This window comes from Pseudomonas helmanticensis (assembly GCF_900182985.1).
GTDB lineage: Bacteria > Pseudomonadota > Gammaproteobacteria > Pseudomonadales > Pseudomonadaceae > Aquipseudomonas > Aquipseudomonas helmanticensis.
Window position 1 is genome coordinate 3956155 of record NZ_FXUY01000001.1, and the last position, 56478, is coordinate 4012632.

The 56478-nt window shown below is 57.0% G+C and carries 57 protein-coding genes, 2 tRNA genes and 1 pseudogene (2 of these 60 cut by a window edge); 37 read left to right on the top strand and 23 right to left on the bottom strand.

The annotated features are described in order from the left end of the window. Positions 1 to 64 carry the 3' end of a S41 family peptidase gene (locus tag QOL84_RS17635; protein WP_129387789.1) on the top strand. The gene continues 1256 nt to the left of window position 1, outside the view, so only the last 64 of its 1320 coding nucleotides appear in the window; its start codon lies beyond the left edge, outside the window; its stop codon occupies positions 62 to 64. A gap of 2 nt (positions 65 to 66) precedes the next feature. Beyond that, positions 67 to 843: a divergent polysaccharide deacetylase family protein gene (locus tag QOL84_RS17640; protein ID WP_283438013.1), complete on the top strand. Its 777-nt coding sequence runs from the start codon at positions 67 to 69 to the stop codon at positions 841 to 843. Between the two features lie 522 nt (positions 844 to 1365). Here QOL84_RS17640 and QOL84_RS17645 read toward each other — a convergent pair. From QOL84_RS17645 to QOL84_RS17675, 7 genes are all read right to left on the bottom strand, one after another. After that, positions 1366 to 2121, bottom strand: coding sequence for a substrate-binding periplasmic protein (locus tag QOL84_RS17645; RefSeq protein WP_283438014.1), 756 nt, complete (start codon positions 2119 to 2121; stop codon positions 1366 to 1368). An 82-nt stretch (positions 2122 to 2203) separates the two neighbouring features. Then, positions 2204 to 2974, bottom strand: coding sequence for an imidazole glycerol phosphate synthase subunit HisF (gene hisF / locus QOL84_RS17650; RefSeq protein ID WP_053116590.1), 771 nt, complete (start codon positions 2972 to 2974; stop codon positions 2204 to 2206). A gap of 9 nt (positions 2975 to 2983) precedes the next feature. Then, a complete protein-coding gene (gene hisA / locus QOL84_RS17655; RefSeq protein ID WP_003220753.1) occupies positions 2984 to 3721 on the bottom strand; it encodes a 1-(5-phosphoribosyl)-5-[(5-phosphoribosylamino)methylideneamino]imidazole-4-carboxamide isomerase in 738 nt (245 codons plus the stop codon). A gap of 42 nt (positions 3722 to 3763) precedes the next feature. Next, positions 3764 to 4024 carry a DUF2164 domain-containing protein gene (locus tag QOL84_RS17660; RefSeq protein WP_283438015.1) on the bottom strand — a complete coding sequence of 87 codons (261 nt, stop codon included), beginning with the start codon at positions 4022 to 4024 and terminating at the stop codon, positions 3764 to 3766. Further along, complete coding sequence (hisH, locus tag QOL84_RS17665; protein WP_008080553.1) at positions 4025 to 4663, bottom strand: imidazole glycerol phosphate synthase subunit HisH; 639 nt, start codon at positions 4661 to 4663, stop codon at positions 4025 to 4027. Continuing rightward, positions 4663 to 5256 (bottom strand): imidazoleglycerol-phosphate dehydratase HisB, encoded by a 594-nt coding sequence (hisB, locus tag QOL84_RS17670; protein WP_129387768.1) that lies wholly within the window; start codon positions 5254 to 5256, stop codon positions 4663 to 4665. Before hisB ends, hisH begins: the two co-directional genes overlap by 1 nt. 263 nt (positions 5257 to 5519) lie before the next feature. After that, positions 5520 to 7184, bottom strand: a complete 1665-nt coding sequence (locus QOL84_RS17675; RefSeq protein WP_283438016.1) for an OFA family MFS transporter — start codon at positions 7182 to 7184, stop codon at positions 5520 to 5522. Between the two features lie 322 nt (positions 7185 to 7506). Here QOL84_RS17675 and QOL84_RS17680 point away from each other — a divergent pair, with 322 nt between their 5' ends. From QOL84_RS17680 to QOL84_RS17700, 5 genes are all read left to right on the top strand, one after another. After that, on the top strand, positions 7507 to 7911 hold the full coding sequence (locus QOL84_RS17680; protein WP_283438017.1) for an acetyl-CoA sensor PanZ family protein: 405 nt from the start codon (positions 7507 to 7509) through the stop codon (positions 7909 to 7911). Positions 7912 to 7989: 78 nt separating this feature from the next. After that, positions 7990 to 10215, top strand: a complete 2226-nt coding sequence (locus QOL84_RS17685) for an AsmA family protein (protein WP_283438018.1) — start codon at positions 7990 to 7992, stop codon at positions 10213 to 10215. Then, on the top strand, positions 10212 to 11279 hold the full coding sequence (mutY, locus tag QOL84_RS17690; RefSeq protein WP_283438019.1) for an A/G-specific adenine glycosylase: 1068 nt from the start codon (positions 10212 to 10214) through the stop codon (positions 11277 to 11279). Before QOL84_RS17685 ends, mutY begins: the two co-directional genes overlap by 4 nt. Further along, positions 11276 to 11548, top strand: a complete 273-nt coding sequence (locus QOL84_RS17695; RefSeq protein ID WP_283438020.1) for an oxidative damage protection protein — start codon at positions 11276 to 11278, stop codon at positions 11546 to 11548. Before mutY ends, QOL84_RS17695 begins: the two co-directional genes overlap by 4 nt. A 104-nt stretch (positions 11549 to 11652) precedes the next feature. Continuing rightward, positions 11653 to 11728: transfer RNA gene (locus QOL84_RS17700), tRNA-Phe, on the top strand. Positions 11729 to 11755: 27 nt separating this feature from the next. Here the strand turns inward: QOL84_RS17700 and QOL84_RS17705 are convergent. Then, entirely contained in the window at positions 11756 to 12268 is a 513-nt protein-coding gene (locus tag QOL84_RS17705) for a hypothetical protein (protein ID WP_283438680.1), read from the bottom strand. On the opposite strand from QOL84_RS17705, the gene sbnA reads away from it, so the two are divergent. From sbnA to QOL84_RS17735, 7 genes are read left to right on the top strand one after another with little or no spacing between them, the layout of a single operon-like run. After that, complete coding sequence (gene sbnA, locus QOL84_RS29575; RefSeq protein WP_430458736.1) at positions 12179 to 13120, top strand: 2,3-diaminopropionate biosynthesis protein SbnA; 942 nt, start codon at positions 12179 to 12181, stop codon at positions 13118 to 13120. The two genes, QOL84_RS17705 and sbnA, sit on opposite strands and share 90 nt — an antisense overlap. A gap of 6 nt (positions 13121 to 13126) precedes the next feature. Then, complete coding sequence (gene sbnB, locus QOL84_RS29580) at positions 13127 to 14158, top strand: 2,3-diaminopropionate biosynthesis protein SbnB (RefSeq protein WP_400775024.1); 1032 nt, start codon at positions 13127 to 13129, stop codon at positions 14156 to 14158. Next, positions 14158 to 15942, top strand: a complete 1785-nt coding sequence (locus tag QOL84_RS17715; RefSeq protein ID WP_283438021.1) for an FAD/NAD(P)-binding protein — start codon at positions 14158 to 14160, stop codon at positions 15940 to 15942. Before sbnB ends, QOL84_RS17715 begins: the two co-directional genes overlap by 1 nt. After that, positions 15939 to 16553, top strand: coding sequence for a glutathione S-transferase family protein (locus tag QOL84_RS17720; RefSeq protein ID WP_283438022.1), 615 nt, complete (start codon positions 15939 to 15941; stop codon positions 16551 to 16553). Before QOL84_RS17715 ends, QOL84_RS17720 begins: the two co-directional genes overlap by 4 nt. 17 nt (positions 16554 to 16570) lie before the next feature. Further along, a complete protein-coding gene (locus QOL84_RS17725) occupies positions 16571 to 17995 on the top strand; it encodes an L-lactate permease (RefSeq protein WP_283438023.1) in 1425 nt (474 codons plus the stop codon). A gap of 29 nt (positions 17996 to 18024) precedes the next feature. Next, complete coding sequence (locus tag QOL84_RS17730; protein ID WP_283438024.1) at positions 18025 to 19503, top strand: aminotransferase-like domain-containing protein; 1479 nt, start codon at positions 18025 to 18027, stop codon at positions 19501 to 19503. Between the two features lie 21 nt (positions 19504 to 19524). Next, entirely contained in the window at positions 19525 to 19872 is a 348-nt protein-coding gene (locus tag QOL84_RS17735) for a hypothetical protein (protein WP_283438025.1), read from the top strand. An 80-nt stretch (positions 19873 to 19952) separates the two neighbouring features. Here the strand turns inward: QOL84_RS17735 and QOL84_RS17740 are convergent, their stop codons facing one another. Continuing rightward, positions 19953 to 20402 (bottom strand): carboxypeptidase regulatory-like domain-containing protein, encoded by a 450-nt coding sequence (locus QOL84_RS17740; protein ID WP_283438026.1) that lies wholly within the window; start codon positions 20400 to 20402, stop codon positions 19953 to 19955. Between the two features lie 259 nt (positions 20403 to 20661). Between QOL84_RS17740 and QOL84_RS17745 the strand changes: the two genes are divergently transcribed. The 6 genes from QOL84_RS17745 (at position 20662) to vapC (ending at position 24467) form a co-directional block, all read left to right on the top strand. Further along, a complete protein-coding gene (locus QOL84_RS17745) occupies positions 20662 to 21720 on the top strand; it encodes a PDDEXK nuclease domain-containing protein (RefSeq protein WP_283438027.1) in 1059 nt (352 codons plus the stop codon). A 68-nt stretch (positions 21721 to 21788) separates the two neighbouring features. Next, positions 21789 to 22763, top strand: coding sequence for an alpha/beta hydrolase family protein (locus QOL84_RS17750; protein WP_430458723.1), 975 nt, complete (start codon positions 21789 to 21791; stop codon positions 22761 to 22763). Between the two features lie 29 nt (positions 22764 to 22792). Continuing rightward, entirely contained in the window at positions 22793 to 23206 is a 414-nt protein-coding gene (locus tag QOL84_RS17755) for a hypothetical protein (RefSeq protein ID WP_283438028.1), read from the top strand. 6 nt (positions 23207 to 23212) lie between these two features. Then, positions 23213 to 23665 carry a hypothetical protein gene (locus tag QOL84_RS17760; protein ID WP_129387726.1) on the top strand — a complete coding sequence of 151 codons (453 nt, stop codon included), beginning with the start codon at positions 23213 to 23215 and terminating at the stop codon, positions 23663 to 23665. 164 nt (positions 23666 to 23829) lie between these two features. Beyond that, positions 23830 to 24060: a type II toxin-antitoxin system VapB family antitoxin gene (gene vapB / locus QOL84_RS17765; RefSeq protein ID WP_129387723.1), complete on the top strand. Its 231-nt coding sequence runs from the start codon at positions 23830 to 23832 to the stop codon at positions 24058 to 24060. Next, positions 24060 to 24467, top strand: coding sequence for a type II toxin-antitoxin system tRNA(fMet)-specific endonuclease VapC (vapC, locus tag QOL84_RS17770; protein WP_283438029.1), 408 nt, complete (start codon positions 24060 to 24062; stop codon positions 24465 to 24467). Before vapB ends, vapC begins: the two co-directional genes overlap by 1 nt. Positions 24468 to 24537: 70 nt before the next feature. Here the strand turns inward: vapC and gabP are convergent, their stop codons facing one another. Further along, positions 24538 to 25929: a GABA permease gene (gabP, locus tag QOL84_RS17775; RefSeq protein WP_283438030.1), complete on the bottom strand. Its 1392-nt coding sequence runs from the start codon at positions 25927 to 25929 to the stop codon at positions 24538 to 24540. Positions 25930 to 26481: 552 nt separating this feature from the next. On the opposite strand from gabP, the gene QOL84_RS17780 reads away from it, so the two are divergent. The 14 genes and pseudogenes from QOL84_RS17780 to QOL84_RS17845 all read left to right on the top strand — a co-directional run bounded on the left by QOL84_RS17780 (position 26482) and on the right by QOL84_RS17845 (position 42419). Further along, positions 26482 to 27255: an ABC transporter ATP-binding protein gene (locus QOL84_RS17780; protein ID WP_007909167.1), complete on the top strand. Its 774-nt coding sequence runs from the start codon at positions 26482 to 26484 to the stop codon at positions 27253 to 27255. Positions 27256 to 27268: 13 nt separating this feature from the next. Beyond that, entirely contained in the window at positions 27269 to 28018 is a 750-nt protein-coding gene (locus tag QOL84_RS17785) for an ABC transporter substrate-binding protein (RefSeq protein WP_034153033.1), read from the top strand. A 78-nt stretch (positions 28019 to 28096) separates the two neighbouring features. Then, the gene (locus tag QOL84_RS17790; protein WP_129387713.1) at positions 28097 to 28789 is read left to right on the top strand and encodes an ABC transporter permease; all 693 of its coding nucleotides are present in this window, start codon (positions 28097 to 28099) and stop codon (positions 28787 to 28789) included. Continuing rightward, complete coding sequence (locus QOL84_RS17795) at positions 28789 to 29478, top strand: ABC transporter permease (RefSeq protein ID WP_283438031.1); 690 nt, start codon at positions 28789 to 28791, stop codon at positions 29476 to 29478. The genes QOL84_RS17790 and QOL84_RS17795 overlap by 1 nt, the downstream gene beginning before the upstream one ends. After that, entirely contained in the window at positions 29459 to 30694 is a 1236-nt protein-coding gene (locus QOL84_RS17800; protein ID WP_283438032.1) for a methyltransferase, read from the top strand. The genes QOL84_RS17795 and QOL84_RS17800 overlap by 20 nt, the downstream gene beginning before the upstream one ends. Before the next feature lie 343 nt (positions 30695 to 31037). Then, positions 31038 to 31874 (top strand): FkbM family methyltransferase, encoded by an 837-nt coding sequence (locus tag QOL84_RS17805; RefSeq protein WP_283438033.1) that lies wholly within the window; start codon positions 31038 to 31040, stop codon positions 31872 to 31874. A gap of 75 nt (positions 31875 to 31949) precedes the next feature. Next, a tRNA-Thr gene (locus QOL84_RS17810) sits at positions 31950 to 32025 on the top strand. Positions 32026 to 32266: 241 nt separating this feature from the next. Next, on the top strand, positions 32267 to 33424 hold the full coding sequence (locus QOL84_RS17815) for an AAA family ATPase (protein WP_283438034.1): 1158 nt from the start codon (positions 32267 to 32269) through the stop codon (positions 33422 to 33424). A gap of 819 nt (positions 33425 to 34243) precedes the next feature. Next, positions 34244 to 35224, top strand: coding sequence for an integrase domain-containing protein (locus QOL84_RS17820; RefSeq protein ID WP_283438035.1), 981 nt, complete (start codon positions 34244 to 34246; stop codon positions 35222 to 35224). Further along, positions 35221 to 35496: pseudogene (locus QOL84_RS17825) on the top strand (hypothetical protein). The gene QOL84_RS17820 and the pseudogene QOL84_RS17825 overlap by 4 nt, the downstream one beginning before the upstream one ends. Before the next feature lie 163 nt (positions 35497 to 35659). Then, positions 35660 to 38308 carry an AAA family ATPase gene (locus QOL84_RS17830; protein ID WP_283438036.1) on the top strand — a complete coding sequence of 883 codons (2649 nt, stop codon included), beginning with the start codon at positions 35660 to 35662 and terminating at the stop codon, positions 38306 to 38308. 272 nt (positions 38309 to 38580) lie between these two features. Further along, positions 38581 to 39537: an HNH endonuclease signature motif containing protein gene (locus QOL84_RS17835; RefSeq protein WP_283438037.1), complete on the top strand. Its 957-nt coding sequence runs from the start codon at positions 38581 to 38583 to the stop codon at positions 39535 to 39537. A gap of 760 nt (positions 39538 to 40297) precedes the next feature. Beyond that, the gene (locus QOL84_RS17840) at positions 40298 to 41311 is read left to right on the top strand and encodes a DUF4365 and DUF1817 domain-containing protein (protein ID WP_283438038.1); all 1014 of its coding nucleotides are present in this window, start codon (positions 40298 to 40300) and stop codon (positions 41309 to 41311) included. Between the two features lie 226 nt (positions 41312 to 41537). Beyond that, positions 41538 to 42419, top strand: coding sequence for a hypothetical protein (locus tag QOL84_RS17845; RefSeq protein WP_283438039.1), 882 nt, complete (start codon positions 41538 to 41540; stop codon positions 42417 to 42419). 456 nt (positions 42420 to 42875) lie between these two features. Here QOL84_RS17845 and QOL84_RS17850 read toward each other — a convergent pair whose 3' ends face one another. Together QOL84_RS17850 and QOL84_RS17855 are read right to left on the bottom strand one after the other, a co-directional pair. After that, entirely contained in the window at positions 42876 to 43301 is a 426-nt protein-coding gene (locus QOL84_RS17850) for a type II toxin-antitoxin system HicB family antitoxin (RefSeq protein ID WP_212620604.1), read from the bottom strand. A gap of 31 nt (positions 43302 to 43332) precedes the next feature. Then, positions 43333 to 43515 (bottom strand): type II toxin-antitoxin system HicA family toxin, encoded by a 183-nt coding sequence (locus QOL84_RS17855; protein WP_095190108.1) that lies wholly within the window; start codon positions 43513 to 43515, stop codon positions 43333 to 43335. A 454-nt stretch (positions 43516 to 43969) separates the two neighbouring features. Here QOL84_RS17855 and QOL84_RS17860 point away from each other — a divergent pair, with 454 nt between their 5' ends. After that, positions 43970 to 44251 carry a DUF3077 domain-containing protein gene (locus QOL84_RS17860; protein ID WP_283438040.1) on the top strand — a complete coding sequence of 94 codons (282 nt, stop codon included), beginning with the start codon at positions 43970 to 43972 and terminating at the stop codon, positions 44249 to 44251. A 43-nt stretch (positions 44252 to 44294) separates the two neighbouring features. On the opposite strand, the gene QOL84_RS17865 is transcribed toward QOL84_RS17860, so the two are convergent. Both QOL84_RS17865 and QOL84_RS17870 read right to left on the bottom strand, forming a co-directional pair. Further along, positions 44295 to 44960, bottom strand: a complete 666-nt coding sequence (locus QOL84_RS17865) for an RES family NAD+ phosphorylase (protein WP_283438666.1) — start codon at positions 44958 to 44960, stop codon at positions 44295 to 44297. Positions 44961 to 44971: 11 nt separating this feature from the next. After that, positions 44972 to 45379, bottom strand: coding sequence for an MbcA/ParS/Xre antitoxin family protein (locus QOL84_RS17870; RefSeq protein ID WP_283438041.1), 408 nt, complete (start codon positions 45377 to 45379; stop codon positions 44972 to 44974). 334 nt (positions 45380 to 45713) lie between these two features. On the opposite strand from QOL84_RS17870, the gene QOL84_RS17875 reads away from it, so the two are divergent. Further along, on the top strand, positions 45714 to 46640 hold the full coding sequence (locus tag QOL84_RS17875; RefSeq protein WP_283438042.1) for a LysR family transcriptional regulator: 927 nt from the start codon (positions 45714 to 45716) through the stop codon (positions 46638 to 46640). On the opposite strand, the gene QOL84_RS17880 is transcribed toward QOL84_RS17875, so the two are convergent. The 6 genes from QOL84_RS17880 to QOL84_RS17905 all read right to left on the bottom strand — a co-directional run bounded on the left by QOL84_RS17880 (position 46557) and on the right by QOL84_RS17905 (position 51252). After that, positions 46557 to 46874, bottom strand: a complete 318-nt coding sequence (locus tag QOL84_RS17880) for an AzlD domain-containing protein (protein WP_053116560.1) — start codon at positions 46872 to 46874, stop codon at positions 46557 to 46559. The two genes, QOL84_RS17875 and QOL84_RS17880, sit on opposite strands and share 84 nt — an antisense overlap. Beyond that, positions 46853 to 47569: an AzlC family ABC transporter permease gene (locus tag QOL84_RS17885; RefSeq protein ID WP_150708003.1), complete on the bottom strand. Its 717-nt coding sequence runs from the start codon at positions 47567 to 47569 to the stop codon at positions 46853 to 46855. The genes QOL84_RS17880 and QOL84_RS17885 overlap by 22 nt, the downstream gene beginning before the upstream one ends. Further along, positions 47566 to 47943: a GNAT family N-acetyltransferase gene (locus QOL84_RS17890; protein ID WP_053116558.1), complete on the bottom strand. Its 378-nt coding sequence runs from the start codon at positions 47941 to 47943 to the stop codon at positions 47566 to 47568. Before QOL84_RS17890 ends, QOL84_RS17885 begins: the two co-directional genes overlap by 4 nt. A gap of 79 nt (positions 47944 to 48022) precedes the next feature. After that, positions 48023 to 48769, bottom strand: coding sequence for a 2OG-Fe dioxygenase family protein (locus tag QOL84_RS17895; RefSeq protein WP_129387684.1), 747 nt, complete (start codon positions 48767 to 48769; stop codon positions 48023 to 48025). 232 nt (positions 48770 to 49001) lie between these two features. Beyond that, a complete protein-coding gene (locus QOL84_RS17900) occupies positions 49002 to 50288 on the bottom strand; it encodes an OprD family porin (protein ID WP_283438043.1) in 1287 nt (428 codons plus the stop codon). Between the two features lie 286 nt (positions 50289 to 50574). After that, complete coding sequence (locus QOL84_RS17905) at positions 50575 to 51252, bottom strand: DsbA family protein (RefSeq protein ID WP_283438044.1); 678 nt, start codon at positions 51250 to 51252, stop codon at positions 50575 to 50577. A 254-nt stretch (positions 51253 to 51506) separates the two neighbouring features. On the opposite strand from QOL84_RS17905, the gene QOL84_RS17910 reads away from it, so the two are divergent. Beyond that, on the top strand, positions 51507 to 53600 hold the full coding sequence (locus QOL84_RS17910) for a TonB-dependent receptor (RefSeq protein ID WP_283438045.1): 2094 nt from the start codon (positions 51507 to 51509) through the stop codon (positions 53598 to 53600). Positions 53601 to 53751: 151 nt separating this feature from the next. Here the strand turns inward: QOL84_RS17910 and QOL84_RS17915 are convergent, their stop codons facing one another. From QOL84_RS17915 to QOL84_RS17925, 3 genes are all read right to left on the bottom strand, one after another. Then, positions 53752 to 53964, bottom strand: a complete 213-nt coding sequence (locus QOL84_RS17915) for a hypothetical protein (protein WP_064388957.1) — start codon at positions 53962 to 53964, stop codon at positions 53752 to 53754. A gap of 246 nt (positions 53965 to 54210) precedes the next feature. Then, positions 54211 to 55317 (bottom strand): agmatine deiminase, encoded by a 1107-nt coding sequence (aguA, locus tag QOL84_RS17920; RefSeq protein ID WP_283438046.1) that lies wholly within the window; start codon positions 55315 to 55317, stop codon positions 54211 to 54213. A gap of 258 nt (positions 55318 to 55575) precedes the next feature. After that, positions 55576 to 56478 carry the 3' portion of an aminotransferase gene (locus QOL84_RS17925; protein WP_283438047.1) on the bottom strand. Its footprint extends 2010 nt past the window's final position, so 903 of the gene's 2913 nt are visible here — the last part of the coding sequence; its start codon lies beyond the right edge, outside the window; its stop codon occupies positions 55576 to 55578.

Here is a 56478-nt window from a genome sequence, read left to right on the forward strand (position 1 = left end):
CGACTACCAATTGGCCCAGGCCCTGAGCCTGCTCAAAGGGCTGAGCATCACGTCCGGCCGTTGAAGATGTCTTTGCGTTTCGTCTTCGTTCTGTTCTGCTGTCTGGCGGGTGCTGCTCACGCAGAGCCCGTCAGCCCAAAGCCACACAAAGCCTACCTGACACTGATCATCGACGACCTGGGGCAGAATCTGCCCCGGGATCGCCGCGTGCTGGCCCTGCCCGGCCCGGTGACCACGGCGATCATGCCCGACACACCCCACGCCACTGAATTTGCCCGCGAAGCCCATCGCGCCGGCAAGATCGTCATCCTGCACATGCCGATGGACCCGGCCACCGGGCCCTACGCCTGGCACCCGGAACTGCCGATCGAAGAGCTGGAAAAACGCCTGAACGCCGCGTTCAAAATGGTCCCCTACACCGCAGGCATCAATAACCACATGGGCAGTCGCATGACCGCGCAACCGGTGGCGATGGCGTGGTTGATGGCCGAATTGCAACGGCGGCACAAATTCTTCGTCGACAGCCGCACCAGCGCGCAGACCGTTGCTGCGCAGCAAGCGCAAAAGATCGATCTGGCGAGTGTTTCGCGAGATGTGTTTCTTGATGATGAGCGCACGGAAGCGGCGATTTATACGCAGTTGCAGACGGCGATCAATCTGGCGCACAAGCAGGGTTCGGCGGTGATGATCGGGCATCCGTATCCGCAGACGCTGGCGGTGCTGGAGCGCGAATTGCCGAAGCTGAAGGCTCAGGGGATTGAGTGGATTGATATCCGGCAGATGATCAGTGTGCGCAGTAACAAGGCGACTGCGGCACACGGCAAGGATGGCGTTTACCGCTGACTTTAGAAGCCCCTCACCCCAGCCCTCTCCCAGAGGGAGAGGGAGCTGACCGAGTTGATTGGGAGAGCTGCACCGACTTGCAATACCGAGTCGGACTCAGGTTTGAAAAGCACATAGATCAGCTCCCTTTCCCCCTCGCCCTAGAGGAAGAGGGAGCTGACCGAGTTGATTGGGAGAGCTGCACCGACTTGCAATACCGCGTCGGACTCAGGTTTTGAAAAGCACATAGATCAGCTCCCTTTCCCCCTCGCCCTAGAGGAAGAGGGAGCTGACCGAGTTGATTGGGAGAGCTGCACCGACTTGCAATACCGCGTCGGACTCAGGTTTTGAAAAGCACATAGATCAGCTCCCTTTCCCCCCGCCCCCAGAGGGAGAGGGAGCTGACCGAATTGATTGTGAGCTGCACCGACTTGCAATACCGCGTCGGACTCAGGTTTTGAAAAGCACATAGATCAGCTCCCTTTCCCCCTCGCCCCCCTTGGGGGAGAGGGTTGGGGTGAGGGGGTAGCGATCTGATAAGCGCTACAAATACCGCCCCATGATGTCATCCACCACACCATCCTTACGCATCTGATCCAGCGCAGCCTGTAGCTTCTTCACGGTTTCTTCCGGCACGTCTTTATTCAGCGCCAGATACAGCTCTGCGCTGTTAAAGCGCAGGACCGTCTTCAGCCCCGTCACCCCATCCTGCCTTGCCAGATAACGCCCAGCCGGATCACCCGTCGCCCACAAATCAATCTGCCCGTTGACCAGCTTCTTGGCGTTGTCTTGATCGCGCAATACCACCATAGGTTTCAAACCTTGCTTGGTCAGCGTCTCGGCAATCGCATCGCCCTTGTAGGCGCCGATCTTGTATTTGCGTGCATCGTTGAGGGTTTCGAGGGTGATCTTGCTGTCGGCCTTGGCCAACATGATCCAGTCGTCCGGACCGATCGGGCCGACCCATTTGAAGAGTTTTTCGCGGTCTGGCAGGCGCGCCATCACGAAGGCACCGTAGCCAGGATTTTCCAGGGCGAGTTTGTAGACGCGCTCCCAGGGGAATCGCAGGGTCAGGCTGTAGGTGACGCCGGCACGCTGGAACATTTCGCGCACGATGTCGGTGGCGATGCCATTGATGTTCTCGCCCTTGGCGAAGTTCTTGCCGTCCTTCGCCATGTTGTAAGGCGGGAAGTTTTCGGTAAGGAGCACCAGATCGGTGTCGGGACTGGTTTCGGCACGGGCCGTGTTGATGAGCAACATCGAGGCGCTGGCGAGAACAAGAAGCAGGCGTTTGATCATGTCGGGCTACCGAAATCCATGGCGTGCCCAAGAGTGCCTTGGGTACGCCATGGTGTCCACTGGCCTGTATCGATTTTGACGCTTAACGCATCGTGATGCCGCGTTTAGCCATGTAGGCCTTGGCTTCCTGCACGGTGTATTCGCCGAAGTGGAAAATACTCGCCGCCAACACAGCGCTGGCGTGGCCTTCGAGAATGCCGTCAGCCAGATGCTGCAGATTGCCGACGCCACCGGAAGCGATCACCGGAATGCCCAGCGCGTCGCTGATCGCGCGGGTCACGCCGAGGTCGAAACCGTTTTTCATGCCATCCTGATCCATGCTGGTCAGCAGGATTTCACCGGCACCGAGGCCTTCCATTTTCTTCGCCCACTCGACCGCGTCGAGGCCGGTTGGCTTGCGCCCGCCGTGGGTGAAGATCTCCCAGCGCGGGGTTTCACCCGGGCCAGAAACCTTCTTCGCGTCGATGGCGACGACGATGCATTGCGAGCCAAAATGCTGCGCTGCTTCGCCAACGAATTCCGGGTTGAACACGGCCGCAGTGTTGATCGACACCTTGTCCGCGCCGGCATTCAGCAGATTGCGAATGTCCTGCACGGTACGCACGCCACCGCCGACGGTCAGCGGGATGAACACCTGGCTGGCCATGCGCTCGACGGTATGCAGCGTGGTGTCGCGGCCATCGACGCTGGCGGTGATGTCGAGAAAAGTAATCTCGTCGGCACCCTGCTCGTCGTAGCGACGGGCGATTTCCACCGGGTCACCGGCGTCGCGGATGTTTTCGAACTTCACACCTTTGACGACCCGGCCGTTGTCCACGTCCAGGCAAGGGATGATGCGTTTGGCCAGCGCCATGGTCAGTCCTCAGCCTTGGTACGAATCGCAGAAAGCTTGCGCTTCGGCGACGTCGAGGGTGCCTTCGTAGATCGCCCGGCCAGTGATGGCGCCGATGATGCCCGGCGCCTTGGCGTCGAGCAGCGACTTGATGTCACCCAGATTGTGGATACCGCCGGACGCGATCACCGGGATCTTGGTGGCGGCGGCCAGCGCAGCGGTAAACGGTACGTTGCAGCCCTGCATCATGCCGTCTTTGGCGATGTCGGTATAAACGATCGAGGACACGCCGTCGGCTTCAAACTGCTTGGCCAGATCGATGACCTGCACGGTGCTGATTTCAGCCCAGCCATCGGTGGCGACGAAACCGTCTTTGGCATCCAGACCAACAATGATCTTGCCCGGGAACGCACGGCACGCTTCAGCGACGAACGCCGGATCTTTAACGGCTTTGGTGCCGATGATCACGTAGCTCACACCAGCCTTGACGTAGTGTTCGATGGTTTCCAGCGAACGGATGCCGCCACCGATCTGGATCGGCAATGTCGGGTAGCGCTTGGCGATTGCGGTGACGACTTCGCCGTTGACTGGCTGGCCTTCGAAAGCGCCGTTCAGATCGACCAGATGCAGACGGCGGCAACCGCCCTCCACCCACTTGGCAGCCATGCTCACCGGATCATCGGAGAACACCGTGGAATCTTCCATGCGGCCCTGGCGCAGACGTACGCAGGCACCGTCTTTAAGATCGATAGCGGGAATAATCAGCATCTGGCAAACCTTCAAATTTGAATGTTCAGCTTGGCTCGGAAATCAGTTTTTCTCGAGCGCCCACAGGTCGCTTTCGATGCTTTCAAACCGCTCTTTGAGGTGGGTCTGCACATCGAAAATCGCCCTGTTGTAATAGTGCGGAGCAATTTCGCGGGTAAACAGCTCAAGAATTTCCCCCGCTTCGAACGATCCCAGATCGAGTTCGAAACGGTCCTCCATGAACCGCTGAATCTTGCGATTGGCCTCGTTCTCCTGTTCGGGAGTGAGGGTCAGAATCGGCGGTTTGGTTTTCCTGGCAGCCATTTACCAGCGACCGTCCCACGCGGCAAAGTTCTGCAGCAATTGCAGGCCATGGGTATGGCTTTTCTCCGGGTGGAACTGCACGGCGAAGCGCGAGCCATCGGCCAGCGCCGCAGCGAAATCGACGCCGTAATGACCGCCGCCGACCACCTGCCGCGCGTTGGCGGCAGCGATGTAGTAGCTGTGCACGAAGTAGAAACGCGCCATGTCCGGAATGTCATGCCACAGCGGGTGGCTGACCTTCTGCTTTACCTCGTTCCAGCCCATGTGTGGGACTTTCAGGTGCTCGCCGTCTTCATGCAGGTCTTTGCCGAAGAACTTCACCGCGCCCGGGAACAGGCCGATGCAGTCGACACCGTCGTTCTCTTCGCTGGTGTCGAGCAAGGCTTGCATGCCGACACAGATGCCGAGAAAAGGACGATCCTGACTGACTTCGCGTACCAGCGAATCGAAACCGAGGCGACGGATCTCCGCCATGCAGTCGCGAATCGCACCAACACCGGGGAACACCACGCGATCCGCTTCACGAATCACGTTGGCATCGCTGGTGATCAGCACCTTGCCGGCACCGACGTGCTCGAGAGCCTTGGCCACCGAGTGCAGGTTGCCCATGCCGTAATCGATAACTGCAACCGTCTGCATTACAGAACGCCTTTGGTCGATGGCATTTGCCCGGCCATGCGCTCATCCAGCTCGACGGCCATGCGCAGCGCGCGGCCGAAAGCCTTGAACACGGTTTCGATCTGGTGGTGAGTGTTGGTGCCACGCAGGTTGTCGATATGCACGCTGACCAACGCGTGGTTGACGAAGCCCTGGAAGAACTCCTGGAACAGGTCAACGTCGAAGCCGCCCACAGTGGCGCGGGTGTACGGCACGTGCATCTGCAAGCCCGGGCGACCGGAGAAATCGATCACCACGCGCGACAGCGCTTCATCGAGCGGCACGTAGGCGTGACCGTAGCGACGGATGCCTTTTTTATCGCCGATGGCTTTGGCAAATGCCTTGCCGAGGGTGATACCGACGTCTTCCACCGTATGGTGGTCGTCGATATGCAGATCGCCCTTGCATTCAATATCCAGGTCGATCAACCCGTGACGGGCGATCTGATCCAGCATGTGCTCAAGAAAAGGAACACCGATATCGAATCGGGCCTTTCCGGTGCCATCAAGGTTGATCGAGGCTTTGATCTGGGTTTCCAGAGTGTCGCGCTCGACAGACGCCTTACGTTCGGCCATCACCAGCTCCGCAAAATCATTGGGCGAAAAAGGTAGCCATTATAGGCACGCAGGAAGCAAACAGAAACACGAGAGGTGATATGGCTGACGGATAGAATGCCCGGCTGTCGCGGGTAGACATGTCCATACAAGCCATTACAGGCACCCAAAAACCACTGTAGGAGTGAGCCTGCTCGCGATGAGGGCCTCACAGTCAACATTTCTGTGACTGTCAGGTCGCTATCGCGAGCAGGCTCACTCCTACAGGGGTACTGCGTTTTTACTTAGTGAAACAGTACCGCCGTCTTCTGCAGGGTCACCCACACACCCCACGCCAACGGAATACCCACAGCCAGCCAGGCAGCGATCGCCAGGGGCTTGCTGCCCGGCGCGGCTTTCCGCTCCAGGACAGTGCTGGCGTCAGCACCTTTGTCGTGGCCCAGCGCTTGTTCGGCCGCCAGTTCAGCATCGGTCATGAAGTACTTGTCAGCCACCGGACGTACCAGCAGGTTGCACAGGAAGCCCAGCACCAGCAGGCCAGCGAGGATGTACAAGGTGATGTCATAAGCAGCAGCGCGTTCAACGCCGATGCTCAACTGATACTCACGCAGGTAGTTCACCAACACCGGGCCCAGCACGCCAGCCGCCGCCCAGGCAGTCAGCAGACGACCGTGGATCGCGCCAACCATTTGCGTACCGAACAGGTCAGCCAGGTAAGCCGGAACAGTCGCAAAACCGCCGCCGTACATCGACAGGATGATGCAGAACGCCGCCACGAACAGCGCAACGTTGCCCAGATGGCCCATGTTCGGAATCAGCGCGTACAGGGCAAAACCCAGTGCGAAGAACACGAAATAGGTGTTTTTGCGGCCCAGGTAGTCGGAGAACGATGCCCAGAAGAAACGACCACCGATGTTGAACAGGCTCAGCAGACCGGTGAAACCGGCAGCAATCGCCGCGATCGAAGCCAGTTGCCCGGCATCGAGCTGGCCAAACGGCACATCAACACCCAGCAGCTTGCCGCCGAACACTTCCTGCAACAATGGCGAAGCCATGCCGAGGATGCCGATACCGGCAGAAACGTTCAGACACAGCACCAGCCAGACCAGACGGAATTGCGGGGTTTTCCACGCCACATTCACATGCACGTGGCGGTTGGTGATCATCGCGTTCGCCGCTTTCTTCGCCGGTGCAGTCCAGCCTTCAGGCTTCCAGCCGGTAGGCGGTACGCGGTAAGCCAGAGCGCCACCGATCATGAACACGAAGTAGATCGCGGCCATGGCCACGAAGCTTTGCCAGACGCCAACGCCTTCAGCCGAGCCGAAGTGGCTCATCAGTGCCGTCGCCAACGGTGCACCGACCATCGCGCCGCCACCGAAGCCCATGATCGCCATGCCGGTGGCCATACCGCGCTTGTCCGGGAACCACTTGATCAGGGTCGACACCGGCGAGATATAGCCCAGACCCAGACCGATACCGCCGATCACGCCCGAACCGAGCCACATCAGCCAGATCTGGTGGGTATAAATACCCAGCGCCGAGATCAGCAGACCGCCGCACCAGCACAGTGCCGATACCACACCGGCCTTGCGCGGCCCGGCGTGTTCCAGCCAGCCACCCCAGATCGCTGCCGAGCAGCCGAGGAAGATGAAGAACAGCGTGTAGATCCAGCCAAGCATCGAGATCGGCCAGTCGCATTGCGACGAAAACACTTGTGTGATGAAGCTCATGTCCGCTGCGCAAGCCACTGGAGCGGTAACGCCCAGCGCCTTGGACAGCGGCAACCAGAACACCGAGAAGCCGTAGGCCATGCCGATGCACAGGTGGATGGCCAGAGCGGCCGGTGGGACTAGCCAACGGTTGAAACCGGGCTTGGCGATGATGCGTTCCTTGGACAGGAACGCGGGCTGGTCGGCTTTGAGGCCGTCCGCCGTAATGCTCGTGCTCATTGTGTATCCCCCAATTATTAGTATGGTTCGCCAGCCACTGTTCACCCTCGGCCTTATGCACGCAGGCATGACCGTTTTTTAAGGTGAAGCTCCATGAAGGCGCGACGTTAAGTCGCAGAAGGACGGACGAACGGGCGAAGGTTACCATTTGCAGGTGACAGAAAAACCAAACTGATATCACCTTTTTCATGTCATCTGATCTCTACACCTGTGTAGGAGCTGCCAAAGGCTGCGATCTTTTGGCGTTGTTTTGCAAAAACAGGATCAAAAGATCGCAGCCTTCGGCAGCTCCTGCACGGAGTGCATTTTTGACGGGGTTACCATGCCGGTTATCGTTCAAACGCTTGAAGACGCCAGTTATCAGGATCAACAGGATCTGCAGAAAATCTATCGTGATGCGCCCGAATGGCTGTTTTCGCCGTTTTCCGGTGAAGTGGAGCTGATCGAAAGTGCGTTGGCGGACGGGACTTTTATTGCCGGACGTTTCAACGACCGTCTGCTCGGCGCTGCGCGCCTGCAAAGGCACCGCGACGTCTGGTACATGTCCCATTTGTGTGTACGAAAAGTTACTCGTCGCCGTGGGGTTGCCGAGCGGATGGTGAACCAAGCGCAGAAAATGGCGTCGCAAGCGGGGGCCGAACTGCGCCTGCGGGCACCCGCCGGGCACCTTGAAGCTCAGGCAATCGCCGCCCGGTTACAGGTGCCGCTGGAAGTCCTGACGACATGACGCCACACCGAACAGGGCCGTTGCAGCGCTATACTCCCCGGCTAAATTACGAATTCGACTAACTACAAGGACTCGCCCATGAAAGCGTTCGGCAAAATCCTGGGTCTGGTACTTCTCGGGCTGTTGCTGATCATTGTGGCGGCAGGCTTTGCCCTGACCCACCTCTTCGATCCCAACGATTACAAAGACGAGATCCGCCAGATAGCCCGCGACAAGGCCCACATCGAGCTGACGCTCAATGGCGATATCGGCTGGAGCCTGTTCCCGTGGCTCGGCCTGGAATTGCACGAAGCCAGCGTGGCCACCCTGGTCAAGCCTGCCGAACCGTTTGCCGATTTGCAGATGCTCGGACTGTCCGTGCGCGTGCTGCCGCTGCTGCGCCGTGAAGTGCAGATGAGCGATGTGCGCGTCGAAGGTCTGAACCTGCGCCTGAACCGCGACAAGGACGGCCACGGCAACTGGGAAGACATCGGCAAGGTACCCGCCCCGGCCGGAGCGACGCCGCCAGCTGCTACCGCAGGCCAACCGGCCAGCGAACCTACTGCTGCCGTGGAAAAACCACCGCAGCCGATACGCCTCGACATCGATAGCCTGACCGTCAACAACGCCCGTGTTGAGTACAACGACGAGAAGACCGGCAAGCAGTTCAGTGCCGAGAGCATCCAGCTGAGCACCGGCCCGGTGCATGATTCGACCAATATCCCGGTGAAAGCCACCGCGTTCCTCGGCACCAATCAACCGGTCCTGCGCGTGCGCACCGAGCTCACCGGTGAGCTGCGCATCGAGCGCGCACTGCAACGCTACAAGTTCGAAGACATGAAACTGTCCGGCGAGCTGGCTGGCGATCCGCTGCAAGGCAAAACCATGACCTTCGCAGCTCAAGGGCAGATATCGCTGGATAAAGCCGCGAACGTCGCCGAATGGACCGGCATCAAGATTTCCGCCAACCAGTTGCGCGCCTTGGGCGAACTGAAAGCCAACGACCTCGACAAGACCCCGCAGATCACTGGCGGCCTCTCCATTGCCCAGTTCGATCTGGCGAAGTTCGTCGACAGCATCGGTCAGAAACTCCCGGCCATGGCCGAAGGCAGCCTGAGCAAAGTCGAACTGGTCAGCCGGGTTGCTGCCACGCCAACCAGCGTCGCCTTCGACAACATCAACCTGAAACTCGACGACAGCAGCTTCAGCGGCCGCATCGCCGTCGAAGACTTCGCCAAGCAATCGCTGCGCGCGATCCTCAAGGCCGACACGTTCAACGTCGACCGCTATTTGCCGCCAAAATCGGCACAAGCCAACAGCGCCACGCAAGTGCGTCAGGCCGAAGTCGCCAGCACCGAAGCCGATGCCATGGCCGGCGCCGGTTCGACGCCGCTGCCGGACAAACCGAGCAAAACCGCCTGGAGCACTGAGCGCCTGTTGCCGGTCGAGCGTCTGGCCAAACTCGACGTCGATGCCGACCTGACCTTCGGCCAGTTGACCCTCGACAAGCTGCCGATCCAGAACGCCGCATTGAAAGCCACCGGCCAGGGCGGCCTGCTGACCCTGACCAATCTGAGCGGTGAACTGTACAACGGCGGCTTCGAAGCCAAAGGCACCCTCGATGTACGCCCAAGTGCGCCGGTACTGAACCTGCAGACCAAGCTCAACCGCGTGCCGGCAGAAAAAATCCTCGAAAGCCAGGGCAAGAACCCGCCGGTCAAAGGTCTGGTGACCCTCACCAGCAACGTCACCAGCAGCGGCAATAGCCAGCAAGCGCTGATCGACACCCTCAACGGCAACGCCAGTTTCGTGATCAACAACGGCGTGCTGCTTAACGCCAACCTTGAACAGCAACTGTGCAAAGGCATCGCCACGCTCAACCGCAAAACCCTCAGCGGCGAGCCACGCGGCAAAGACACGCCATTCCAGGAGCTGAAAGGCAACCTGACTTTCCGCAACGGCATCGCCAGCAATCCGGACCTGAAAGTGCGCATCCCCGGCATGATCGTCAACGGTGATGGCGACATCGACCTGCGCGTGCTCGGCATGGATTACCGCGTTGGCATCATCGTCGAAGGCGACACCAGCGCCATGCCGGATCCGGCCTGCCAGGTCGGCGACAAGTTCGTCGGCATCGAGTGGCCGCTGCGCTGCCGAGGCCCGCTGGAACTCGGCGCCAAGGCCTGCCGTGTCGACAATGATCGCCTCGGTCAGGTCGCGACCAAAATGGCCGGCAACAAACTCAGCGAGAAGATCGACGAAAAACTGGGTGACAAAGTCAGCCCGGAACTGAAAAACGCATTGAAGGGGCTGTTCAAGCGATGAGAGCGGAGCAGTTTTCCACGGCGGTGCTGGAATGGTTCGACCGCCATGGCCGCCATGATCTGCCTTGGCAGCTGGACATCAACCCGTATCGGGTGTGGGTGTCGGAGATCATGTTGCAGCAGACCCAGGTCAGCACCGTGCTGAATTACTTCGACCGTTTCATGGCCGCACTGCCGACGGTCGAAGCGCTGGCCGAAGCGCCGGAAGATGAAGTGCTGCACTTGTGGACTGGCCTTGGTTACTACACCCGCGCACGCAACCTGCAGAAGACCGCGAAGATCGTCGTCAGTCAGTACGGTGGCGAGTTTCCGCGTGACGTCGAAAAGCTTACCGATCTGCCGGGCATCGGCCTCTCCACTGCGGGCGCAATCGCCAGCATTAGCATGAGCCTGCGCGCACCGATCCTCGACGGCAACGTCAAACGCGTGCTGGCGCGCTTTACCGCGCAAGAGGGCTATCCCGGCGAGCCAAAGGTCGCCAAACAACTGTGGGCCAACGCTGAGCGCTTTACGCCGCATGATCGGGTCAACGCCTACACCCAGGCGATGATGGATCTCGGCGCCACGCTGTGCACGCGCAGCAAGCCGAGTTGCCTGTTGTGTCCGCTGGAGCGTGGTTGCGAGGCGCACATGCTCGGTCTCGAAACCCGCTACCCGATCCCCAAGCCGCGCAAAGCCATTCCGCAGAAGCGCACGCTGATGCCGATGCTCGCCAACGGCGACGGCGCGATTCTGCTTTACCGTCGCCCCTCGAGCGGTTTGTGGGGCGGCTTGTGGAGCCTGCCGGAACTCGATGGCCTCGACGACCTGCATCATCTCGCCGACCAGCACTCGCTGACCATGGGCGAGCAGCAGGCGCTGCCGAACCTTGTCCACACGTTCAGCCATTTCCAGCTGTCCATCGAACCCTGGCTGGTTCAGGTACAGGAGGCCGCCCATCACGTGGCCGAGGCCGACTGGCTCTGGTATAACCTCGCCACCCCGCCGCGCCTGGGCCTCGCCGCCCCGGTCAAAACCTTGCTCGAACGCGCGGCCGCCGTCTTGAATGCAGGAGAGTCGCCATGACCCGCACCGTAATGTGCCGCAAGTACAAAGAACAACTGCCAGCCCTGGAACGCCCTCCGTACCCGGGCGCCAAAGGTCAGGACATTTTTGACCACGTCTCCGCCAAGGCCTGGGCCGACTGGCAGAAACATCAGACGCTGTTGATCAACGAAAAGCGTCTGAACATGATGAACGCCGAAGATCGCAAATTTCTCCAGGGCGAAATGGACAAGTACTTCTCCGGTGAGGAATACGCTCAAGCCGAAGGCTACGTTCCGCCTGCAGAGTAAACCCCGCAAAATCGGGGGTCGGATCGTAAGCGACGGAATTAATTTAAGAAATTTTAAAAAAGTCGTTGACGTAAATCCGAAAAACCCTTTTAATGCGCCCCGTTGCCCAGATAGCTCAGTCGGTAGAGCAGGGGATTGAAAATCCCCGTGTCGGCGGTTCGATTCCGTCTCTGGGCACCAAATACCGAAAACCCTGAATCGCAAGATTCAGGGTTTTTTTATGCCTGCGATTTGATCATCCGCTGCAATCCCCCGCCACGCCCTCCTCTTCAGACCCCATCGCCATCGGGTGTACTGGAAAAAACCGAAAATCTGTATCTCTCCCTGCGCCGGGAAAATCGCCAGTATTTCCTCAGCCTTGGCGAACCACTTTCTGGCTCTACCTTGCGCGCCAACACCCTCTGGATGTCTTCCGGCACCAGAGCGCAAAACTGATTTTTTTAATAGATCGGCGTCCACCGCAAGGTCACCTCCCGTCCAGTTAAAAAATCCAAAAACCACCCAAACGGGCGAACGGCAACGACTGCTTTTCAAACACCCCAGGACTGATGCTGGCGACTGATTGCGCCCGGCATAAACGAGCGAAACGGACGACGTATGATCAAACAACTTATCAATGAAGATAGTTATGTGCAGATCGAGGATCTTTGCAGCGCAAGGATTCAATTGAAGATCGAAGGACTGAATCCTGCCGGATCCATCAAGCTCAAAACCGCTCACGCGATCATCTCCGACCTGGAAGGTCGCGGATTGATCAGCCGCAATACCCGCCTGATCGAATCGTCATCAGGCAACCTCGGCGTGGCGCTGGCCATGGTCTGCGCAGCCAAGGGCTACAAATTTGTCTGCGTGATCGATCCGAATATTTCTGCGCCGAACAGAAAGCTGATGCACGCCCTCGGTGCCGAAATGCTCATGGTTGATCAGCGCGACGAAAACGGCGGGTACCTGAACTCGCGGATTCGTCTGATCGAGCAACTGGTCGCCGACAACGCCGACTACATCTGGCTCAATCAATACAAGAACCCGGTCAACCCGCTGGCGCACTACCAGGCCACGGCCAAGTCCATTGCCCACAAGTTTCCACACGTCGACTACCTCTTCGTCGGCGCTGGCACTACCGGCACGCTGATGGGCTGCAAGAACTACTTCGCCGAACATCACCCACGCACCAAAGTCATCGCCGTCGATACCGTCGGTTCGGTCACTTTCGGCTTGCCTGGCGGTACACGCCATATTCCGGGGCTCGGCACCAGCCGCCGTCCGGAAATCTTCGAACCGGCCGGCATCCACGATTTCCTGTCCATCCCGGAGGAGCAGACGATCAAGATCTGCCGCTGGCTGGCGCAACGCTACGGCCTGCTTTTCGGTGGTTCCACCGGCACGGTCCTGGCCGGTGTTCAGCAATGGGCGCACCACATCCGTCCCGACGATGTGGTGGTGGCGATTTCACCGGACATGGGTGAGCGCTACCTCGAAACCATCTACTCCGACGACTGGGTCACCCAACGCATCGGCGCATCAGCATTGCAACCTCTCTTCCCAGAAATCGCTCTGGCACTTTCGGCGTAATCCCTCATGACCACACAATCATTGCTTCGACCATTCCACGTGATTCCTGGCGCCGCCATCAAGAACATCCTCGACGAACTTCGTCAGGAAGCCATCGAGATCGTTGCCCAGACCTACCTGACCCACGAACGTGGCGAAACCGTTAACCCCGACAGCTACTTCCTGCGTTTCCCGGAACAGCCGGCGAACCGGATCATTGCCCTACCGGCGGCGATCATCGACAGCGAAGGCGATCAGTCAGTCTCCGGGATCAAGTGGATTGCCAGTTATCCGGACAACATCAAGTCGGGAATCCCGCGCGCGTCTGCGGTGCTGATTCTTAACGATCCGGACACCGGATATCCGTACGCGCTGCTCGAAGGCGCGCTGATCAGTGCAGTCAGAACCGCCGCGTCCGCAGTGCTCGGCGCCTGGTGGCTGAACGGTCGGAACAAGCGCGCATCGCGGCTTTCGATCATTGGCGGCGGCGTGATTGCACGCAATATCCTCGAGACGTTCTTCAGCGATGACTGGTCGTTCGACCGAGTTGAAATCCACGACCTCAACGCTGACTCGGCTCAGGCGCTGGCGACATTCGGTGAACAACTCGGCTTGCCGGATGTACAACAGGTTTCACTGGAACAGGCGCTGAGCGCTGACGTCGTGGTTTTTGCCACCAGCGCCGGCGAACCCTACGTCAACGGCAAAGGCACATTCCGCCCGGGGCAGATCGTGCTGAACATCTCGCTACGGGATATCGGCGCGGAGATCATCGAGGAAAGTTACAACTACTTCGATGACATCACCCATTGCCTGAAAGCCAATACCTCGCCACATCTGGCGGAACAGAAATACGGTCATCGTGATTTCGTCACCGGCACCGTTGCGCAGTTGATTCGCGGCGACCTGCAGGTCACTCGCGACAAGCCGTTGATCTATTCGCCGTTCGGCATGGGCATTCTTGATCTGGCAATCGGCCGGATGATTCATGACATCGCGGTCAACGAAGGCTCGGCTGTCGCCATTCCATCCTTCTTCGGGGAGGAGCGCAGATGGTGATGGCTCCTCTGCATATCGGCCTGGTCGGCTGTGGGTCACGCGGGCTGTCGATTTTCGAACGCCTGCTGAGCCTCGCCGAAGAGCGCCCGGATCAGCCGGTGATCATCGACATTTTTGATCCCAATGTACTCGGCAGCGGCGCGCACTGGCCGGATCAACCCGATTACCTGCTGCTCAATACCGTTGCCGGACAACTGGGTGTGTTCCCTGATGTGCCGGCGCTGGGAAATCTGCAGGATGCGCGCGAGCGGCCGGGTCCGGACTTCCTCGCCTGGTGCCTGCAGCAGCGCATCAAGGTCGATCCCGAGAGCGGCCTGCTGGCCCAAGAGGGACGAGACGTCGAGCCGCAGGATTTCCTCCCGCGACACTTGCTCGGCGCTTATCTGGCGGACGCCTTTGCGCAAATCCTCGCGACGGCGCCGCACTGGGTCAGCGTGCACCTGCATCATCAGGCCGTTACGGCGGTGGAGGCCCTTGAAGGCCATCAATACGTGTTGCGCACGGCCTCTGGTAAGTCGGCGACCGTCGATCGACTGATCCTGACCGTCGGCCATACAGGCCGTGTGCGCCCCGCCGACCCAGAGCGCATCGAAGACGTCTATCCGTTGCCCGGCAGCCTCACCAGCATCGAGCCGGGTGAAACCGTGCTGATCGAAGGCCTCGGCCTTGGCGCGATGGATACCTTGGCGGCGCTGACCGCCGGCCGGGGCGGTCAGTACAAGCAGATGGCAGACGCCAGTCACGTGTACCACCCCTCTGGCCAGGAGCCGGTGATCTACATTCAGTCACGCGACGGGCTGCCATTTCGCACCCGGCCCAATGGTCTGATCGATTTTGCCCGGCATCAGGCGGTACTTCTGACGAGTGCGCGGATCGAAGACTTGCGCGTGCATGCAAAGAACCGTCAACTGGACTTCGAGCACGACATTCTGCCGATCATGCTGCTGGAGATGCGTGCCGCCGCAGTCGCCGTCCTGCACGCCAAATCAAAGCCCGAACAGCATCGCGAAGTACTCGACCGCCTCAGGGCTGTCAGCGTCCCGGGAAGCGCCGGCATAGCCGCTTGCGAAACGCTGCTGCGCGAATACGAAGAGCACGCCGGTTCGATCAATCCGCAGGCGCTGATCTGGCATGCACTGCCCGACAGCGTGACGCCGCACAACTATCACTCGTGGATCTATCACGCGCTCGAAGCCGACTTGCACGAGGCGCGGCTTGGGCGCGGTGAATCAGCGATCAAGGCAGCCATTGAAGTCTGGCGCGATCTGCGCGACCGACTGCGTCAAGCCGTCGATTTCGACGGGCTGACCGACGCCTCGCACCGGCAGTTCTATGGCCGTTGGCACAAGGCGATCAACCGCTTGGTCGCCGGCCCGCAGAAGGAGCGTCACGCCGACCTGCTCGCACTGTGTGACGCCGGTCTGTTGACGTTTCTCAAGCCGGGCACACAACCCGCGACCGCGCATTACCGCCGCGTCGCCGGCTATGTCCAGGGCAGCGGGGTGAGCAACAGCGATTGCGCGCCGGTACGCGATCTGGCCCGCCTCGGTTTCATCCGCCCGCGCACCGATGAACCGGGCATCGACGGCATCGATGTCGACGCTGCCTGCCATCCAAAATCAAGTCAGGGTGAACCGGTACGCAACATCTGGGTACTCGGCCCGCTTGCCGAAGGCTCCTGCTACTACAACCACTACGTCACTTCGGCCGGCGCGCCTTCGCGTCTGTTCATGGACGCACATCGAGCGGCCACCGCAATCCTTGAGGCAGGTACTCCAGCATGAAACTTTTCTACCAGACGCATTCGCCTTACGCCCGCAAGGTGCTGGTGCTCGCTCATGAACTCGGGATCGCTGCGGACCTTGAGGTGATACATCACGAGACCAGCCCGACCTCGCCAAACGCAGTGATCTACCAGGCCAACCCCTTGGGCAAGGTCCCGGTGCTGATCCTCCCCGACGAGACGGCACTGTTCGACTCCATCGTGATTTGTGAATACCTCGACGACCTGAGCCAAGGGTCGAAATTCATCCCGCCAAGCGGCCCCGAACGCTACAAGGCTCTGCGTCTGCAGGCGTTGGCGCAGGGCATGTGCGATGTCGGCATCAAGCTGCGCTGGGAAGTCGAGCGTCGCCCGGAGGCCTTGCGCTATCCGGCCTACGCCGAGGGCCAGGCCTACAAACTCAAAGAGGCCTACCGCTTCATCGAAGAGCACGTCGACCTCAATGGCCCGATCACCATCGGCCACATCGCCTTGGCGACCGCACTCGACTGGATTGCCTTTCGCGAGCTGTCGGATTTTTCCGCGCAGCAGCGCCTGACCGAGTGGTATCAGACTTTTTGTGAGCGTGCGTCCATGCGGGCGACCGAATACAGCGGGCAGACTCACGATTAAGTTAAGGAAAACTGTGTATGACTTCGCTCTTGTTGCAAATGTCGCCGATCGGTCTGGTGATCGCGCTGATACTCATCGTCCGCCGGCCACCGGTACAAGCCGCGCTGGCGGGCGTGGCGCTGGTGTTCCTGTTATGGGCACTGGGCGCTGCCGGACCGGTGTCGGCAGCGATCACCACGGCTATTTTTCAGGACACCACGATCCTGTTTCTCAGCACCGCCTGCGTGATCGTGCCGGGGCTGGCGTTCGTCATATTGGTTGAACGCGGTGGCGCACCTCAGGCCATCGGCGCCTGGGTCAAGGAGCTCGGCTGGACACCGCCGGCACAAGTCATCTTCATCGTCCTCGGCCTCGCGCCGCTGCTTGAAGCGATGACCGGTTTTGGCGTCTCGCTGATTGCCACAGTGCCGCTGTTGATGGGCCTGTTCACCCGTCAGTCGGGGATGAAAATCGCCCTCGCCGGCATGGTCATCATGCCGTGGGGCACGTTGGGCCTGGCGACGGTGATCGGTGCGTTGCTGGCGCATTTGCCGGCGGAAACACTTGGCAGCCACTCGGCGCTGATCAGCGCCCCGGTGTTCCTCTGCCTGGCCGCCATCGCTTTGTGGCAAGCCGGGATCCGCACCGTGGCTCCGTGGCTCGGGCTGATGGTGGTCACCGCGCTGTTCATCGCCGTGCTGTTTTCGATCAACCTGTGGATCGGGCCGGAAGTGTCCGGTGTGCTGGCCGGCCTTGCCGTGGCCTGCGTCGGCCTCGGCATTTCCTTTTCGCAGCGCAAAAAACTGGTGCGCTGGCCGAGCGCGGCGTGGCCGTATCTGGCCTTGCTGGGCGTCATCGTCGCCTCGCGCGGGCTGTTTGTGCTGTCGGGCTGGGATGCGCTGTGGGTCATCAAGGGCGAGCATGTTTCGTGGAAGCCTCTGGCGTCCCCGGGCTTGGCGTTGCTGATCGTCACCTTGCTGATGGCCGTCAGACAAGCCACGCCCACAGGTTTCCCATGGCGCGCACTGTTCAACCGGGCGAAGTTTCCGGTCACGACGATTTTCCTGTTTCTGCTGCTGTCGCAGGTGATGGTCAACGCCGGATTTCTGGTCGAGGCGCAACGCACTCTGCAATCGTTGTCGGGGATTTCCCTGGCGCCGACGATCGCCTTGCTGGCGGGTATTGCCGGTTATGTCACCGGGTCCAATGTCGGCGGCAACACCCTCGTCATGCCGTCGATTGCGGCACTGACCAGCGAGCACGGGCCATGGCTGGCCGCGATGGTCAACAGTGCGGCCGGGCATGGTGCGCTGGGGTCGTTATCGATTCTGTCGCTGATCACCGGGCTGGCGGGCGCCAACCGGCAGGAAGAAAACGGCCTGATTCGATTCGCTTTCGGCCTGGTTGCCCTGAACATCGTCATTGTTGCTGCAACGGGGATGGTTTTACTCTATTTTCTCTGAATTGTTTCCAGGAATGACCAAGAGAACTTATGGACAGGTTTGATCTACCGGACAAGCGCTGGCGAATCGTCAAGGACTGGATTATTCGTCAGATCGAAAGTGGTGAATGGGCAGCTGAGTCCAAGCTGCCATCGATTCGGTCCCTGGCCCGAATGTTTGAAACCAGCATCACCACCGTCCAGCGTGCACTGGCTGACCTGGAAGCCGATGCCTATGTTTCCACCATCCCGCGCGTCGGCTATTTCGTGTCCACAGCCGGTAAAGCCAAACCAGCCAACGGTTTCGACTTTTCCAGTGTCACCGTCAACGTCAATCACGCCGTGGTCGCGATGCTCTCCCAAGCAGCGTCGCGCACCACTGCATCATTGAGTTCAGCGGTGCTGCACAGCGATCTGACGCCGCACGTGTTATTGAACAAATGCCTTTCGGTAATGGCCGGCAAGGCCGACAACTCGCTGACCGGCCTGGTGGCACCGCCCGGTCTTCCAGCACTACGTCGGCGCATTGCCGGGCTGATGCTGACGCGCGGGGTCGTCTGCGGCCCGGACGATATCCTCGTGACCTCGGGCGACACTGTCGCGCTTGAACTGGCACTCGAAGCCGTCGCGACCAAGGGCTCGACGGTGGCCATCGAGACGCCGACCTACTACGGCATCCTGCAGACCATCGAACGGCTGGGCATGCGCGCCTTGCCGATTCGCACCCACGGCGAACTGGGCATCGACGTCGATCACCTCGAAGAAGCCCTGAAGCAGAAAAAAGTCTCGGTGATTTTTCTCAATCCCACCCTGCAGAATCCACGTGGCTTCATCATGCCGGATGAGACCCGGGCCAGGCTTTCACAGATTGCTCGCGAAGCGGATGTGCCGATTATCGAGGACGATATTTTCTTCGATCTGGTACCTGAGGGAGAACGTCCGCGCGCGATCAAAAGCTACGACAGCAGCGGACAGACGATTTACTGCTCATCATTTTCGAAAACGGTCGCGCCGGGTTACCGCGTCGGCTGGTGCGTCGCCGGCAGATACCGCGAGGCGATTCTTGCGCAAATGTTCTCGCGCAATCTGGCCGTTTCCAGCCTCGCGCAAAATGTCCTCAACGAGTTCATCGGGCGCGGCTACATGGAGGAGCATTGCGCACGACTGAGGTCGCAATTGTCGTCGCTGGCGAACTTTGTCGAAACGCTGGTACGCACTGAGTTTCCCTTCGGAACGGTCTACGTGCCACCGCGCGGAGGATTCATCCACTGGATCAAGTTACCCGCGCATACGGACATGCAAGCACTCGAACGGCTGGCCAGTGAACGCGGTTGCCACGTGGCCGGCAGTGGGATCTTTTTCGCCGATGGGCAGCCCTCCACCGGTCTGCGCATCTGCCTGGGTACCACGCTGTCACCGGGGGTGATGCAAATTTTGCAAGTGATTGCCGAATGCGCGCACCTCGCCGCAGGACCCTCGAATGTGCGGCTGAAACTGGCGGACTCTCGCGAGGAGCCAGTGCTTCCCTAGCGGAAGTGGGTTAAACCTGTGATGAACCAGAAACGAACCCGCGTGCCCCTACCCCATCCGCCGCCGTATCGGCCAAGCCGCATGACTTACTGGCTGACCGTGCTCGTTGCCGTGCTGATCGCCTTCGCCATTGGCGCATCGATCTGGATGCTGGTCGACAGCTGGATCACCGGCTCGATCACTACCAATAATCGCGGCCCGCGCAGCACCTACACCCTGGCCCTGCAACCTCGCCAGTTCAGGGCGGAGTTCATCAAGCAAAGCATCGGCACCGTGTTGATGCTGGTGATGGGGCTGTTCGGGCTTTGGATTTATCGCAATGTGCAGGAGCCAGTGAACAGCCCCAAAGGCAAGCGCACAAAGCGCTAGGCAAGGGCGGAATTCAGAGGGTGTTGACGTAATCGACTGGCAGCAAGACCGTGTCCAGATCTGCTGCGACTGCAATATCGCTATTGCTCGCCATCCCAATGAAACACCAGATTGCGTGCCGCGCCGCTGCCAACATCGGTCGTGTCGTGGCGGACTACGCCATTGCGTGTGGCTTGCACGGTGTATTTTCCCGGCGGCAGTTGCACGTAAACCAACGGCCCGGCCTGCGTCAGATTGAGAACGGGCTGACCCTGGACTTTTGCGATAACCACGTCTACATCGGGGATGTATTTGTTCTCCACACCGATGGAAAACGTCATGTGCAAGTTGTAGCCGGTGGTTTGCTGGATGGCTCTGGACTCATCTTCGCCGATCCCGCCGGACAGATAACTGACACCGTTCTGTTGTTGCTGCTGAACTTGCACGCCCGCATTGTCGATCGGCTCAAGACTGGCTGCCTGCAACATCCCCGCACACATCAAGGCAAATACAGCGGCGACGGGCAGCATGAAGGTTCGAACGCGTTTCATGATCACGACTCCCGGGCTCTGGCAGAGCCCAACCGTTACTCCTTTTAGATTTTGCATATCGTGTCGGGTTTTAGATTGATTGGAAGTTGGCAGGAGTACGAAATGGACTACAGACCAATACCGTCAATTGCGTCTTTCATCGGCAACGTCCTGCAACACCCATCGCTGCTTCCTGCGAACTTTGCCGTCTGTCCCGACATACGCAAACGGCGACTCTTGGCATGCTTTTACGTCTGTTCCCAATGACGCGGAAGTCCCGATGAACCAGCTGAAACCTGCTGATACGCAAGACCCGAAAATTGATTCATTGCTGGGGGAGCTCGGCGAATTGATTCGTCAGGCGCGGCAAAAAGTGCTGCGAGCGGTTGATACGATTCAAGTGCAAACCTGCTGGCAGATTGGCAGGCATATCGTCGAGTTTGAGCAGAAAGGTGCCCAGCGTGCGGGCTATGGGAAGCAGCTGATTGGCCTATTGGCGAAGGATCTGACCGGGCAGTTCGGAAAAGGGTTCGATGATCGTAATCTGCGATACATGCGCAGCTTTTATCAGTTGTTTCCAATTTGGAACGCAGTGCGTTCCGAATTGAGCTGGACTCACTACCGTCGGCTGTTGGGAGTGAACAATGAAAAGGCGCGCCACTGGTACATGGACGAATGCGCCACACTGAACTGGTCAAGCCGCGCCCTCGATCGCCAGATTCTCACGCTCTACTACGAGCGACTCCTCATGAGTCGAGACAAAGCCGATGTGATCGAAGAAGCCGCCACCAATATCGAAGCGCTGAAATGCAGCCCGCGCGAGTTCATTCGCGACCCGGTCATGCTCGAGTTTCTCGGCCTGCCCTCAGCCGGCAAGGTCAGGGAAAGCAGTCTCGAACAAGCCCTCATCGACCACCTGCAGGGATTTTTGCTCGAACTGGGCAAAGGCTTTTCCTTCGTCGCCCGCCAACAACGCATCAGTACCGACGGCGTCGATCTGTACATCGATCTGGTGTTCTACAACTACCTGCTCAAATGCTTCGTGATCATTGACCTTAAACGCGGCAAGCTCAGCGCCCGCGATGTCGGGCAGATGGACATGTATGTGCGCATGTACGACGAACTCATGCGCAGCGAGGGCGACCAGCCGACCGTCGGGATCATTCTGTGCGCGGAGAGCAGCGAGTCGGTGGCGCGCTACTCGATGCTCAAGGGCAACGAGCAACTGTTCGCCAGCAGCTACAAGACGATCTTGCCGAGTGAGGAAGAGTTGCGCGCAGAACTCAATCGCGAACAGGCCTTGATCGAGGAACGCCTGCTGACTGAATCCACTGAATAAAATCTGTGGTTTGTTGCGGCTCGGCACTGCGGCTATCGTTGGCAGCTTAACCGCCAAGGTCGAGTGCGATGAGCTATCAGGACACGCCCGCAATGCAGAATATGCCGTCAAAGTCAGCGATTCTGAAGGCCATGTCAGGTGAACCCTTCAAGGAAGCCGCCGCCGACGGTTTTATCCTGGGTGGTTTCATCTGGCGCCATGCGTTGCCCGATCCCCAGCGTGCGGTGGTCATCATCAACGCTGCGACGTCTGTGCGCTGCCGCCACTACGGGCGATTCGCGGCTTATCTGTTCGCCAATGGCTTCGACGTCATCACCTATGACTATCGCGGCATTGGCGAATCGCGATCCGCCTCGATCAAAGGGCTGGACGCGTCATGGACAGATTGGGGCGCCCTGGATTTCGAAGCGATGCTCAAGCGGGCGCAACGGCAGTTTCCCGGGCAGCCGATTGATGTGGTCGGTCACAGCTTTGGCGGTTGTGCGGCGGGACTGGGTGAGTCCGGGCGAGTTATCCGACGGTTGGTCACCGTCGGTGCGCAGTTCGCTTACTGGCGCGATTACGCCCCCGAACAGCGCTGGCGGATGTTCGGCAAATGGCATTTGCTGATGCCGTTGCTGACGCTGCTCTGCGGCTATTTTCCCGGAAAGCGTCTCGGCTGGCTGGAAGACACGCCAAGCGGCGTCGTGCGTGACTGGAGCAAGCCTGCCGCGCGTTATGAACAGCGCCCCAGCGGTCGCGCATTGCTGGAAAAAACCGGCGCCCTGCCCTTCGCCAACGTCGGCGCACAAACCCTCGCCATCAGCATCAGCGACGATCCCTACGGCACGATTGCGGCCATCGAACGCCTGCTCGGCTACTTCAGCAATGCGCAAAAAACCCACCTGCGCATCGCCCCACAGGACATTGGCGAACAACAAGTCGGACATTTCGCCTTTTTTCGCAGCGCATACCAAGCCACACTATGGCCCATCGCTCTGACCTGGCTGCAAACCGGCGCACTGGCCCCCGACACACCCGGGCGGCAAGTCCCGCGCAGCTAAGCCCCAATCAACGCACGACGGAACACATCATGGCCTCCGCCAACAAGCAGCAAAAACGCGCCACCCGGGCCAAAGCCAAGGCCAAGCAGAACCGCACCAAACGCGCCGAAGCGCCGGTCGAGCTGGACCCGAACGACGATCGTATCGACTTCGAGTCGGTGGACCTCACCGAACTGTTCAAGAAAATGATCGACGCCGAAAAGATCAGCCAGCAAGCCCTGTGCAGCGCCTTCCTCGAAGACCCGCTGCTGGAACTGGTCTATGAGCAGGAAGGCGAAGAAGGCGCAATGGATTTCATCCTCGCCGCCCTGATCGAGTATCGCCAGTGGTCGCAGGAAACCGACGAGGCCGGCGCGCTGGCGTGGATCGAATCACCGGCCTTCCAGGCCGACTATGTGGCGGCGTCCGACGCGATCGCCGCAAACACCCAACAGAAGAACTGAACTCCCATGGCATCCCTGAACAAGCAACAGAAACGCGCCAAGCGCGCCAAGGCCAAAGCCAAGCAAATCCGTATGGTCGGCCGCAAGCCGCTGGAGCAGGACGAAGACCTCGACCACCTCGCCGAGCCGATCCCGGAATACACCCTGGCGATGTTCAGCAAAATGCGCGACGCCGAAGCCATCAGCCGCAACGAAATGCTGCTGACGCTGCTGCGCGAACTGGCGTTCGTCATCGTTGATCATCCAGAACTGCTGGACATGGAAAACGCCGATGACGAAGGCATGGCCGCCACCCACCTGGCCGCCGACATGTTGATCGACTACCGCATGTGGGCTGAAGGCGTAACGATCGAAGAAGCCCAGGCCTGGCTGAGCGAGCCACAGTTCATCACCGATTTCGGGGTTGCGCTGGATGCTTATGGCAAGTCGGTGGAAGCGCAGGAAGACAAGAGCGAATAAACCCCGCTCACAAACAAAAACGGCCGCTCGTCATCACTGACAGCGGCCGTTTTTGTTTGGATGGCTTGGTCACCCTTTGTCCGATGACAATGTATATCCCATTGACATATCCCAAGCGCAGCCTATCCTGAGCTCATCGCAGGAGCAGACCTTGGAGGTCAAATATGGAACAGACCACAATTTTCATGAGCAATAGAAGTCAGGCAGTTCGACTGCCAAAGGCAGTTGCGATGCCCGGCGACGTTAAACGAGTGGAAGTCATCGCGATTGGCAGAACACGCGTCATTACGCCTGCTGGAGAAAGCTGGGATAGCTGGTTTGATGGCGACAGCGTCACACCTGATTTCATGGCTGACCGTGAGCAACCTGCTGATCAGGAGCGCGAGTCGTTCTGATGATCAAATACATGCTGGATACCAACATCTGCATCTTCACCATCAAAAACAAACCACAAATTGTCCGGGAGGCCTTCAATCAACATTCCGGGCAGTTGTGCATAAGCGTTATCACGCTTATGGAGCTTATTTACGGCGCTGAAAAGTCGGCGTCCCCTGAAAAGAATCTAGCGATTGTCGAAGGATTCGTTGCGCGATTGGAGGTCTTGCCTTTCGACAATGACGCCGCAGCACAGGCCGGGATGATCCGGTCTGAACTGGCGAAAGCTGGAACACCGATTGGGCCGTACGACCAAATGATAGCAGGCCACGCGCGGTCGCTTGGACTTATTGTAGTCACGAACAATGTGCGGGAATTTGAACGTGTTTCCGGATTGCGTATTGAGGATTGGGTTCATCCCGTTTGAGCAGCGCTCACAAACAAAAACGGCCGCTCGTCATCACTGACAGCGGCCGTTTTGCATTACGCGTTGCGGATCAGTTCAACACCACCGCGCCACGTTTTTCCAGCTTGCGACGGCGTGCCACCAGCAAACCGGCAGCCACCACCATCAGGCTCAGCAGGCCAGTCGCGAGAATCTCCACGCGATGCGCTTCCTGGAACAGCATGATGGTCAGGGCCGCGACGATGAAGATGATCACCGCGTAGGTCAGGCCCGGGAACAGCCACATGCTGAATTCGATTTTCTCGCCACGCGCCACGCGTTGTTTGCGCATGCGCAATTGCGAGAAGGCGATTACCAGGTAAACCAGCAGCGCAATGGCGCCGGAGCTGGCCAGCAGGAATTCGAACACCGCAGCTGGGGCCACGTAGTTGGCGAAAGTGCAGAGGAACGCTGCGCCGGTCGACAGCATCACCGCCCAGTAAGGCGTGCCGCTTTTATTGGTGCGGGTCGACATGGCCGGGGCATCGCCACGTTTGCCGAGGGAGAAGAGCATGCGCGACGAGGTGTATAGCGCCGAATTCAGGCAGCTGGTTACCGCGACCAGCACCACGATGTCGACGATCATTTTCGCGTTAGGAATGCCCATGCGCTCAAGCACGGTCTGGTAGGAACCGAGGTTGGCCAGCGTAGGATCGTTCCAAGGCACCAGGGCCACAACGATGAAGATCGACACGAGGTAGAACAAGCCGATCCGCCAGATCACCGAGTTGGTTGCTTTGGAGATTTGCTTGCCCGGGTTTTTCGATTCCGCGGCCGCGATGGTCACGATCTCGGTACCCATGAAGGAGAACATGGTGGTCAGGATTGCACCCAGTACCGCGCCCATGCCGTTTGGCAGGAAGCCGCCGCTGTCGAAAAGGTGCGACACACCGCTGACCTGGCTGTTCGGCAAGTAGCCGAAGATCGCTGCAAGACCGAGGGCGATGAAGCCGATGATCGCCAGCACTTTGATCAGGGCAAACCAGAATTCGAACTCGCCGTAATTCTTCACGCTGAACAGGTTGGTGACGGTCAGCAACAGGGTGATGATCAGCGCGAAAGCCCAGATGCCTACGCCCGGGAACCATGCATGGAGGATGGTCGCGGCGGCGTTGGCTTCCAGTGGAATCACCAATACCCAGAACCACCAGTACAACCAGCCGATGGTGAAACCGGCCCAATGGCCGATGGCACGGTCGGCGTAAGTCGAAAACGAACCGGTATCCGGCGAGGCAACAGCCATTTCGCCGAGCATGCGCATCACCAAGACCACCAGAGTACCGGCGGCGGCATAAGCCAGCAGCACGGCAGGACCGGCCGCAGCGATGGCGTGGCCGGAGCCAACGAACAGACCGGCGCCGATCACACCGGCGATCGACAACATGGTCACATGACGCGGTTTGAGCCCTTGTTCAAGGCCATTGGAGCTTGGGGTACTGCTCATCGAAACTACCTTTGCGAGGAAAGCGATTGCGTCCGGCCCGTCTGGCATTTCTTTCTCGTAAAAAGAATCCAACGGGGCGTTCCTTATTCTGCACGCAATAAATGCGCCAAAATGTTTCAAAGTCTTCTGCATCGCGGCTTTGCGCGCGACCGGACGGTCATCGCAAGTCTTTGAGATCAATGGCAATTCGCCAGAGCGTTACCCTGCGACTCACTTTCAAGACGAATCAGCGCACCAGAAACACACTGAAAAAGTGTGGGATGCACAATAAAAGGGCGAATCGTGTACGTTCGGCCGGATAGCGCTTCCAACACCCCGCCAAAGCTGGCAACATCGCGCCTTTTTTTACGCGACACCCCGGGTTTGCACGATCAAACACCCGTTCGGTTGTTGATGGGGCGACAGTCTGCTGTGCCGATGCGACAACCTGCCACACGCCACCCGTTTACCGCTCGCAGCGCTGTTGGCTGCCATTGAAACGCTATGCTAGCTTGGCCGCCTCGCCAGGAAGGCCATCCAACAGCTGGAGCGCAACATATATGAGGAACGCACATGGCTGAGGCCACGCCCGCGCTTGAAATTCGCAACCTGCACAAACGCTACGGACAGCTTGAGGTGCTCAAAGGCATCTCGCTGACCGCCCGCGACGGCGATGTGATCTCGATCCTCGGTTCCTCCGGTTCCGGCAAGTCCACGTTCCTGCGTTGCATCAACCTGCTGGAAAACCCGCACCAGGGCCAGATCCTCGTGGCCGGTGAAGAACTCAAGCTCAAGGCCGCGAAGAATGGCGAACTGGTTGCCGCCGACGGCAAACAGATCAACCGCCTGCGCTCCGAGATTGGTTTTGTGTTTCAAAACTTTAATCTGTGGCCGCACATGAGCATCCTCGACAACATCATCGAGGCGCCGCGTCGCGTGCTCGGCCAGAGCAAGGCCGAGGCCATCGAAGTCGCCGAAGCGCTGCTGGCCAAGGTCGGCATCGCCGACAAGCGCCACGCCTATCCGGCGCAATTGTCGGGTGGTCAGCAACAACGCGCGGCGATTGCCCGCACGCTGGCGATGCAGCCGAAGGTGATTCTGTTCGACGAGCCCACCTCCGCGCTTGACCCGGAAATGGTTCAGGAAGTACTTAGTGTCATCCGCGCATTGGCCGAAGAAGGCCGCACCATGCTGCTCGTGACCCACGAAATGGGTTTCGCCCGTCAGGTCTCCAGCGAAGTGGTGTTCCTTCACCAAGGCCTGATAGAAGAGCAAGGATCGCCTCAGCAGGTGTTCGAAAACCCGCTTTCGGCGCGCTGCAAACAATTCATGTCCAGCAACCGCTAACGGAGCAACATGCATGCAGAATTTCAAGAAGGTCTTCCTGGCCGCCGCCGTCACCCTCGCGTTCAGCGCCGGTGCCATGGCTGAAACCCTGAAGATGGGCATCGAAGCGGCTTACCCGCCGTTCAACAATAAAGACGCCAGCGGCAACGTGGTCGGCTTCGACAAAGACATCGGCGACGCCCTCTGCGCGAAGATGAAAGTCGAGTGCACCGTGGTCACTTCCGACTGGGACGGCATCATTCCGGCCCTGAACGCGAAGAAGTTCGACTTCCTGATCTCCTCGCTGTCGATCACCGAAGAGCGCAAAGGCGCGGTCGACTTCACCGACCCGTACTACTCGAACAAACTGCAGTTCATCGCACCGAAAAACGTCGACTTCAAAACCGACAAGGACTCGCTCAAGGGCAAGACCATCGGTACCCAGCGTGCGACCCTGGCCGGTACCTGGCTGGAAGACACCTACGCCGATGACATCAAAGTCAGCCTCTACGACACCCAGGAAAACGCCTACCTCGACCTGACTTCCGGTCGTGTCGACGCGATCCTCGCGGACAAGTACGCCAACTATGACTGGCTGAAAAGCGACGCCGGCAAGAACTACGAGTTCAAGGGTGATCCGGTCGTAGAAAGCGACAAGATCGGCATCGCTGTGCGTAAAGGCGACCCGCTGCGCGAGAAGCTGAACGCTGCTCTGAAGGAAATCGTCGCCGACGGTACCTACAAGAAGATCAACGACAAGTACTTCCCGTTCAGCATCTACTGATCCTGACCTGTGGGACTGGCGCCGTAATTGAACGGCGCCGGCTCCCGACTTTGCCTGCCGCAATTTGAACAGAACTCCATGATTATCGACCTCTACGGATTCGGCCCGGCCCTCGCTGCCGGCGCGCTGATGACCGTCCAACTGGCCCTCACGGCCCTGTGCCTGGGACTGGTGCTCGGTCTGCTCGGCGCCTTGGCCAAGACTTCCCCGTACAAGCCGTTGCAATGGCTTGGCGGCACGTATTCGACCCTGGTGCGTGGCGTTCCGGAATTGCTCTGGGTGCTGTTGATCTACTTCGGTACGGTCAACCTGATGCGCGCCCTCGGTGAATACTTCGGCAACCCCGACCTGCAACTCAATGCCTTCGCTGCCGGTGTGATCGCCTTGGGCCTGTGCTTCGGCGCCTACGCCACGGAAGTGTTTCGTGGTGCGATCCTCGCCATTCCCAAAGGCCACCGTGAGGCCGGCGAGGCCCTGGGCCTGTCGAAATGGCGGATCTTCACCCGGCTGATCATGCCGCAGATGTGGCGTATCGCCCTGCCCGGCCTGGGCAATCTGTTCATGATCCTGATGAAAGACACCGCACTGGTCTCGGTGATCGGTCTTGAAGAAATCATGCGTCACGCGCAAATCGGCGTGACCGTGTCGAAACAACCGTTCACCTTTTATATGGTCGCCGCGATCATGTACCTGGGCCTGACCGTGCTGGCGATGTCTGGCATGCACTTTCTGGAAAAACGCGCCGCCCGCGGCTTTGCGAGGAGCGCTTAATGAACTGGGAAGTGATCATCAAGTGGCTGCCGAAACTGGCACAGGGCGCGACCCTGACCCTGGAACTGGTGGCCATCGCGGTGATTGCCGGTCTGCTGCTGGCAATTCCGCTGGGCATCGCCCGCTCCTCGAAGCTGTGGTACGTGCGCTCGTTGCCCTACGCCTACATCTTCTTTTTCCGTGGCACGCCGTTGCTGGTTCAACTGTTCCTGGTTTATTACGGCCTGGCACAGTTCGACGCGGTGCGTGAAAGTGCGTTGTGGCCATACCTGCGCGATCCGTTCTGGTGCGCGACTGTGACCATGACCCTGCACACGGCGGCGTACATCGCCGAGATTCTGCGCGGGGCGATTCAGGCGATTCCTCCGGGCGAGATCGAAGCGGCGCGGGCCTTGGGCATGTCCAGGCCCAAGGCGATGTTCTACATCATCCTGCCGCGTGCCGCGCGCATCGGCCTGCCGGCCTACAGCAACGAAGTGATCCTGATGCTCAAGGCCAGCGCGCTGGCCAGCACCGTGACTTTGCTGGAACTGACCGGCATGGCCCGCACGATCATTGCCCGCACCTATCTGCCGGTGGAGATTTTCTTCGCGGCAGGCATGTTCTATCTGTTGATGGCATACGTGCTGGTGCGCGGCTTCAAGCTGCTGGAGCGCTGGCTGCGCGTCGATGCCTGCCAAGGGCGTTGATTCTTCCCACGTGCTGACGGGCGAGGACTTACTCGCCCGCTTCACCGCGCTGGATGTTTTTCTCACAACGCATCAGGCGCTGTGGAAACCTCGACCGTTCACTCATCTTTCGCTTGCCTGGGAAGCGTCCTACCCGGAACTGGCCTTGTGGCTGCGCGGGAGGTCGCTGGAAGACGCGGAAAACGCTCACAACCAACCAGCTGATCTTGTTGATGCGCCGGAGCCGTTTGCTTCATTGGCGGCGTTGTCGGCTGAGCTGAGTGCGGTCGGTGAGTTGCCGGGCCATGCGCTGGAATCTGCGGGGCATCGCTTGAATGTCGATGTACCGGGGCGTAAATGGCAGCAGATCGAAGCATTCGCCAGTCGTTTGTCCTTTGCTGCGCAGCCAACGCATTGGCTGGACTGGTGCTCCGGCAAAGGACACCTGGGACGGCGGTTACTGGCCACCGGGCAACAGCTGACTTGCGTTGAGTACGATCCGGCATTGGTCGCCAGCGGCCAGGCATTGAGTCAGCGTCATCATTTACACGCCCTGCATGTCGAACAGGACGTGTTGGCGGCTGACGCCTCAGCCGTATTGAGCGCTGCTCACACGCCCGTCGCCCTCCACGCTTGCGGTGACCTGCATGTACGCTTGATGCAACTGGCCAGCGCTATCGGTTGCCAACACATGGCGATCGCTCCTTGCTGCTACAACCGCACCGCCCACCACGAATATCAGCCATTGTCCTCGGCCGGATCGGGAACCCTCCTACGTCTCTCGCTGGAAGATCTGGCGCTGCCGATGAGCGAAACCGTCACCGCTGGTGCACGCGTCCGACGTCAACGTGACACTTCGATGGCTCGTCGCCTGGCCTTCGACTTGCTGCAACGGCAGGTGCGCGGTGTTGACGAGTACTTGCCGACGCCATCGTTGCCCAGCGCCTGGCTGGAAAAACCCTTTGACGATTACTGCCGCAACCTGGCCGCGCTCAAAGAGTTATCCACAGTCGGCTCGCAAAAGTGGGATGAAATAGAGACCACCGGTTGGCAGCGTTTGGCCGAAGTTCGCAACCTTGAATTGCTCCGCGGACTTTTCCGACGACCATTGGAGCTTTGGCTGAATCTGGATCGGGCACTTTTCCTTGCCGAACAGGGATACCTCGTCCGGCTCGGCACCCTTTGCGCAGCGCCGCTGACCCCACGTAATTTGCTCCTGCTGGCCGAGCGTCAATAACTCGCGACCACCTGTGGATAACTCTGTTGATGGTTTTTCCATGGATCCAATATCCACGCCTGTTTCGACCACTTAACACTGCTGGTCATTTTTTGTTCACATGAATAAAAAACCTGTAAAACAGGGATTTGCGAACAAAATGAGAATGCGTTCACAAAATCTCGTCCAAACCAGTCCTTGCCCCTCGCCGTTGTGCATAAGCTGCCAATCAAAACGACATAAACGCCGAATAAAGCCCTCGCCGAGCGAATAATTGCGGCCTCCGTCCAGCCTTGCTATACAGGGGCACAACGCGCCGACAGGCACGCACGAACAAGAAAAATCAGACCGACAGGAAGCGACCGTGACGTTCATTTCTTACGCGCAGAACTTTGAAGATGTTCGCCTGTGGCGCGCACTCAAGCAGTTTGAACACGGTTTCTACATCGACGTCGGCGCCAACGATCCGAGCCACGACTCGGTCACCAGAGCCTTCTACGATCACGGCTGGCGCGGCGTCAATGTCGAGCCGATGCAGAATTACTACGACGCGCTCTGCCAGCAGCGCCCACGCGACGCCACCGTGCAATGTGTCGCCAGCGACCAACCCGGCGAAATGACCTTCTACGGCATTCCCGGCACCGGCCTTTCCACCGCCGACCCGGCCGTCGCCCAGCAACGCAAAGACCTCGGCATGGACGTGCGCAGCCTCACCGTCAAAGCCCGCACCCTGACTTCGATCTGCGAACAATATGCTGCCGATCGGCCAATCCATTTTTTGAAGATCGACGTCGAAGGCCACGAAGAAACCGTCCTGCGCGGGATGGACTTCAGTCGCTTCCGCCCATGGATCATCGTCATCGAAACCCCATGGCAACGCGACCACACGTGGGAACACCTGGTCACCGACGCCGGCTATCAGTCGATCCTGTTCGACGGCCTCAACACCTGGTTCCTCGCCGACGAACACCTGAGCCTCAAACCCGCATTCGACATCCCACCGTGCAACCTCGACAACTTCCAACTGTGCCAGGGCCACGCCTTCGCCCACCCATTGAGCCCTAACGAACTCGACACCGCACAACAACTCGCCGACGCTCTGCACCGCGCCGAACAGGCCGAAGCGCAACTGTTTGCCCTGCAAAACAGCCGCACCGTGCGGGCAGTGCAAACGCTGCGGAATGTACTGCGCAGGGCCTGATTTGCAGCGATGCAAAAATAGTCTGAATTCAGGGGTTTACAGAAATTATCCAGTCGCTATAATCGTCGCCCACACGCCGGTATAGCTCAGTTGGTAGAGCAACTGACTTGTAATCAGTAGGTCCCGGGTTCGACTCCTGGTGCCGGCACCATACAAAACGAAGCCCCTGCAGAAATGCAGGGGCTTTGTTGTTTCTGGAGTGTTCATATTTGGCAGCGTTTCTGCCTCAGTAGAAATAGGGCCTCTCCTCCCCTCACACTTCCCCCATTAGCCACACTTCCTCTTACACACTTCGAAAGTACGGACTATGAACCAACGGTTCATATTTTCGTCTTTATGCTAAATTATGAAATGGCAATAATTATGGTGTACACATAAAAAGGTGTAATCGTATGAGCAGCATTTTTCAGCGCCCTGAACTGGCTGAGTCAATGGCAAACCAGCTTCTCAATCCAGGCGTACTCGATGAAGGTCTGCGATCAGGTCTATTTCTATCTGGCCTGCGTCGCACAGGTAAAACGACTTTTTTGAGAAATGACCTCATCCCTGCCTTGGAAGCAGCAGGTGCTTTAGTCATTTATGTCGACTTATGGAGCGACACCCTGGCCAACCCGGCAACGCTCGTGCACAACGCCATCCAGAAAACCCTGAAAGACCTGCAAACGCCGGGCTCCTCTGCCCTGGGAACATTCAAGCGCGTCAGCAATGTTGAAATCGGCGCCGCAGGATTCAAGTTCGGTTTCAAACTCGACAGCATTGGCAGCGCCGACGGCCCGACACTGGCCCAAGCACTCACCGAAGTTGTAGATCAAGCCAAGACTGATCTGGTGTTAATCATTGACGAAGTGCAGCACGCCATTTCCTCCGACGACGGCAACCAGCTTCTCTTGGCGCTCAAGGCCACCCGCGATGCAATCAATCCTCGTCCGAATACGCCGGGATACTTTCTTTTCATCGGAACCGGTTCCCACAGGGCGCAAGTCAGCGAACTAACCGCCAAACGCAACCACGCGTTTTCTGGCGCCACGTCAGCAGCCTATCCATTGCTGAAAGGCGACTACGTTGAATTCCTGCTCAACCGACTCGCAATGACCGTGAAGAAGGCCAAACTGCCGTCCCTCGAAGCCGCTATCGAGGCGTTCGACACTTTGGGCAATCGACCTGAAGAAATGCTGAAGGCCCTACGCCAACTCTTACAGCAAGAGGGCGAGCCCGATGTGTTCCTACCAGTAATCGCAAGCACACTACGCTCGGCGGCGGCGAGCATCGAGCTGGAAAAAGTCGAGCAACTGGGTAGCCTGGCTCAAGCCATTTTCAACAAGATCGCGTCTACAGAAGGTGATGCTCGCGGAATTTTTTCCACTGACGCAGCGGCCGAGTATTCAAAGTCAGTCGGGCGAGAGGTGCGGGTCGAAGAGATTCAACCGGTAGTGATTGCGCTGGTTGCCGAGAACATCATCATGCGACGCGGGCATGGGATCTACGCCATTACAGATCAGTTTGTTCAAGAGATCTGGCTGGAAGAGCGGGCTTTGATAGAAGGGAGTTAGGCTGCGGGCTGATTTTTTCAGTGACGGCATTTCTGCCGTCCAGTTAACGCAATCATCTCAGTGAGCCAGTTCGGGGCGAACGTCACTCCACCAAGATCAAGATGACGAACTATCCACAGGCGTAGAAAAGATCGGGCAAAGCGCTGTCGTTGACAGCAACCCAAGTAGCCAGAACCTTTAAGGCTACGCCACACAGTGATGGTTCTCCCAAAGTGCGATTAGCGTCCGGCGGCTCGCACGGTCACAGCGATGTGATGGATGCCTACTTTACCAGAGTGCCCACTGCGGCAACTCACACCACTTTATAGCGGCCCTGCAGCAACCTATCCGCTTGGCCATTTCCTTGCGCCAACTTGCGCCCGTCTCTTTCTCCCGGAAAGAGACGGGCGCTCCTACCGCTGCTGCAGCCCAACTCGTACAAGGCTTTGCGGCATTCCCTCTCGTGACAATCGGCGTGACAAACACCGAAGTCACCAGCAACAGCGATGCAGATGATGGTGCCGCAGCCCAAGGAATGGACTGCACCTGACTGACAGTCAGGCATGCCCCGGTCACCGCATCACTACCTTCACTCGACTCAGGATCTCGCGGCATTGGTCTCGTCAGCCAGTGCAGCCTCCACCCGCCCACTTCTTTGGAAGTGTTCAGGAGGCCAGATCATGAGATGCCCAAGCTTCCGGTCGTAAGGAGCCGTCAGTCCCGCGTTAGTGGACAACCCTCACAGGTCGCAGGGGCCTTGATCCCTGATAACACTCAACATTCTTGGCGGGATGACGTGGGGAAAGTTTTAAAAGTTTTGGCTTCGAGAGGAGTTCGATCATGGCACTGGTGGGCAGGCGAGATGGACGCAATTTTGGCTACGGCCGACAACTGAGTTATGCCGGGCCGCAGGCGCTGAAAGATCTATTTGGCGGCGGGCATTACGGCACGGTCAAGGCGCACAGTGATCGCTGGCAGGCATTTGTACGTTGGTGCCGCTCGGAGAATGGGCCGGGGTTTAACGATGCGCGGCAGATTGATCGGCGGACCTTGTTGGACTACGCCGGACATCTGCGCCAACAAGTTGAAAAAGGTGAGCTGGCCATCGCCACTGCGCAAAACCGGTTGTCCAGTGTGAATCGGACCATGGCCGCGCTTCGCGGTGATCAATATGTGAAAGTGCCGAGTCCAAGCAAGGCGTTGGGAATGCGGCGCACCAGTGTTCGTTGCTCGGTTTCGCAAGGCCAAGACCGCGAACAGGTAAAACGGATCGTCGACGTGCTTTGCGAACATCAGCAGCCGCGCGCCGCAGCCATCGTGCAGTTAGCGCGAACCACCGGCATGCGCATGCGCGAGGCCATTTTGGCCGACCTGTCCCGATTGCAACGTGAAGCAGAGCAACTTGGCAGAATCAACATCCAGGATGGCACCAAAGGTGGCCGCTCAGGTGCATCGGCACCTCGATGGATTACGGTAGATGATCATGTTCGTGACGCACTTAGGTTTGCCGAACAGGCCTCGCCCGACGCTAGCCGCAACCTGCTTGCTCCGAACGAAAGCTACCAGGACTTTCTGCGGGACACCGTCCGCCCCGCACGGGACATCATCCATAAGCACGACCTCAAAGGCTTCCACGAATTACGGGCAGCCTATGCGTGCGAACGCTATGAACAAATCACCCACCATCCCGCCCCCATCAACGGTGGCCATTGCTATCAACTCGACCGACGCCTAGATCAGGATGCCCGAGTACAAATCAGCTATGAGCTGAGGCACGGCCGTATCGTCGTGGTGGTCGCTTACATTGGTGGTCAAGCATGAGCACGGCATTCGATATGAATCGGTTCCTGGCGGGTGTCCTGACCGGGTCGCTTACCACCCGCCAACGCCACCTCCGTCAGGCGAAGGCTATCCAAACAGCTATCGCTGAACGCTGGCACCGAGACAACCCATAGACTTGGCAGCAAAAGCATCTCGCATGGTTTCTAAATCACCACGTGAACCAGCACGCTGAATCGACGCGCTATTACTATCTGCTCACCATACATTTACTCACTCTTCGCTTAGGAAAATCCTGGCAGTTCGAGCGTTAGGCTGAGGCCATCAACTGGCCAGATTATGACGATCAGACCCAAAGAGGGTCTTGAGTCTTGGTGGCGACTTACCGAAACCCTTCCTCAATCCTGCGGTGCATGGCAAATTGACATCGACCTCCAAAAAAATCCGAGCACGTGCCCCAGAGAAAAAGGAGTTTCCATGTCGATATTGCAGGAAATACTGAGCTGGACCCAGGGACTACCCACCTGGCAAAGCGATTGCGTTGCACGTTTGTTAGCAAAACAGACTCTTACAGCAGAGGATTTGGGTGACTTACTAGCTTTGCTCAAGAGTGCTCATGGTATTCCTGACCCGAAAGGCCGAACGCCAAGCCCGCTTGCATCCAATCAGATCCCCGCTCCGCTGAAGTCATCGATGCATGTCGAGTTGCGGGCAATGAAAAACTTACTAAATGTTAATGCCATTGCCGAAAACCACAGCCTGTCTTTCGCTCCTTCGGGCTTGACCGTTATTTACGGCGGTAATGGTTCGGGCAAATCGGGCTACTCCCGTGTGCTAAAGCGCGCATGTCGCGCGCGCGATCAAGCTGAAGTCATTTATCCCAACGCCAACCGACCCGTGGACAAAGCCGCTTCGGCTGAAGCCATCTTCGAAATCGGTGTTAACGGTACGATACAAGACGTGCACTGGGTAAATGACGGAGCTGCACCCGTTGAGCTATCAGCTCTCTCCATTTTCGACTCACGCTGCGCCAATGCTTATCTTGTAAATGAAGACGATTTTTCGTACGTACCTCAGGGACTCGATGTTTTTGAACGACTAGCAAGTGTCCATCAGCAATTGAAGAGCGCGATTGAGGCGGAGCAGAGACAATATGCCGTTGACCTGACTGCGTTTGTTCCGTTGCACGGCGACACGATTGTCGGAGCATTAATTGCAACACTGTCTGCCAAGACTTCTCCGGCCCAAATTGAAGCACTGGCCACGTTGGCCCCTGAAGAACTGAGCCTGCACACAGATTTAGGCAAAAGCCTAAAAGAAAATAATCCCAGGGAAAAAGCTAACCAACTGAGGTTACTCGCTCGCCGAGTTGGCGGCGTTGCAACGATTGCTACCAACAAGGCGACGTTGGTGGATCAAGCAATCGTGACCAAGCTGCGCGACCTGTCGAGGACCTACCTTACCGCCAAAGCAGCTGCGGAGCTGGCTGCAAATCAGTTCAAGGAACAAGAAGGTTTACTGCCAGGAACAGGAGGCGAAGCTTGGCGTGAGCTATTCGAAGCCGCACGCAAATTTTCCTCTGAGTCCCACCCGGATGAAACCTTTCCTGCATTGGGAAGCGATGCATCCTGTCCCCTGTGTCAGCAACCGCTCATGGAAGGGGCTAATCGCTTGGCTCACTTTGAAGCCTTCATTCAACAAGAGGCAGAAAAAACTTCTCAGGCTCGCCGTGCTGAATTGGTTGCCCAGTATAAACCTCTAAGTACGCATGATCTGACTCTAGGTTTGGACGACGCTACGCTCAGCGAAATTCAAACACTCGATTCTCAACTTGCGGCAGATTCTGCTGCCTTCGAGCAAGTTCTGACAGCTCGTCGAGAAGCCATCAAGGCAGCGGTGACTACACAAATTTGGGAAGGGGCCGAACAAGCATTGGTCAATCCAGCCCCACGGCTCCAGTCTCTCGCAGACAAGCTAAATGCCGAGGCTGTAAATCTGGATAAAGCATCCGATGAACAGGCTCGAGCAAAGTTGCAGAAGCAGCTGGATGAGCTTGATGCAAGAGTAAAATTGGGCCAAGTCAAAGATGCTGTCATTGCGGCTGTCTCACGGCTGAGTCATCAGGCAAAGCTGACAAAGTGCTTACCGGCGCTCAGGACGAACGCTATTTCCTTGAAGTCATCTGAGTTGGCAGAAAGCATCATTTCAAAGGGGCTTGCGGATGCACTTAATGCTGAGTTCAAGGCACTAGGGGTTGGAGGACTTCGTGTCACCCTGCAAAGCCGCTCCGGGAAAGGCAAAGTACTGCATAAGCTAAAGCTGGAGTTACCGCAAAGCCGTAGCCCCCGAGATCTATTGAGCGAAGGCGAGCAAAGAGCTGTTGCATTAGCTTCATTTTTAGCTGAAGTGAAGCTTAGTGATAGCACTGGCGGTATTATTTTCGACGATCCAGTATCGTCCCTAGATCACCGACGGCGTGAACGTGTTGCTGCGCGACTCGTAGACGAAGCCGCGCGGCGCCAAGTGATTGTGTTCACCCATGACATCTACTTTCTTTGCATTTTGGCTGAGGAAGCGGAGTCCGCAGGTATCACCGTTCTTACACAAAGTCTGTCGAGGCGAGCCGAAGGCTTCGGAGTTTCCAATCCAGAGTTACCATTCGAGGGAAAAAATACAACAAAACGCATTGGGGCGCTTAAGGCTCAGCAGCAAATCATTGCAAGATTGTATAAAGACGGCGAGGAAGATGCGCACCGTAGACAGACAGGCGAAGCTTATTTTTTCCTGAGGATGGCTTGGGAGCGTGCTGTTGAGGAAGTGCTGCTACGCCGAGTAGTTCTACGTTTTCGTAAAGGCATCGAAACCCAGCGATTGTCAGAGGTGATCGTTGATGATAACGATTATGCACAAGTAAATGCCGGGATGAGCAAGTGCTCGAACTATGCACACGACAAAGCCATAGAGGGAGGCGTTGCTGTGCCAGAACCCGATGAGTTACTCGCTGATATCATGGCTCTTGAAACTTGGCGTGACCAAATTGAGCGCCGCAGCAAGAGTACGAGCCAAAACCGTAAATCAGGATTGCCTACATCTCCTTTTCCCTCCGCTGCCACAGCCACTCCGTAGGCGTGCCGCATGAGGTAGTGAGCCGTCAGGCGTAAGATGCATGAGCTACCTGCATTCGACACAGTCTGTGTGAAGACTCGCTGGGCACGTTAAACACCGAAGCTACGCAGTTCACCTGAGGAACTGGCAAAAACAGTACACGATTGGCCACACAGACTGCTCATACCGGTATGTGGCTGCCAGGGCCATCAGGGGCTCTGGTCAGTCGCAAGAGTTCACCTACAGCTACTAACTTTTGAAATTGTAAAACCAATTAAATATTAGGAGACCCCATGGAAAATCCTTCAAAGGCAAGAAAAAAAATACCGAAACAACTCGAAAGTCTCTTGCTCTACAATGCCGCCAAAACTTGCTGTGTATGCCGAGTTCCGCGTGCACCAGTTGAAATTCACCATATCGATGAAAACCCTGCCAATAATATTGAAGACAACCTCGTGGTGATTTGCAAAAACTGCCACGAGGAGGCTCATACCAAACGGCCGCTTTCAAAGAGTTTGACTGCCGGTCGACTTATAGATTTCAAAATCCGTTGGCAAGATGAGGTGAAAAATCGCTCGGCGAATGCAATGCTGCCAAGCTCCAACCTTGATCAAGCAATGTGGACATATATAAACCATCAAAGACTACCAGTATTGATGAAGGCATTTGATGTGAAATTTGACGCAGGCCTGTTATATTTTCTTGCAAAGAGAAAAGTAGTCGATAGAAATGGAATTCCAATTTTCCAGCTAGAATGCAAGGATCGTGATAACAGCCTAACAACTATATATGAACGATTCGAATGGGATGACTCGCAGAGACTTCACGACCTCTATATGGATGCAGTTGACAAACTAATACAAAAGACACACCCAATTGAGCTCGGTGCAATTTGGACAAAGACAGAAATAAAAACAATCCTCAAACCAGGCTCGATTTGTTTCTGTATGAGAGGCTTTCACTTCAGAGGCGGGGAGCGAAAAAATGGAGAGGAAGACAGATTTGTATACGCAAGAGCAAAGAACATTGAAGTTCAGCTCCTTGCCAACACAAGGCATATGTATGGGAACTCTGCTCTTTACACAAATTTTGCAGGTAGCAGGTTCGCGGCCATTCTGATGATCATCAAAGAGGTGGTAAATGAAGAGGGTGTTCTTGTAGTGAGAGCAACTCCTTTAGCAATGGGCGCAGGTTTTATCCCCAGTGAATACGAAACACCACATAAACTCCGTTATGGCTGGGCAGTATAGTTGCTCGCGGTAGGAATGGCAGTCATCTGCCCCCGCACAGATCCGTACGTACAGAATTACCGCATACGGCTCCTGCTTTGGGTTTTAACGCCGAAGCTGATTATGGGATAAGGATCCATAGGTAGTTCGCGTGTATAGGGGATAAGCAATCGGGCCCGCGCAGTCATGCGTTCCCAATTCAGTCGGTGTCGCTGACTCCCCCCGTTTAAGGGCATGCCTCCAAGCTCCGATAATTTCCCGGCAAAAAGCATCCAGCCGCCGTGTATTACCGGACACGTGGTGATAATTTCAATAGCATCTAAACAACCGAGTCAACCACTGCCCAATCACTGGGACAGGCTTTTGCCTGCGCTTATGTAACCGCGATCATATTTCCTTGAGTGTTGCTCTCATACGTTTGCTGATGGTCACGCGCCCCACCTCGAACATCCCATTCTTGGCTTGACCACAGAGATGCGTTAACCCAAAAAAGTCGAATGTTTCTGGCATCCCTTCGCCACGTTTCCTGCGATCTTCAACCGCGAACCAGCCAAACCGCAGCGGACGTGTTTTCTCTGTGTGTAAAGTCAGGTTGAACTGAGCGAGTCGAGCGGTAATACCCCCTAATCTCTGTCGCCATCCAAACGTGTCGGCAACCAGCCCTAACGTTCACTTGGGCAGCCGGTCATGATAACTTCTTGCTCCATGAGGCGCTGGACCGTCCAAGCAGACTCTTTCTCCATCACCCCTAACGATCTGAGCCGCTAAGGAAGCCCACTGAATGAGTGAACATACATTTCCACAGTTAACATCCTCCAAACTCAAGGGCAGTATCGGGCAGACATTTTTCGCTAATTTTGTCCATCAATTGCTGAATTTCAGTTATCGGCCAGTTCCACAAGATTCAGATTTCGGTATTGACGGATATATCGATATCGTCATCGGAGAAAACGTGACGGGTCGTACGTTGGCAGTTCAAATAAAATGCGGCGATTCCTATTACGCTCCCAACACCGAAGGCGACATAAAGTACAATGGAGAAAACAAGCATTTAAACTTCTATCTAAACACAACCACCCCTATCATATTAGTTGTATTAAATAGCACCTGTACTAAAGGGTGCTGGGTGCAATTCAAGAAAGAAATCATAATGCCTTCGACCAATGGATGGCACATAGAAATGCCAAGCCGAAACGTACTCTCCAAAGACATTATTGAAACATGGACGAGAATCGCGGGGCCTGCGATCGACCATACAGAGGCTATCCGGCATTCTTGGAAACTTAATGATTCACTTGACGCCGCCGGCTTCCAGTTTTTCCAAGTTGAGAAGGATGAAATTTTAGATTTATCCTTTAAATCCATTGAGGAGCTGATAGAGCGGTCAAGCAGAAGCCGCCAATCGCTGATCAAAAACCAAGGGAAAGTCGAGCTGTTTATCGACGGTTTCAACGAGGATCCTCGAGAAATTTACGAGATCCCAGAAATCCGTAATTGGTACGCAAAAAGCCTGGAGCTTGGCATCCCTTGGCTATATTTTCTTTCCACAAAATTGGACGCCATGGACTTGCTACATTGTTTGATGGCGATGTGCGATGTCACAGCGAAGCCGCACTTCGACGGTACCAAGCACATTACGTTCGATCGCCCAGAGCAAATAGGATTTTGGCTAATCCGAAACTTGGAGAACCTTTTACAATTTACTGCGCGTCATAACCTCCCCAGTGAAACTAGCCAAGAAATATACGAAAACACCATGAAGTTCATCCGAACAACTACTGGGTTTTCGAGGTAGAAACGAGCTGCTAATCGATCCAGCCTTTTTAAGAACCGTCCGAAATGGAGAGTTTCTCAAAGGAGAAGCGAAGTTTTCGGACGGGCTAAATCGATACACACAGAAAACAAGGCTCGCAGAAATTCGGGCCTTTGTTGTTTCTGGCTTCCAAAAATCAAACTTCCCCCCTGTGGGAGCCGCCGAAATTTTGCTAATATTATTTTCGATTATTTTTTTGGAAGCTAGTATGGCAGATTTCACGTTCGACAGGGTTGTGGTGTTTCAGTCTCTTCAGCCTCATGAATTCAAATCCGGCACAGAGTTGAAATTATATTTAGAGGGATTGTCCGAAGATTCATCTCATCCTATCCCTATTGAATTATATGAATTTTCTGATTTGATCGGTTTTAAGCAGCAGCTTCTTGTATTGTGTAACTCCATTGAATTAGGTCAGCATCCAATACTTCACTTGGAAATGCACGGACTTGCGGATGCTTCTGGGTTAGTGCTTTCGGACAATTCAAAAATAACCTGGTCGGATTTGCAGCCAATTCTTGCTGAACTGAATATGGCCAGTGGATTCAATCTTTTAGTCTGTGTCGCAACGTGTTTTGGTGGGCACTCATTATCTATGGTCAATCCGATAAGGCCTTCCCCTTGCTTCGCAATAATTGGGCCTATCAAGTCAATATCCGGACCAGACTTATTACAGGCTTTTCGCGGATTTTACAGGATATTGTTTGAAAGCTTAGATGCAAAACTAGCATTTAAAGATCTATTGGGAAGCAGGATTGTAGGAAGTGGATTTATTGGCAGAAGTTCTGAAGAATGGTATTTATATTTGGCAAAACGGTTCCTAGAGGGCTATTGTAAAAATTATGAAGCCGGACAAGAATTGGATGCCGCTGACTCTGACAAGGAAGATTTAAATGCCCTTGGTTTTTGGGGGGGGAGAGACCAGCTAAATCGAGAAAAATATCGAAATTTCACCTCGCAGATATTTAATAGATTTTTTATGGTTGATGATATTCCGGATTGTGCCCAACGATTTGAATCGACACGCCTAGAAGCGGAAAGGCTGGGGCAACAATTTTTCTTAACTCATTCAGAGGTCGCTGCTCCGGACTAAATTGCGTGTTTGGCGCATGAGGTTGGCTTCGCAGTTGTAGTAGGACTGAACGTAAACAAGGGCGCCGAATGACCGTTTTTGGCGGACTTCTGCCTACTCTCTACGGAGGGGATGATCGACAACGATCGAATTCAGGAGGCTTTCCATTCCGTATGCGGCTCTGAATTACTTACAGACCGACAATGTGCTCACATCTAAAAAATCCCGAATTCGATTCCACCGAGCGCCATAACTAGCTGATTTATTTATATTTACTAGTTGGGGTACGCCGAATTTTCCAGCGAACTCCAGATGCCCGAAAAACCTACTCTCGCCGAAACATACCGTTCGTCTGGTGCCGCACCACAAAACGAAGCCCCTGCAGAACTGCAGGGGCTTTGTTGTTTCTGAGGTTTGTTTTTCCATCCCGAATGAAAAGCCCCCGACAGCAATCGCTGTCGGGGGCTTTCTACAATCCTACGCAGCCTCAACCGAAAGCAAAATCCGACGCCCAAGCTGCTGCAAAGCACGCTCGACATTCTCGATCTTGGAGTGATGCAGGAAATCGACTAACCGATCTACCTGAGGCCGTTGTACACCCAAGCGTCGTGCCAGTTCAGCTTTGCTGACCCCAGACTCCAGAAGCGTATTCCACAACGCAACCTTTGCCGCAGTCAGTGCAGGCAGCCGCAACACCGCGTCACTTTCCTGCTCCCCCGCATCACCTGTCGGAATCAATCGACGATCATCGACGTAGATCGACAGGGCGGTCTCGATGGCATCGATAGCACTGTCGAGCGCCTGTTCAAGGGTGTCGCCAACGGCGTGCATCTCTGGAATTTCTGCGCAGGACAACCAGACACTGTCCGGCTCTTCGTGAACTTCCAACGCATATTCGAACATCACGATTCCTCTCATGGGGTACAACTGGGTCTCAATCCTTGAGGCCCAGCTGTTTGATTATCGATTTTCTCAACCCTTCGCCCATTTCCTTGGCTCCGTGGTCGGGAAACACAGTTGATTTGCCGTTCAAGGAAACCTTGAAGTGGCTACCCTTGCCGTTTTGGAACTCTACGCCTTGGGCTTTCAACCATCGCCGAAACTCGCTGTACTTCATGTGCATCACTCGCCGTTTCGGTAAAGCGAATGTGCAACATATTTGCTGCACATGCAACATAAGTGTTGCACTGCAAAGAAACACCAGCAGCCACCACCTGGCCACGATTGCGCATCCGTCCTCCCCAAGCTACCGTCAAACCCGTCGCTGCCAATTCAGCGACCGGGCCTGAGAACCCGCGTAAGATGCAGGCGCACCAGCGCCCCAAACCACGATTGCCGACGCTTTTTTAGTGTCAGCGTTCACGTGCAATGGCGGCTGTGCGTGGGAGACCTTCGGGCCTGCCGGGTTCCTGTATCTCCGGTTTCTCAGCCTGCGCATAGCTGCCACCCTTTCGCCTGAGAATGAAATGGCAGCTCTCATTTGATACAGGGAGTTAACAAATGAAAGCCATTGATCCGTCAGCACACAGGTCACTTCACGCCCGTCCATCTCGAACGGCAGGTGAAGCTAAATGACCCACTCTCAAGATCTGAAAACCCTCGGCCTCACCCACTTTTCCTTTCAATCCAATCAGGCAATGTTCCGCACCAACCGTGGTGTGCCGGTGATAGCCGCCCTTTCCCACGCATCCCACTTGCTTCACATTTCACGACTGCTCACTGCGGACACTTCAATCTCGCGAGATCCTGATCTTCACGCTTATGCCTCGCAGTATTTGCAGGACTTGAGCAAAGCGCTGATCGATGATGTAGTGAAAGTGATGGATGCGCCGCCGGACAAGCCGTTGATGTAACCACCGTTGTAAGGCCCTCGCTGATGCGAGGGCTTTTTGCGTTTCAGACCTGACTGATCTCAAGCACAAACGAAATCTTCTGCTGACTCGCACTCCACACATAGCGCAAATGCTTGCCCTGCTTCGGAATCGATACCGCTGGCGGCCGGAATGCGGCAACGCATTCATGACCGGGCAGGCGAACGCTGTTGTAGAGCAGTCCCCACGACTCGGTTTCGCGCAGTTGTCGGGCGAATAGCTGAGACGGCCCATAAGCGTCCGGATCCGGATTGTGCATTTCTGGGTGATCGTGACGAATGTTGTGTAACGGTTTAACCACCCGATTAACGTAAGTCCGCATGGTCAACTCAAGATCCGGCTCCTGAGTCGCGGCGAGAAATCGCTCCTGGTGATAACAGGTCTCGGCGATGGCAGCAGCCTGACTGCTGGCGGCGTAGTAAACGCCGAAGGTGCCATCGCAGAAACGACTGCGTTTGCCGATGTGGGTAAACGCAGCCATCACCGGAGTCGAGCCGGGACCGGAGAGTCGGTCTTCGATTCTCACTCGGGCGAGAACGCCGGCCTGTTCGATCAGCCGATCATTGGTCAGCGCTTCAATCGCGTAGGCAACTTCCAGGTCTTCGGGATCGAGCACATCTTCGAACAGCGCAATCGGCGGGAAGCTGCTGTTGACGATCCGGTAGGCTCGCGGCCATGCCACATCTACCAACTCTGGCGCTTTCAACCGCGCACCCCGTCGAGGTAGCGGCGTACATCGGCAATGTCGACCACGCGGCCGGCGAGCATGTAATCCAGCGCTGTTTGTCCATTGAACGGCGCCGCCGTGTTCGGGCTGCTGACCCACGTGTAGGCGCGCTCGCGGCTATTGCTGAAGATGATGCTCAACGCCTTGTGAATGCCCATCAGGTAGGAGATGCGCTCAAGGGTGTCGTTAGGCAGACGGACATTCGGCAGGTGTTTGTATTTGTAGAACGTGGTGTTGCCGACGCCACCGAGCAATATGCGTTGCTGCTCGGCGCTGCAGCCCCAGCGCTCCATGAGGTTAAAGAAGAACTTCAGCGCGACGCGACCGGCTTCGGGGGCGTCGAGTTGTTCGCGTGGGGTTACGGCCTGCGATGAGGTGGTCATGTGGCCGCCTCCTTGATTAGAAACCTGAATATGAGCCTAGTACAGATACGGATAGATATTAATATTTAATACAGAAACGAATTAGATTTTCGCCAAAAACCTTCGACAAAAACCCATCTCACGCACCAAAACCACGCACTTTTTTTGACCCTCATCACCCCCATACCCCCAAAAACCCCGATCCTGTGTCAGCTTCCAGCCATCGGCAGGGACATCAATTCGCTACTAAACCCGCGACAACTATGCTCAGGTGCAGGAATATACCCAGCATATGGCCGCCGGACCGGCGGTCTCGTAAACAACAATACCCAGCCCACTTTAGAGGGCATTACCCATGGATAGCAGAACCTTACGCAACCTCATGCGCATCGTGCAGACCGGCTCTTTGTCGGCCGCAGCCGAGCATTCGTGCCTGACTGTGCAGGCGTTGGCCGCGCAGTTGAACAAGGTCGAAGAGCAGTTCGGTTTCCGCTTGTTTCGACGTTCCAACAAAGGTCTGACGCTGACGCCGCAAGGTACCGAGCTCACGCCTTATATGGACAAAGTGCTGATTGCCACGCGACAGATGGAAGAAAAGGTCGAGGCGCTGAAGGTGCCGGGCCAGCGGACGTTGAAGGTTGCGCTGAACAACACGTTGTCGACTGACTTCAACCGGCGAATGATCGGACGCCTGATCGAGGTATTTCCCGATTATCAGATGGAATTCAGTTATGCCGAGTCGATGGAAAACCTCAGCAAGCTGAAGAACGAAGACTTTGATCTTGCGGTGCTGATCGGGCCGCAACGGCCGGGTTTGCCGAGCATCGTTTTGCCGGACGTGCAGGTGCAGGTGGTCGGTGCGCATTGCGGTCAGGAAAACGATCCACTGACGTTGCTGGGCAACAAGTTTCAGGTACGTCCTGCGGAAGATTGTCCGTATTCCCACAGCTTTTTGCGTTTTCTCGACGCCGGGCTGGGCAATCACGAGAATGGTCAGCGCATGGTCTATTCGTGCAGCGAAACGCTGACGTTGTCGTTGATCACGCAGATGGACGCGGTCGGCATGGTTTCGCGTGAGGCTGCGCAGAAAAACGGCCTGACGATTTTCCCGGGTTTCGAGGACTTCCTCGAAGTGCGCCTGGCGGTGAACAACTCGGAGTTGTCGCGCCAGGCACTCAGCGATGTTGTCGATCTGCCGTTACATGAACGAGCCGAGCGCAATGTACGCAGCCGTCCCAACCGCCACACTGAGAAAGAGGTTTTTGCTGAAATACGCACATAACAACGTCGGAATCGCGGCATAGAATTCCGGGCGATCGAGCTGTATGTGCTGATCCTTGATCAACAAGGGAGTCAGGCTGATAGCAGCGACGATCGCCACCGGCAGGTATTCCAGCGCCCGCGCGACAAATGGCGGCCAGTGCTCGGTATTGATTTGCAGTGGCAAGGCGCGTGGCAGGAAGGTCACGGCCATCATCAGCACCACTACCAGAATCAGGAACGTTTGGTCAGGCATACACCCACTCCGCAGCCCACAAACGTGGCGATAAACACATTAAACGGCGAGCTGCCGACCAGGCTCAGGGCGCCCATGCAGATCACCGCTGCCGCGGCGGCGATCAGTTTGTTGCGCGTGTTGCACAGTGACACCAGCACGTAGAGCATCATCGCCGTCAGTGCGTAGTCGAGCTGATATTTGATCAGGTGTGCCGCGTACTGTGCGCACACCGCGCCGAGCAATCCGCCGAGCACCCACGAGGTGTGGCAGAACAGGTTGAAACCGATCAGATAGCGCACGTTGACCGGCGCACCGGTGCCGAGTTTCACACTGTGGAAGGCAAAGGATTCATCGGTCAGGCCACCGGCGTAAGCCCAACGTTCCATGCGGCTCAAACCGAGCGCGCGCAGGGCTTTGGCCATATAGACCGACATCAACATGTGCCGCGCGTTGATCAGGAACGTGGTCAGCACAATGGTGGTCAGCGATGCACCGCTGGAGATCAGCGCCAGCGCAGCGAATTGCGAAGCGCCGGCATAGACGAACAAGCACATCGCCACCGGCAGCCACATTGGCAACCCGGCGTTGACGGCCATCAGCCCGAACACGAATGACACCGTGAAGTACCCGGCGACCACCGGGCTGGCTTCGGCAAACGTGCGCGACGGCTGATGGTTGACCATCAACGGCGCACTGCCGGACGTTTCATTCATAGATCCCTCTCAAATGTCCGTTCGCCATGGGGCTCGCAAAAACCCTGGGCAGTCCAAAAACGCTTGCCCGCGAGGTTAGCATCGTCGACGAACAGAAACATCCGCAACACGCCGACGCGTTTCATGTCGGACGAAGCCGCTTCCACCAGACGCTGGCCGACGCCCTGGCTGCGATAGCGTGGGCTGACCGCCAGATGATTGATCGTGCCGCGACTGCCGAGCATGCCGCCGAGTACCGCACCGACGATTTCGCCAGCGACGTCGAAGGCGAGATACGACGTGGTGGTTTTCTGAATCAACACGCCGCGCAGGCATTTGGCGTCCTGCCATTCGCAGAAGGACACTTCGTCGAACTGGCGGAAGAAGCGCTCCATGCGCTGCGCATCCTTGGCCGTGGCGCGTCGCAGCACCACTGGCGTCGAGCATTCGACGCCATCGATTGGGGTGATCTGATTAGCGAACAATGTCGAAAGCGGTCCCGGGCCGCGAGAAGGAAATCGCCAGAATCTGCCGGTACGCCATCGCATGCGTGTGCGTGTTGCGGGCCGGGGTCACGTAGTGACGCATGTCGCGATCGAGGAAGTAGGTGGTATCGAGAATTTCCTGGTAAGTGGTCGACGCCAGTTGATGCTCGTGGATGTCGTACAGACGACTCTCCGCACCGTCGACATTGTTACGGCCCCAAAAGTGCACGCCGCTGAACGGGTAACCGTCGCAGTGAATGCCTTCAGGGGTGATTTCCAGTTGCTTGCCCGGTTTGATCTCGATGCGGATCTGATGGATCTGGCATTGCCAGATTTCATCGTGCAGCTCTTCCGGCAACACGCTTTTGTACACTTCGAAATCGGTGTCGATCAGGCTGCGCATCACCGGCGATGTGATCACTTCATCGGAGAAGTCCTGGAAGTGCCGCACCAGGCCGCCGACATAGGCGTTGTTCTCTTTCGATTGCACGTACGCGCGATGCTCAAGTTGCGTCAGCTCGCGGGTTTTCGGGTTGTACTCGAAGTCGCTGTAACGACGGTAACGCATGCCGGCTTCGGCCTGACCGTAGTAACTGTCAGGCTCCATGTTTTCCCAACTTTTGGTCAGTCTGACGAAGTCGGCAAAATGACCGTAGAGATTGAAGTCACCACCCTGGACGTTGACATATTTGTCGCGCCGTAGCGATTCGCCCACTTCTCTGTTCAAAACGATCATTACCAAATTCTCCGCTGCGTTGAGCGGCCTAATCTATTAGGTGGAGAATTTGCGTCCATGAGAAAGAATTTCAGGCATTTGAAGCATTGTTTGAAACGGCGTTTACAGCAGCTCAAAAACAACTTTTACATGACAAAAACACGGGTTTTTTGGGGTTTTCATCAAAAAATCGTCAAAAAAAAACCCCGAACCTGTCGGGGTTTTTCTCATGTTTCTTACACTCGATCGATCATCAGAAGATGTTGATCGGGTAATCGACGAATACACGCAGCTCGTTGCCGCTGACGTTGTACTCGCTGGACTTCTGCGACACGCGCAGGATCGAGCTACGCAGTTTCACGCTGAGGTCTTTGGCCGGGCCAGATTGCACGACGTATTTGAACTGGTTGAAGATCTCGCGCTCGGTGCCGCCTTCGCTGGTAGAGGTGGTGATGTTGTCGCCACGCACGTAAGCGAAGTTGTAGCTCAGACCCGGTACGCCGAAGGCCCCGAAGTCGAGGCCGTAGCCCAGCTGCCAGCTGCGTTCGTCTTCAGCGTTGAAGTCGGACCAGTAGGAGTTGGCCAGGTAGATGGTGTTGCCACCGTCGCCGACACGACCTTGTTCTTTCTGGTAGCCGCCGTAGGCGTAACCCAGGTTGCTGTCGCCGGTGGAGCGCTGATGCGCCACGGTGAACGAGTGCGGGCCAGTGGCGAAAGTGGCTGCCAGGCTCCAGATCTTGTTGTCATCACCGGTCGCACCGCTTTCGCGGACATAGGAATTGTCCAGCTTGGTGCGGTAGCCGTTGAAGTCCAGGGTCAGCGACTGATCCTTGTCGATCGGGTACACGTAGTTGGCGTTTACGTATTGCTTCTTCAGCACGTCTTCAACGTCGGAAGCGTACAGCGCGCCCTTGAAGTGTTCGGTGAACTGGTAGCTACCGCCCAACACGTTGATCGACTTCAGACCACCGCTGTCACGGCCTTCAGCGCTCTTGCGCGATTCGGCAGTGAAACGACCGGCGTTCAATTCGAGGCCTTTGATCTCTTTGGAAGTGATCAAGGTACCGGTGTAGCTTTCCGGCAGCAGACGCGAGTTGTCGTAGTTCAGCACCGGCAGGGCCGGCATCTGGTCACCGTAAGTCAGGGTGGTGCTGGACAGACGGAACTTGACCGCCGCGCCGCCCTTGGACAGGTCATTGGCCGGCTTGCCGCTGTCGCCACGCTTGAAGAAGTCGATACCACCGGCACCGCTGCGATCTTCGCTGCGCTCCAGGTTCAATGCATACAGACCGAACGCATCAACACCGACACCGATGGTGCCTTGAGTGAAACCGGACGAGAACGTACCGATGGCCGCTTGGCCCCATTCCGACTTGTCGGCGTTGCCGTCTTTGTAGTCACGATTGATGTAGGCATTGCGCAGCAGCACTTTGAGGCTGCTGTCTTCAACAAAACCCTTGGACTCGGCCTGGTCGTTAGCCATGGCCTGAGTGGCGCTCAACATCCCCAATGCGATCAGACTGATCCGCTTGTTCAACATTTTGTTTTCCTTATTACGGGTTGAAACGCGCTGTGTCGAACGGCTGAAACGGCGCTTTTGCACTCTTCTTTTCACCCCGAAATAAAACGGCTCGCCAAAGCCAGACTTTGGCGAGCCCTTTCATTTTTTTGAGTCATGGCGGTTGGCCACAGGCGTTGGGCCGAATCGTAGCCGCGCCCTCAATAATGTGTCAATTTCAAGAATCGTCTTTAAATAGGTAAAAATCGTCTAAGAAATGTAATTTTTGCGATATCGGCTTGCCCGGAAATGCCGTCAGCCAGTGATTTCAGCGAACATCGGCGCAGCCGTCGATGCCACAAAATACAGCCCCTTCACCGGTTTCTTCGGCTGTGAGCGCCTCGTTCAACCAGTCGGCAAAAGCCTGCGGTTTGCCCAGCCATGGACTGATATCCACCAGCGTGAACTGACCGTTGTCTTCCAGCGCAAATGTTGGAAAACCTTGTCCGCCCAGTTGAGCCAACAGCGCACGACTGGCTTTTACATGCTGCTCGGTATCCACGGAACTGAGCGCAGCCTGAAAGCTTTCGACGGCGTAACCCATCTGCACGGCGAGATCCAGCAGTACCGATTCATCAGCAATCCGTCGCCCTTCCAGGTAGTGCGCCGTCTGCACATGCCCAAGCAATTCAAGACCACGCCCATCAATTTGATCCGCCGCCATGACGGCGGCAATCGGCGGCGTCGAATCGAATACCGCCGAGTGATCGCGCAGCAAGCCTTCAAAGTAGGCCTCGCCGAAAGGCTGCCCGGTGTATTCAGCGATGCGCCGATCATGCGGGATTACATAACTGCGCAGCTGCGCCGAAACGTTCTGGCGATTGGCACCGCTCATCATGCCCCCCGCATGCGCGATGACTGGCATTAATTGCTGCGCCGCCTGAACCAGCGGTTTGGCGCCGTAGCACCAGCCGCACAATGGGTCGTAAATGTAGTGAAGGATCATCAGAAATACCGGCAAGAAAGTAGAAAAATTCGATGCCGGCAGACTAAACCCGGAGGCATTGCGGAAAAACGCCAGAATGACTTTCAGTCTGTTGCTTGAACCGGTCGAATGCCCGACTACGCCATTTGTATCGATCTCGACATAAATTGAAACAATGAACCTGGGGAACTTCTCAAGAATAAATTACGGAAGCAAATGCAAAGCATTACCATTCGCGCGCTCGAATTCCTCTACCCTTTCGGATGCGCTTTTCAATGCCTGCCCCGTTCCGTCTTACGCCCGTCACCCTTGGGCTTTCTGCCTTTCTGTCCAGCGGTTTTGCCTATTCGGCAACTGAATTACCTGCCACCGCGATCAACGCCGAAGCGCAAGCCGATGATCCACGCGTCAAGGCCAGCACTACCGCAACCCGCACCTCCACGCCGGTGCGCTATGTGCCGCAGGCGATCGATTCGATCAAGACCGCAAACGTTGCCAGCTATGGCACCAACGATATCGGCGATGCCTTGAGTGGTATGCCCAACGTCAGCAGCAGCGCCGACACCCGTTTCGACAGCCTGCGCATTCGCGGCTTCGATGCCAGCAACGACTTCTATCTGGACGGCATTCGCGACGACAGCCAATACAAGCGCGACCTGCACAACATCGAACGCGTCGAAGTCCTCAAAGGCCCCGCCGCCGTGTTGTACGGCCGTGGCAGTCAGGGCGGGATCGTCAACCGCGTCAGCAAGATGCCGGAATTCGGCCGCCGCTCGACCATCGAAGCGCAAGGCGGCAGCGAAGATTTGCGCAGCCTTTACGCTGACCTCAGCACCGACCCGAGCGACAACCTCAGCCTGCGCCTGAACATGGGCAACATGGATGAAAACAGTTTCCGCGACGGCGTCAGCGGCAATCGCCAACTGTTCGCGCCGTCGATGAGCTGGCAACTGACACCCGACCTGAACTGGTTGGTGCAGTACGAATACAGCCGTTACAACCGCACACCGGATCGCGGGATTCCCGGGGTCAACGGGCGTCCCGCCGATGTCGGTCGCGACACCACCTACGGTAACGATCACGACTTCATCGACGACAAGACGCAATCGCTGCGCTCCAGACTCACCTACGAAATCAATGACAGCTGGCAACTGCGCCAGACCCTCGGGGTGTTCAAGCTCGACAGTGATTTCGATAACACTTACCTGTCAGGTTTCGACAGTAAAACCAACAAGGTCACGCGTCAGCACTGGCAGCAGGATCTGACCACCCGCAACATCTACAACAACCTCGAACTGGAAGGCAGTTTCGATACGTTCGGTCTTGAGCATCGCCTGCTCACCGGCGTCGAGACCGGCAGCCAGCGCCGCGATCCAACGCTGTACAACGCCGCCACCGGCAGAACGCCTGGCGCACGTCCCGTACCGTCGCTCGACCTCTACAGCCCCAACCGCGACCTGCGCCATACCGGCAGCATGCAAGTCTCCAGCAACAGCCACACGGAAGTCGAAAGCCGCGCAGTGTACGTGCAGGATCAACTGCGCCTGAACGATCAATGGCAACTGCTCGGCGGTCTGCGCTACGACACCTTCGATATCGAGTCGACCAACAAGCTGCGCAACATTTCCGAAGATCGCGACAGCCACAGCACCAGCCCGCGCGTCGGTCTGGTCTGGACGCCGCTGCAGAACCACTCGTTCTACGCCTCGTGGTCGAAGACCTTCTCTCCGGTCGGCGGCGGTCTGATCGGCATCACGCCGGGAGCGGCCGGCAACAGCAACGACCTCAGCCCCGAACTGACCAAGCAGAAAGAAATCGGCGTGAAGAGCGATTGGCTCGACGATCGTCTGAGTACCACGCTGGCGATCTACGACCTGGAACTGTACAACCGCCGCACCAGCGATCCTAACGACCCGACGCTGACGGTAATGTCCGGTCTGCAACGCTCACGCGGGATCGAGTTGACTGCCACCGGCAATATCGTCGGTAACTGGTACGTCCGCGGTGGCGTCGGCGTGCAGGACGCCACCATCGAGAAGGACAACAACGGCCTCGAAGGCAAACGCATCAACAACGTCGCCAAGCACAACGCCAGCCTGTTCCTGACCTGGAAACCGGAAATGGGCTGGTATGGCGAAACCGGTCTGACCCTGGTCGGCCAGCGTTACGCCGATAATGCCAACACCACCGTATTGCCGGGTTATGGCCGTTGGGATGCGCTGATGGGTTACCGCATGAAGGATTGGGATTTGCGGGCGGCGCTGAACAACATCACCGATCGTGACTATTACGCATCGGCGACCAGCCAGTATCAGATTCAGCCCGGGGCACCGCGCAGCGTTGTGATGACCGGAACTTATAGCTTCTAAGAAACAAGATCAAAAGATCGCAGCCTGCGGCAGCTCCTACATTGGAATGTGTGATTCCCTGTAGGAGCTGCCGCAGGCTGCGATCTTTTCTTTCGTGCATAAAAAAGCGCCGCCATCCCGGCAGCGCTTTTACCAATCCCTGTTGTTGTTCTTATCCTTCCATCACAGCCCACAACGCTTCCAGTTCGGCCTCGCTGAACAGATCAGCGGGGTATCGCTCGATCATCATCCGGCGCGGATCAGGTTCCCTGATCTGACGCGTTCCATTGGACTTCAACCAGTGCGCGACAATCTGCAGCGATTCGCCGTTTACGGCCATGGGGTGCAACGTCCGCTCGCTGACTACGTTCACTTCGGCGTTCATTTCAGCGCTCTCTCCCCGTACGTGAGCGGCTAACTTATCCAAGGTTTATGACAGAACTGTTGAAGTTCTCCTCCCTCCCTAGTGCACGGGTGATGGATACAAGAGCTATGCCAATGTTTCTCAGTTGTCGACAAGTGGATACAAAGAAGCCCGCAGTCCTGACGGGCTGCGGGCCTGTGTTGATGCTTAGCGAGCTAAACATTGCCTGACCGATTTATGAATCAACTCAAGCTGTTACGTCTCGCCTCACTCTTTGTGCGGCGCGGGTTGCTGCTGGGTAAGGCAGTGGATATTGCCGCCACCGAGTAACAGTTCGCGGCCCGGCACCATTACCACTTCGTGCTGCGGGAACAGGTTCTGCAGAATCTCTTTTGCCGGCGCGTCCATTGGATCATCGAAACTTGGCGCGATGATGCCGCCGTTGACGATCAGGAAGTTCACGTAGGAACCGGCCAGGCGCACGGACGGATTGCGCTCTTGCGTGCCGTCCACCGGATCGACCCCGGCGCACTCTTCTTCGGTCGCGTACAGCGGCCCCGGAATCGGCATCTTGTGCACCGTGAACGGGCGCCCCTTGGCGTCGGTGCTGCTTTGCAGCACGTGCATTGCCGCCTGGCAGCGCGGGTAGTTCGGATCCTGCGGATCGTCGGTCCACGCCAGCAGCACTTCGCCCGGGCGCACGTAGCAGCAGAAGTTATCCACATGGCCATCGGTTTCGTCGTTGAACAAACCGTCCGGCAGCCAGATGATTTTATCCACAGACAGATTGGCGCTGAGCACCGCTTCGATTTCTTCGCGGCCCAGATGCGGGTTGCGATTGCGGTTGAGCAGGCATTCTTCGGTGGTGATCAGCGTGCCTTCGCCGTCGACGTGAATCGAACCGCCCTCCAGCACAAAACCTTCAGTGCGGTAACGCGAGCTGCGCTCGATCTCGAGGATCTTGCCGCCGACCTGCGAATCCCGGTTCCACGGCGAATACAGGCCGCCGTCAAAACCGCCCCAGGCGTTGAAGTCCCAGTTCACACCGCGCACTTCGCCACTGTTGTTGATGACGAACGTCGGGCCGCTGTCGCGCACCCAGGCGTCATCGCTGGACATCTCGACCACGCGGATATTCGGCACGTCGAGACGCGCGCGGGCGTTTTCGTACTGGCCGGCGGACACTGCCACGGTGACCGGTTCGAAACGGGCGATGGCCTTCGCCACTGCGGCGTGGGCGGCTTGTGCCGGTTTGCCACCCAGACGCCAGTTGTCCGGGCGCTCGGGCCAGATCATCCAGGTCTGAGTCTGCGGCGCCCACTCCGCCGGCATGTGGAAGCCATCGGCGCGCGGGGTACTTTTCAAAGTGGTCATGGGGATCAGGACTCCTGGGAACTGTCGAAGGCTTAAAAAGCGATGGCGACTTTATAACCGATAAATATCGTATTTAGAATCGCAAAAAATGTATTCCGTCTAAAATTTCCTAATTAAACCCGATACAAATCGAACTACTCGCACGAATTCAAGTGTGGGAGCGAGCCTGCTCGCGAAGCGGTTTCTCCTTCAACAGCAGTGCTGACTGAACCGACGCTTTCGCGAGCAGGCTCGCTCCTACAGGGGATATGCGGATGACTAGAGACCCTCTTCAAGCACCCGATCGAGCATATCGACAAAAAAATCGACGCTGCGTCGCGACGTCACCATCGGTGGCTTGATCTTCAGAATGTTCAGGTCATCGCCGGTCGGCTGCATGAAGATTCCCAGTTCACGCAGGCGATCACACAGCAGCGCGGTTTCCTCGGTCGCCGGTTCGAGTGTCTCGCGGTTGCGGATCAATTCCAGTCCCAGGTAGAAGCCGGAACCATGCACGGCGCCCACCAGCGGATGTTTATCGATCAACGCTTCGAGCCGCGCCTTGAAGTGGCCACCGACCACTTGCGCGTTCTCCCAGAGCTTTTCTTCCGCCATGACGTCGAGCACCGCCATGCCGATCTGGCAGCTCACCGGACTACCGCCCGCCGAGGAGAAGAAATAGCCCTCGGCCTCCAGCGCTTCGGCGATTTCCCGGCGCGTGATCACCGCGCCGAGCGGCTGGCCGTTGCCCATGCCTTTGGCCATGGTAATGATGTCCGGCACCACGCCTTGATCCTCAAAACCCCAAAAGAATTTGCCCATGCGCCCGTATCCCACCTGCACTTCATCGGCGATGCACACGCCGCCCTGTGCACGCACCAGCGCGTAGACCTGCTTCAGATAATTCGGCGGCAGGGAAATGCCACCGGCATTGCCGTACACCGGTTCACAGATGAAACCTGCGAGTTGGCGTTTCTGCTCAGCGATTTTCTGCAGTTGATGTTCAACACTGCGCACGTAGTCCGGTGCTGAATCCTGGCCACGGAATTGACCGCGATAAATATTCGGCGCGGTCACCGGATGCACCCAGTCCGGGCGGCTTTCCAGCGCCTTCGGGTTATCGGCAATCGAGGTCGAGACCGCGTCAGCGCCGACGGTCCAGCCGTGATAGGCCTCAAGCAC

What these genes read in the sequence shown, in the direction of transcription:
- QOL84_RS17835 (WP_283438037.1), top strand. Translation starts at nt 38,581, where the DNA reads ATGGAAAATCCTTCAAAGGCAAGAAAAAAAATACCGAAACAACTCGAA.
- QOL84_RS17815 (WP_283438034.1), top strand. Translation starts at nt 32,267, where the DNA reads ATGAGCAGCATTTTTCAGCGCCCTGAACTGGCTGAGTCAATGGCAAAC.
- QOL84_RS17820 (WP_283438035.1), top strand. Translation starts at nt 34,244, where the DNA reads ATGGCACTGGTGGGCAGGCGAGATGGACGCAATTTTGGCTACGGCCGA.
- QOL84_RS17685 (WP_283438018.1), top strand. Translation starts at nt 7,990, where the DNA reads ATGAAAGCGTTCGGCAAAATCCTGGGTCTGGTACTTCTCGGGCTGTTG.
- QOL84_RS17910 (WP_283438045.1), top strand. Translation starts at nt 51,507, where the DNA reads ATGCCTGCCCCGTTCCGTCTTACGCCCGTCACCCTTGGGCTTTCTGCC.
- mutY (WP_283438019.1), top strand. Translation starts at nt 10,212, where the DNA reads ATGAGAGCGGAGCAGTTTTCCACGGCGGTGCTGGAATGGTTCGACCGC.
- QOL84_RS17785 (WP_034153033.1), top strand. Translation starts at nt 27,269, where the DNA reads ATGCAGAATTTCAAGAAGGTCTTCCTGGCCGCCGCCGTCACCCTCGCG.
- QOL84_RS17640 (WP_283438013.1), top strand. Translation starts at nt 67, where the DNA reads ATGTCTTTGCGTTTCGTCTTCGTTCTGTTCTGCTGTCTGGCGGGTGCT.
- QOL84_RS17735 (WP_283438025.1), top strand. Translation starts at nt 19,525, where the DNA reads ATGAACCAGAAACGAACCCGCGTGCCCCTACCCCATCCGCCGCCGTAT.
- QOL84_RS17675 (WP_283438016.1), bottom strand. Translation starts at nt 7,184, where the DNA reads ATGAGCACGAGCATTACGGCGGACGGCCTCAAAGCCGACCAGCCCGCG.
- vapC (WP_283438029.1), top strand. Translation starts at nt 24,060, where the DNA reads ATGATCAAATACATGCTGGATACCAACATCTGCATCTTCACCATCAAA.
- QOL84_RS17725 (WP_283438023.1), top strand. Translation starts at nt 16,571, where the DNA reads ATGACTTCGCTCTTGTTGCAAATGTCGCCGATCGGTCTGGTGATCGCG.
- QOL84_RS17860 (WP_283438040.1), top strand. Translation starts at nt 43,970, where the DNA reads ATGACCCACTCTCAAGATCTGAAAACCCTCGGCCTCACCCACTTTTCC.
- QOL84_RS17760 (WP_129387726.1), top strand. Translation starts at nt 23,213, where the DNA reads ATGGCATCCCTGAACAAGCAACAGAAACGCGCCAAGCGCGCCAAGGCC.
- QOL84_RS17845 (WP_283438039.1), top strand. Translation starts at nt 41,538, where the DNA reads ATGGCAGATTTCACGTTCGACAGGGTTGTGGTGTTTCAGTCTCTTCAG.
- QOL84_RS17830 (WP_283438036.1), top strand. Translation starts at nt 35,660, where the DNA reads ATGTCGATATTGCAGGAAATACTGAGCTGGACCCAGGGACTACCCACC.
- QOL84_RS17720 (WP_283438022.1), top strand. Translation starts at nt 15,939, where the DNA reads ATGAAACTTTTCTACCAGACGCATTCGCCTTACGCCCGCAAGGTGCTG.
- vapB (WP_129387723.1), top strand. Translation starts at nt 23,830, where the DNA reads ATGGAACAGACCACAATTTTCATGAGCAATAGAAGTCAGGCAGTTCGA.
- QOL84_RS17790 (WP_129387713.1), top strand. Translation starts at nt 28,097, where the DNA reads ATGATTATCGACCTCTACGGATTCGGCCCGGCCCTCGCTGCCGGCGCG.
- QOL84_RS17645 (WP_283438014.1), bottom strand. Translation starts at nt 2,121, where the DNA reads ATGATCAAACGCCTGCTTCTTGTTCTCGCCAGCGCCTCGATGTTGCTC.
- QOL84_RS17660 (WP_283438015.1), bottom strand. Translation starts at nt 4,024, where the DNA reads ATGGCTGCCAGGAAAACCAAACCGCCGATTCTGACCCTCACTCCCGAA.
- QOL84_RS17875 (WP_283438042.1), top strand. Translation starts at nt 45,714, where the DNA reads ATGGATAGCAGAACCTTACGCAACCTCATGCGCATCGTGCAGACCGGC.
- sbnB (WP_400775024.1), top strand. Translation starts at nt 13,127, where the DNA reads ATGACCACACAATCATTGCTTCGACCATTCCACGTGATTCCTGGCGCC.
- QOL84_RS17745 (WP_283438027.1), top strand. Translation starts at nt 20,662, where the DNA reads ATGAACCAGCTGAAACCTGCTGATACGCAAGACCCGAAAATTGATTCA.
- gabP (WP_283438030.1), bottom strand. Translation starts at nt 25,929, where the DNA reads ATGAGCAGTACCCCAAGCTCCAATGGCCTTGAACAAGGGCTCAAACCG.
- hisA (WP_003220753.1), bottom strand. Translation starts at nt 3,721, where the DNA reads ATGCTGATTATTCCCGCTATCGATCTTAAAGACGGTGCCTGCGTACGT.
- QOL84_RS17900 (WP_283438043.1), bottom strand. Translation starts at nt 50,288, where the DNA reads ATGTTGAACAAGCGGATCAGTCTGATCGCATTGGGGATGTTGAGCGCC.
- QOL84_RS17885 (WP_150708003.1), bottom strand. Translation starts at nt 47,569, where the DNA reads ATGAATGAAACGTCCGGCAGTGCGCCGTTGATGGTCAACCATCAGCCG.
- QOL84_RS17880 (WP_053116560.1), bottom strand. Translation starts at nt 46,874, where the DNA reads ATGCCTGACCAAACGTTCCTGATTCTGGTAGTGGTGCTGATGATGGCC.
- QOL84_RS17890 (WP_053116558.1), bottom strand. Translation starts at nt 47,943, where the DNA reads ATGGAGCGCTTCTTCCGCCAGTTCGACGAAGTGTCCTTCTGCGAATGG.
- hisB (WP_129387768.1), bottom strand. Translation starts at nt 5,256, where the DNA reads ATGGCCGAACGTAAGGCGTCTGTCGAGCGCGACACTCTGGAAACCCAG.
- QOL84_RS17695 (WP_283438020.1), top strand. Translation starts at nt 11,276, where the DNA reads ATGACCCGCACCGTAATGTGCCGCAAGTACAAAGAACAACTGCCAGCC.
- QOL84_RS17850 (WP_212620604.1), bottom strand. Translation starts at nt 43,301, where the DNA reads ATGTTCGAATATGCGTTGGAAGTTCACGAAGAGCCGGACAGTGTCTGG.
- QOL84_RS17915 (WP_064388957.1), bottom strand. Translation starts at nt 53,964, where the DNA reads ATGAACGCCGAAGTGAACGTAGTCAGCGAGCGGACGTTGCACCCCATG.
- QOL84_RS17855 (WP_095190108.1), bottom strand. Translation starts at nt 43,515, where the DNA reads ATGAAGTACAGCGAGTTTCGGCGATGGTTGAAAGCCCAAGGCGTAGAG.
- QOL84_RS17870 (WP_283438041.1), bottom strand. Translation starts at nt 45,379, where the DNA reads ATGACCACCTCATCGCAGGCCGTAACCCCACGCGAACAACTCGACGCC.
- hisH (WP_008080553.1), bottom strand. Translation starts at nt 4,663, where the DNA reads ATGCAGACGGTTGCAGTTATCGATTACGGCATGGGCAACCTGCACTCG.
- QOL84_RS17750 (WP_430458723.1), top strand. Translation starts at nt 21,789, where the DNA reads ATGAGCTATCAGGACACGCCCGCAATGCAGAATATGCCGTCAAAGTCA.
- QOL84_RS17680 (WP_283438017.1), top strand. Translation starts at nt 7,507, where the DNA reads ATGCCGGTTATCGTTCAAACGCTTGAAGACGCCAGTTATCAGGATCAA.
- aguA (WP_283438046.1), bottom strand. Translation starts at nt 55,317, where the DNA reads ATGACCACTTTGAAAAGTACCCCGCGCGCCGATGGCTTCCACATGCCG.
- QOL84_RS17715 (WP_283438021.1), top strand. Translation starts at nt 14,158, where the DNA reads ATGGCTCCTCTGCATATCGGCCTGGTCGGCTGTGGGTCACGCGGGCTG.
- QOL84_RS17800 (WP_283438032.1), top strand. Translation starts at nt 29,459, where the DNA reads ATGCCTGCCAAGGGCGTTGATTCTTCCCACGTGCTGACGGGCGAGGAC.
- QOL84_RS17895 (WP_129387684.1), bottom strand. Translation starts at nt 48,769, where the DNA reads ATGATCGTTTTGAACAGAGAAGTGGGCGAATCGCTACGGCGCGACAAA.
- QOL84_RS17730 (WP_283438024.1), top strand. Translation starts at nt 18,025, where the DNA reads ATGGACAGGTTTGATCTACCGGACAAGCGCTGGCGAATCGTCAAGGAC.
- QOL84_RS17840 (WP_283438038.1), top strand. Translation starts at nt 40,298, where the DNA reads ATGAGTGAACATACATTTCCACAGTTAACATCCTCCAAACTCAAGGGC.
- hisF (WP_053116590.1), bottom strand. Translation starts at nt 2,974, where the DNA reads ATGGCGCTGGCCAAACGCATCATCCCTTGCCTGGACGTGGACAACGGC.
- QOL84_RS17780 (WP_007909167.1), top strand. Translation starts at nt 26,482, where the DNA reads ATGGCTGAGGCCACGCCCGCGCTTGAAATTCGCAACCTGCACAAACGC.
- QOL84_RS17795 (WP_283438031.1), top strand. Translation starts at nt 28,789, where the DNA reads ATGAACTGGGAAGTGATCATCAAGTGGCTGCCGAAACTGGCACAGGGC.
- QOL84_RS17755 (WP_283438028.1), top strand. Translation starts at nt 22,793, where the DNA reads ATGGCCTCCGCCAACAAGCAGCAAAAACGCGCCACCCGGGCCAAAGCC.
- QOL84_RS17740 (WP_283438026.1), bottom strand. Translation starts at nt 20,402, where the DNA reads ATGAAACGCGTTCGAACCTTCATGCTGCCCGTCGCCGCTGTATTTGCC.
- QOL84_RS17905 (WP_283438044.1), bottom strand. Translation starts at nt 51,252, where the DNA reads ATGATCCTTCACTACATTTACGACCCATTGTGCGGCTGGTGCTACGGC.